The organism is Microcoleus sp. A003_D6 (genome assembly GCF_036702825.1).
GTDB lineage: Bacteria > Cyanobacteriota > Cyanobacteriia > Cyanobacteriales > Microcoleaceae > Microcoleus.
The window spans coordinates 12,467-59,900 of the sequence record NZ_JAUBWA010000028.1 but is presented as its reverse complement, the minus strand read 5'-3'; the positions used below and the strand labels follow the sequence as shown (position 1 = coordinate 59,900).

Here is a 47,434-nt window from a genome sequence, read left to right as displayed (position 1 = left end):
GCACGTTTATACTGGTTGCAATTCCTCTCGCCGCTAAACTTCGTTATAGCGGGAGCCTCCTTGCAACATTAAGGTGACTAAATGAATCCTATTAAATTCGGAACCGATGGCTGGCGCGGCATCATTGCTGACGATTTTACATTCGATCGCGTAGCGTTAGTCGCTCCCCTAGCGGCACAAGTTCTCGCACAAACCGGCAGCAGCGATGGCAGCAGCGGTACCGTAATTGTCGGTTACGACCGCCGATTTCTAGCTGAAGAATTTGCCAAAACAGCGGCTGTTGCCGTCCAAAACGCAGGATTTGACGTGCTGCTGAGCGAATCCTACGCCCCTACTCCGGCTTTCAGTTTAGCTGCCAAACAATTAAATGCTTTGGGCGCGATCGTCCTGACAGCCAGCCACAATCCCGGCGCATATTTAGGGTTAAAAGTCAAGGGCGGATTTGGCGGTTCAGTTTCGCCCGAAGTTACTCAACAGATAGAAGAAAAACTCGAAAATCCGGCGGCACTTTCAGCAAATCCTGGGAAATTGGAGAATTTCAATCCTTGGCCGGCTTACTGCAAAACCTTGCGGGAAATGGTAGATATTGAGGCGATTAAAGAAGCGATCGCCAGCGGCAAAATTACAGTATTTGTAGATGTAATGCACGGTGCCGCAGCCGGAGGATTAGCTCAAATTTTAGAAGAAACAGTACATGAAGTCAACAGCGATCGAGATCCGCTGTTCGGCGGCGGTGCACCCGAACCTTTGCCGCGCTACCTGTCGCAGTTATTCCGCGTGATGCGAACTCACCAGCGAAAAAGTGCTGGTTTGTCGATCGGATTTGTATTTGACGGAGATAGCGATCGAATTGCAGCCGTTGACTCTAGCGGCAACTTTCTCAGTTCTCAAATTCTAGTTCCCATATTAATCGAACATTTAGCAAAACGGCGCGGGTTGAGCGGGGAAGTCATCAAAACAGTCAGCGGTTCAGACATAATTCCCAAAATTGCCAAGCTGTACGACTTGCCATTATTTGAAACGCCGATCGGTTACAAGTATATAGCCGATCGAATGTTAACCACCCAAGTCTTAGTCGGCGGCGAAGAATCGGGAGGAATTGGGTACGGTACCCACATTCCCGAACGAGATGCTTTGCTGTCAGCGCTGTACTTGTTAGAAGCAGTTGTCAAATCCGGGGAAGACTTAAGCGAAATTTACAGCCGACTGCAACAAGAAACAAACTTTACCTCAGCTTATGACAGAATCGACTTGCACTTAGCAAATATGGAAGAAAGGTCGCGTTTGCTGTCGCTGCTGCAAAATCAACCCTTAACAGAAATCGCCGGCAAAGCAGTTGTAGATTGCAACAAAGTTGACGGATATAAATTCCGTTTAGCTGACGGAAGTTGGCTGTTAATTCGGTTTAGCGGTACTGAACCAGTGTTGAGGTTATATTCGGAAGCTGCCACTTTGAAAGAGGTGATGCAAAACTTGAATTGGGCGAAAACTTGGGCGAAGAATTGAGAAGAGTTTGCAACCGCAGATGAACGCAGATAAACGCGGATAGATCGATCTTAAACCTCTCTTTCTCTGCGTTCTCTGCGCCCTCTGCGGTTAAAAAAAATCTTTCTTGTTCACAAATCCAAAGTATTGTAGGGTGTGTCGCCGTTGAAAATCTCTAAATTCGACAGACAATCTTAAAGCGACGCACCTGACAAAGCTAATAAAATAAATCTGACACTTGTTTGTAATAATACTTTGTACAATAACATTTCTAAAAATTCTTGCTACCGTATATTTTTGGGTTTGTTTACAAGAGTTTTTGAAGATCCCAGGTGCGTCGCCATGAGATTGTTGATTTTTACTCAGAGATTTTCAATGGCGACACACCCTACGGCTAATGTTGCATGATTTTCAAGAATTGGTATAAATGGTATAAAAGATGGCTTATAGCGATTTCAGCCTTGCAAGAGTCAAAAAAGATTTTGGATTAACCTTGGATGAAACACGCAATTTATTTGCTGATACAAAACCAGTTTCACCATCCGAAATTTTAAGAACAATCCTGATTGATTATGTGCCGCTAGCCACTTTTATTTCCACAGAAAAAGCTCGCTCGGAATTTTTGATTGCCCCGATATTAGCAGAAGTTCGGCGATTGTCAAACAAACGAGTTTCTCTTTTTTCCGGTAAGGATTTTACTGTCGATCCAGAAAGAGGCTTGCAAGGATTTTGCGATTATATTATTAGCGGATCTTCAGAACAATTGTTCATCAGTGCTCCGGTTATAACAATTTTTGAGGCAAAAAAGGAAGATATCATTGGCGGTTTGGGTCAATGCGTAGCTGCAATGGTAGCGGCCCAATGTTTCAATCAAAACCAAGACACTGAGGTCGATCGCATTTACGGCGCGGTGACGACGGGAACTAACTGGAAATTCTTGATTTTGGAGGAAACTACTGTTTATATCGATCCGATTGAATACTATATTCAAGATGTTGATAAGATTTTGGGAATTTTGTTGCAACCTTTCTCCCAATCTTTTGTTAATATAGATCCGTAAGTTTTAACAGAAATAATGACCGATCGCAAATTGCTAGTTTTAGCTACCGGCAATCCGGGTAAACTCAAGGAAATGCAAGTTTATCTTCAGGATTTGGGATGGGAATTGGAACTAAAACCGGAAGAGTTGGAAATCGAGGAAACAGGCGAAACTTTTATTGCTAATGCTTGCTTGAAGGCGTCTGAAGTGGCAAAAGCAACCGGCCAATGGTCGATCGCCGATGATTCTGGTTTAATGGTAGATGCACTCGACGGTAGACCTGGGATTTACTCGGGGCGCTACGGGAAAACCGATGCTGACAGGATATCTCGACTTCTCAAAGAATTAGGCAACGAACAAAACCGACAAGCACAATTTGTTGGCGCGATCGCGATCGCCCGTCCTGACGGTACAATTGCCGTGCAAGTAGAAGGAATTTGCCGCGGCGAAATCCTGCACGCTCCTCGCGGTATCGGGGGTTTCGGGTATGACCCGATTTTCTACGTGCCCGCACAGCAACAAACTTTTGCAGAAATGACACCCGATATCAAGCGATCGCACTCTCACCGCGGCCGAGCATTCCAGGCTTTAATACCACAAATGGCGAACATTGTCAACCCCAACTGAGGCAAAAAAACAAAAACGGGGCATTGGAATTGGCAGTCAGACACCTGAACTGAACGCGGAAGAGGCTTTCTCAATTAATTACCAATTACCGACGATCGATGACCGATGCCCAATGCCCAATGCCCAATGCCCCAGTATCTTAGATTGCTTCCTGGTTTTTTTCCCCAGTCCGAATCCGGATAATTTGTTCTACAGGAGAGATGAAAATCTTGCCGTCGCCAATCTCGCCCGTGCGGGAAGCAGCAATAATTTTATCAACCACCATGTCAACCTGATCGTTTTCCACAACAATCTCGACCTTGAGCTTTTGCAAGAACTCCACGGTGTACTCAGAACCGCGATAGCGTTCGGTCATGCCCTTCTGACGGCCAAAACCTCTAACTTCAGAAACAGTCATCCCCACAATGCCAGCATTGACGAGCGCGATTTTCACTTCGTCTAGTTTAAAGGGGCGAATAATAGCTTCAACCTTTTTCAAGTTTCTCACTCCTAACATTAACTACTTTCGTTATATTACTTAATCGGCGTGACATCTTTTAATATCACAAAAAAAGCTCGGTAAGTGGGAAGCTCAGAGACTTTAGTCCTGAGAGGAAAGCGACCCGGCGATTTCAATCGCCTTGAATCCCCTCCGGCGAGGGTAGAGGGGTATGGTTGCCCCTCTGGTGAGGTATGGTTGCCTCGATCTCCCTTGCGGGGTAATGTTAGCTTGTCGGTCAATGTTATAAAGGCTTGTTAGGCTAGCAGCACTGCCTCAGTGACCTTAAGACTGTTTAACTACTAGCGACAGAGCAAGGGACTAGCTTCGCATCCCAGGGTGTCATGACCAAAATAACGTAGCCAGTTAAGGCGATAGCTGGTCAGTACAGCTTGCTTGATTTCTCTTACAAGCTCAGTGGCTTTAGCCCTGAGTTACTGACTACCAACACCAAGTATTTTGTCAAATATATTACCCTATGTTGTACTCGCGGTGAAATGCACGCCAATCTTAAACAATATTCTCGGATTTTCCGGGGGCGCGGGCTCTGGGCTCCGACCGATCGCGGTAGAGTTAAGAAGAGTGCAGGCGTCCCCCGCCGATCTGCTAAAACAGAAAAAGAACGCAGGAAACAGGAATTTTCCGGGTTTCCGCTTTGCTATGTGAGATTTGCACCTATTGCTGAAAACTATAATTGCCAGACGCGGTCAGTTAAACTATTCTTATGCACCCAGCCAGCCCTCCCCCTGACCGCAGCGGGCTTGATGCCCTACTGAGAAATCGCCCCTTCCTCGCCTTGTGGACGGGCCAGTTATTAGCCCAAGTGGCGGATAAAATCTTTTACGTATTGCTGATTATTCTGCTGAAAACAGGCGACTACCGACCCTGGCCTGTTTCTTGGCAGTATTCGGAAAATTCTATGCTGTCAGCGGTGATGATCGCCTACACGCTGCCGGCGATCGTCTTTGGTTCGGCGGCCGGTATTGTGGTAGACCGCTTTTCCAAAAAGCAAATGCTGATTGCCTGTAACGCGATCAGAGCCGTGTTGATTGTAGCTTTGCCGTTTTTGCCCAAAACTTTTGCCGTGTTGCTGGTGATTACGTTTTTGGTCTCTACCGTAACGCAATTTTTTGCTCCAGCAGAGGCCGCGGCAATCCCGCTGGCCGTGGGGCGAGAGGGACTGATGTCGGCAAATGCTCTGTTCGCCTCGTCCACAATGGGCGGGATTATTGTCGGGATGACGATCGGCGAACCGCTGTTTAGTTGGGTCAAACACAGCTTCGGAGCAGCTTCTCAAGAGTTTTTGCTGGGCGGGTTGTACCTGATATCTGCGGGTTTGATCTATGCCATGCGGATTAAAGAAACTCATGCCGGCAGCAGTGGCAAAAATGTCCATCCTTGGCAAGACCTCAAAGAAGGTTTGCGGTATTTGAAGCACAATCGCCTTGTCAGCAACGCGGTGGTGCAGTTGACCATTTTGTATTCCGTGTTTGCGGCGCTTCAGGTGCTGGCGATCGCACTTTCAGGCAAAATTGGTCTCAAAGAAACTCAATTTGGCTTTTTGCTGGCTGCTGCGGGAGTCGGAATGGTCTTCGGCGCGGCTTTTTTGGGCCACTGGGGCGATCGCTTCCACCAAAAACCTTTGCCGTTAATTGGTTTTTTGATGATGGGTTTTGTGTTGGCAATGTTTGCCTTTGCCAGAGTGTTGTGGGTGGGATTCGGATTGAGCGCTATGTTCGGTTTTGGCGCTTCCTTAATTAACGGCCCGATGCAAGCCCTGATTCAAGAAAAAACTCCAGAATCTATGCGGGGAAAAGTCTTTGGCTTGGAGAACAATGCGATTAATATTGCTCTTAGCTTGCCTTTAGCACTGACCGGGCCGCTGACGGATGCTGTCAGCAAAGCGGTGGGATCGGATGACCTCGGCTTGCGGATCGTGTTGCTGAGTTTGGGCTTTTTGGTATCGGTGATGGGGATGGCAGCTTGGCGACATACCCGCAAAGTCTTCCAGGATGCTCTGTGAATTTAGTCAACAGTCATCAGTCATCAGTCATCAGTCATCAGTCAACAAGCTTTAGAGACTTCCCAAATGAAAGTTCAATCTGTTGAGCTAAAGTATTTCAAGAAATTTCGGACTCCTCCGGTATTTGATTTCACCGATCCAGAAACTGGGTTGGCACGAAATCTGATTGTTCTAATTGGAATGAACGGCTCTGGCAAAACAAGTCTTTTACAAGCGATCGCAGCAACATTAGGTACGGCTACCGGACGATTACAAAAAATCCCTGACTTAGAATGGGCAGGGTTTAACTATGAATTGCTAGGAAACAACTGGGGAAGATTTCAACCTGAAGTCACTTTACAGGTACAGTTTTCCTCGCAAGAACTTGAAGCAGTTGCAGAGTTTTACCAAAAATTACAAGGGATGGGACACAATTTAACACTTCCTCCGGCACGAGAACATAGTGTGAAACTCAGATGGCGATCGCCATCTGAGCGAGTCCTAGCGGATACGGCTGCTGTATTATTTCAATTTAAAGGACGAGAATACGCTAAACGACTGCTTCGTTCTGAAGGCTTTCAGGCGTTTGAGCGAGTTGGCAGCGTTCTTTGGTACACCGAGCAAAGAACTGCAACCAGCCTAACGACAGAAGATCCCGAAATCCGACAAGAAATTACTGAGGATATTTTGCGCGATCGGCTATCAAAATGGCGACAGTTTCATCAAGATGTCGAAACAGGTAGAATTCAGAAACTGCGACCGGGACAAAAAGACTTGTATGCTGAAATTGAACGAGCTTACAAAGCAGTTTTTCCCGAACGCAGCTTTGAAGGCCCCGTCCCGCGCGAGAATATAGATGATATCCTGAGCGAACCTTGGTTTTATGTTTGCGACGGCAGAAATCAGTATGAAATTTCTGAGATGTCTGGAGGCGAACGAGCTGTCTTTCCCATCCTCATGGATTTTGCCAATTGGAACATTCATAATTCGCTCATCTTGATTGATGAAATTGAATTGCACCTCCACCCACCTATGCAACAGGCATTCCTTAGATCCTTGACTAAGCTAGGCAATAATAATCAGTTTATAATTACAACCCACTCTGATTATGTGGAGCAATTAGTGCCTGAAGCACACATTATCAGGCTAGAGGTGTAATTGTGAGTGTTGTCAGTAGCAAAATTATTTTCTGCGAAGGAAAGCAAAGAAGTTTGGATGCCCAACTGCTGGAGCGGGTTTTAGAAACACTACCAGCAGAGCGGCCTACAATTGTCCCCTGCGGCAGTAAATTTAGCTTTTCTTTATTTGCACAGGGTTATTTTTCCCGTCAAGAAATTGGCAGTCAAAAATATCTCGTTTTCCGAGATCGAGACTTCGATGCCAAGCCTTCAGAAGAGGTACGACTGATTCAATTAGACAGTCAATCCGTTTGGTTAACGCATCGAGCTTGCATTGAGAACTATTTCCTAGATCCTGACTTGATTCATGATTATTGGCGAGAAAAATATATCGAGAAGCAGGAAAATCCCATTTCAAAATGGGCACATAAAGACTCTCCAGGTATCGATAGGATTGCACAATGGATTGAAAATGCTGCAAAGAGCTTGCAAGACTACCAAGCTGTACGCTGGGCTTTAGGCGAGCTGTTGTTCTCAAGTCCAACGAGAACGCACCTCAAGACAACTTGGACTGGTGGTAGCGGTCTGCTTCCCTCGTCTTTAGCGCTACTAGATTGTCGAACTCAAGCTAGAGAACTAATTAACCAATTTAGACAAGCTGTCGAAACAGTTACACTAGATGGATTTGAAGCAAGCCTAGCTAATTATCACCAGCAATTTAGTCAATCAGAATTTTGGTCGCAGAAACAGTATGTAATCTGGTTTCACGGGAAAGATATTCAAAAAGAAATGCAAAAGCAAGAATCTCAATATATCTCTCTAAAAGCATTTTTTGATTGGGCTGCCAATCAATTGGACATCGATCGACATCTCGATCTCAGGGAGTTACGAAGTAAGATTGAGCAGCTATAACTGTCGATGTGACTGTTGAGGATGCGGAATGCGGGTTAGATGCGTGACGGTAGCGTATTTCCAGCTCAGCCCTATGGGGTTCTCCCGCGATCGGAATCTCCCCTGTCCCCCTCTCGGGTTCTAAAACTTCTATGCCCCAAGCCGATGTGTTATTCTCAAGTGTTGAGAATAATATCAACACTGCAACTTTTAAAGCTTCAATATTGAGAAAGAAGTAAAATGAAAGCATTAATCGTAAATTATAATTAGTTTAAGGAAGGAAATTCTGTGCAACTAAAAACTAAAGTGGCCGTCAGGCGTGCAACTGGTGGATTTGCTCTGATTGACAGCTTGATCCGCCACGGCGTCAAGCATATTTTTGGTTATCCCGGCGGCGCAATTCTGCCACTTTACGACGAACTCTACCGCGCTGAAGAAACCGGCGCTATCAAACATATTCTGGTGCGGCACGAGCAAGGTGCAGCTCACGCCGCCGACGGGTACGCCCGCGCTACCGGACAAGTTGGGGTTTGTTTTGCTACTTCCGGGCCCGGTGCAACTAATTTGGTGACGGGGATTGCGACGGCCCACATGGATTCGATCCCGATCGTAATTATTACCGGTCAGGTGCCGCGTCCGGCGATCGGCACTGATGCGTTTCAGGAAACTGATATTTACGGCATTACCCTGCCAATTGTCAAGCATTCTTATGTAGTGCGCGATCCGAGAGATATGGCGCGAATTGTGGCTGAAGCTTTCCACATCGCGAGTACAGGGCGGCCCGGGCCTGTGTTGGTTGACGTGCCCAAGGATGTCGGTTTAGAAGAATTTGACTATCTGCCCGTGGAACCCGGATCGGTGAGAATTCCGGGCTATCGCCCGACGGTGAAGGGAAATCCCCGGCAAATTAATCAAGCGATTCATTTGCTGAAGGAAGCAAAGCGTCCTTTGCTTTATGTGGGCGGCGGGGCGATCGCAGCCGGGGCCCACGAGGAAATTAAGGAACTCGCCGAGATGTTCCAATTGCCGGTCACAACAACGCTGATGGGCAAAGGTTCCTTTGACGAAAACCATCCTTTGTCTGTGAAAATGCTGGGGATGCACGGCACTGCTTACGCTAATTTTGCCGTTACCGAGTGCGATTTGCTGATTGCTGTGGGGGCGAGGTTTGACGATCGCGTGACGGGCAAATTAGACGAGTTTGCCGCGCGGGCGAAGGTGATTCACATCGATATCGACCCGGCCGAAGTCGGCAAAACTCGCGGCCCTGACGTGCCGATTGTCGGAGATGTCCGCCAAGTTTTGATCGATTTGCTGCGCCGCTGTCGGGAAACTGGAGTTTCGCCGAATCCCGGACAAACTCGGGAATGGCTGCACAGGATCGATCGCTGGAAACAGGATTATCCGTTAGTTGTGCCTCACTATCCAGACATTTTGTCTCCGCAGCAGGTGATTTGGGAGTTGGGTGCTCAAGCGCCGAATGCTTACTACACAACGGATGTGGGTCAACATCAAATGTGGTCGGCTCAATTCTTGAACAACGGGCCGCGCCGCTGGATTTCGAGCGCTGGTTTGGGAACAATGGGTTTCGGGTTGCCGGCGGCGATGGGCGCGAAAATGGCGCTACCCAACGAGCAGGTGATTTGTATTGCTGGTGACGCTAGCATCCAAATGAATATTCAAGAGCTGGGAACCCTAGCACAATACGGCATTAATGTCAAGGTTGCGATCGTAAATAACGGTTGGCAAGGCATGGTGCGGCAGTGGCAGCAAGCGTTCTACGGGGAGCGTTATTCGTCGTCGAACATGACTGTGGGGATGCCGGATTTTGTGATGCTGGCTGAGGCTTACGGCGTGAAGGGGATGCTGGTTTCGCGGCCGGATGAGTTGCAAGGGGCGATCGGGCAAATGCTCGCTCACAACGGCCCGGTGCTGATGAACGTGAAGGTAACGCGGGACGAAAACTGCTATCCGATGGTAGTTCCGGGTAAGAGCAACGCTCAAATGGTTGGTTTGCCCGATCGTAGCAAGTTGCACTCTGCGGAGTTGGTTTATTGTCCCAGTTGCGGCGCTAAGAATGTTTCCACCAATAACTTTTGTCCAGAGTGCGGGACAAAAGTTTAAGCAGGGACACGGCAATCCCCAAGGCGTGTCAACTTAAGCCGACCATCTGCCAGTCCGCCAGTCCCCCAAGGAATGAATCACACGCGGCTTTGAGGCAGGGGTTTTAACTTCTGTCGGACTGCGGGTTTAACGTTAAGTTGAACACGCCTTGGGGAGTGCCCAAGGCGTGTCAACTTAACGTCAAACGTAATACCGGTCTGCTGTTTGACAATTACCCAGATCCCCCGATCGCCCCCTGTATCCCGGCTTTACCCCTTCTGGAGAAGCCGTCAGGATTTCTGGTCTTTATTGTCATCACTTAGCATATTGAGCAATTTTTTGGCGACTATAGCGCCGACGACGACCCCACCAACCACTTGAGCAATCTTGACAGCTTGTTTTACCCCATCACCAGAATTGATATGTTCGTGGAATATCTCATCTTTTAGCCAATCTGTAGTGACTTTGAAGTTATGAACCGGAGTTGGCAATAGTTCTAGATAACTGCCTTGGCGAATCAGATGGCCGACTTCGCCCGTAACTTGAAAAACATCGTAAATGTTAGCAGCACTATTTTCTAACCCTAATTTTAAGAGGGTTCCGCGTAGGTTAACTCGAGCTGGTTTTGGCTCATGTCCTAATGCGATCGCTTTCAGATTATGCGCGATCGCGGCTCCTTGCTGATAAGCTACTTGGGCTGTGGGAGGAAGAGGTTTAGTATCGTTGTGTTCTTCAGAAGAGTGGGATATGAGTTCGGGATGCAGCTCTAAATGCTCGTACTCGCGACCCTCAACCGTTGATGATTGCACGTCCACCGCACAATCACCACCTGCAAAAACTTCTGGAAAATCGGGTAATTGTAAAGTGGGAGTAACGTGAACGCGACCGTGTTTGTCGCGGTGTTCGTCGGGAATCGACAATTTTTCAATCAGTGGATGTGTAGCAGTTCCACTTGTCCAAATCGCGGTAGATGCTGATAATATTTCAGACTTACCATCGCGCTTGTATTCAACTGAATCTCGACGAACAGCCGTCGCTTCTGCTCCCGCAATTAACTCTACTGGTACAGCGCGTTTTTCCAATTCCTGCTCTGCGGTTTCGCGGAGATGACTGTTAATATCACCCTTGAGAATTTCGTTGCCGTGATTGATTAGTACCACCCGAATTTCTTGAGGATTACCTCCCAATGCTTCATACCAGTGAGGTAGCAAATCGGCTAAAGTGGCGGCCATTTCCACACCGCTTGGCCCGCCACCGATCGCAGCTACAGTTAGCAGCCGGCGGCGCTGTTCGGGGTCTTCGATTTGAACGGCTCGCTGCAAGCAGTCGCGCAGGTGGCGATCGAGGGCGATCGCATTTTCTTGGGTGCGAAAATCAAAAGCATAGTCTTTGGCACCCTCAACGCCAAAATAGCCCGTAACGCTACCTAAACCTAAAACTAAGTTGCTGTAGTTGTAGCAGTCCCCGGAAGTTAATTTGACTTCCCGTTCATGGAGGTCGATCGATTGCACCGTATCTTGCACAAAAATGATACCGCTATCCTTAAGCAGTTCATCAAAACGCGGTACTACCTGATTAGCATCCATCTCGCCACTGAAATACTCGTAAAGTAAAGGCTTAAAACAAAAGCGTTCAGAGCTATCAATTAGGATGATGCTTCTTGGATAGTGTTCGTGCGCTAGATGCAAAGCTGTAAACAGACCAGTAAAACCACCGCCAACGATTACAGTCTGATAAATTGGGTTGTTCATGAGATCATTTTTCTCCAGTAATTGAGACTAACGAAATTGGGAATGAGAATTAAATATAGCGGTTCTCAGAAAGATGAGGTACGTAGTTGGGCTTGGGCCCTCTTAGTTTAGGGTTATATAAGCTGTCAGTCATACCTCATCTTTTTGAGAAATGCTATAACTTACAATTTTGATGTTCTTGTGGGATGGGCGTCCCGTCCAGAAAGGGCGGGCGGGACACCCCACTTTCAAGAGTGTAAATTATTTAATTCGCGATCCTTGAAATAAAAAAAAGTGAGACGATACTCATGTCCTACTTCCAAAGAAATTGCATTGATAGCTTTAGGAAATAACAGGTTAGTCAGAGCATTAACGCCATTTCTCCTATTCAAGTAAAAAGAAACCAATTAATCCAAAGCTGAGAAAGATAGCTAGAAGGATAGCGTGTTCAACTCTGGGGCTAATAATCTTGACAGCAATTACTAAAGTAATCGCCAGAAGGACAACGCCAACCTTCACAATGACCTGGCCGCTTTGATCGATCAATGCATCTTTTTGGACGGATTCAGCCAAACTGAAAAAGTAATTTGTGAAGATTGCTGGTAATTCTTGAGTTGGTAAATTCATAAAAAACCTCCTGGAAATTTATAAAGTAAGGTACGAGTACATTTGGTTCTAGCTGCAACAAAAGTTTTATCCATCGGCTTCTATTTCCAGTAATGTGTTTACAAATTCAAATCCCTAATCAAGCAATGCTTAAGTACGATTTGGCTACAAATAACCATTCATCTTAAGACTGCAAATTTCTAGGGTGGCCAGAGATAGATAAGTGAGAATAGGACAATCCAGATCGCATCAACAAAGTGCCAGAACAAAGTAGTTGCACTGACACCAAAGTGACTCTTGTTGTAATTGCCCCGAATGAAGGAACGAGAAAACATGAGCAACTGCAAGAGAATGCCCGTAAGAACGTGCAGCCCGTGGAAACCCGTCAGCAGGTAAAATGTGCCACCCATCAGCCCTGTAGTCAGCCGGAAGTTAAGGTTACTCCACTCGATCGCCACACCAACTAAGAAGTAAATTCCCATCCCAGAAGTCAAGGCCCAAAGCCAGCGAAATCTAATAATTTTCTGGCGTTTGAGAGCGTTTTCTGCGGCTTGGATAACAAAGCTACTGGAAAGCAGCACCACAGTATTAATAATGATAAATTTAGATAATTCTGGCCCTTTGATACCAGGCGGCAACCAGTTGGAATGGGTCAATCGTAGAGCAATATAGGTGAAGAAAAAGCTGAGAAAAACTAGGCTTTCCGACAGCAAAAATACGGTGACACCGAACATCCCTTTACCATGATGATCGTGAGCTATGCCGCCCCCAATTGGCAAGAATCTTTGCAACCAATTAGGGAAAGATTGTACTAGGCGATCGAAACGGATCGGGCTTTCATCTATATGATGTGTAGGATTTGGCATAACTCCGATGATTTGGGATTTGGGATTTTAAATTTTAGATTGAATAAAACTCCTCAATTACTCTTCCTCGCCCGATCTATTCTTTAGTAGCAGCAGCCTCTGGTATCGCTTTAGAGTTGTAATGATAAGGCGGCTCATTGACAACAGGAATTTCCTCAAAGTTCTCTCTCGGTGGCGGTGAAGAAGTCTTCCACTCTAACCCTGTAGCGTGCCAAGGATTGTCTGATACTTTTTTACCCAATAGCAAAGAACCCACCATATTGGCAATAAAAGGTAGTGTAGACATCCCCAACAAAAAGGCTCCTAAACTAGCAATAATATTCCACCCTTGGAACTGCGGATCGTAAGATGAAACCCGGCGCACCATACCCTGTAAACCCAGTGGGTGCATGGGGAAGAATGTAAAATTAGCACCGATAAAAGTTAAAAAGAAATGCACTTTTCCCCAGCCTTCGGCGTACATTCGCCCGGTTATTTTTGGGAACCAGAAGTAAATTGCGGCAAAGATTGCCATCGTGATTGTATTGTGGACGACGTAGTGGAAGTGACCTACCACAAAGTAGGTATTGTTGACGTGAATATCAAACGGCACTGAACTAAGCATGATGCCAGTAATTCCACCGAAAACAAACATCACCACACCTCCCAAGGCAAATAACATGGGGGTTAAAAGATGCAGTCTGCCATTCCATACTGTGGCAGTCCAAGCAAATACTTTGACACCAGTAGGGACAGCTACCAACATTGAGGAAACCATAAATAGTATCCGCATCCAATTAGGTGTGGCGCTGGCAAACATATGGTGTACCCAAACGAAGATGCTGACTAAACCAATTCCGAAAGAAGCGATCGCAACCGATCGATAGCCGAACAAAGGATTGCGAGAAAAGGCGGGGAGAATTTCCGAAAAGATGCCGAAAGCAGGCAGCGCCATCACATAAACTGCCGGATGGGAGTAGAACCAAAATAGGTGCTGATAGACGATCGGATCGCCATTCTCCAGGGGTTTGAAGAAATTTGTGCCAAAATTGAGGTCAAAAAATAACAGGACGATCGCACCCGTTAGGGAAGGTAAACAAATTAGTTGCAGCAACTGGGCGCTGAGAACTGTCCAAACGAAAATCGGCATCCGAAAAAACGTCATCCCTGGTGCCCGCATCCAGACGATGGTGGTGATGAAGTTGACTCCTCCCATAATCGATGAAATACCCAGCAGCATTACACTCAGTATCCAAATTGATTCGCCGTTGATGGGATAACCAGTTGGGTTTTGGAGGCTGATTGGCGGGTAAGACCACCAGCCAGCTTGTGCGGGGCCACCTTGTACTAAAAAGCTTGATAGTAGCAGGATACCGGCGGGGGGAATGATCCAAAAGGCGATCGCATTCAGAACTGGAAACGCCATGTCTTTTGCCCCAATCATCAACGGCACCAAGTAGTTGGCAAGACCAGCATTGAACGGGATAATCCACAGGAAAATCATCACCGTACCGTGTAGAGTAAATAAGCCATTATATAAAGAGCGATCGACTAAATCTGATTCGGGAGTAAGCAGTTCGCCACGAATAATCATCGCGAATAGCCCACCAATCAAAAAGAAAATAAAAGTCGTCACCATGTACTGAACACCGATAACTTTATGGTCGGTGCTAAAGCTGAAATATTCCCGCCAGTTGGTATCAGGTTCGCTGTGGCGATTTTCCGATTCTTCAGTAATTGGGATAGAGTTATTTGTCATATATTTTTTATTTACGGCTAGCAGCTTGAGACAGCCATTGACTATAAGTTTCACTTGAATCAACATATACATCCGCCACCATCAAAGCAAAGTCGGTGCCGCTGAATTGGGAATCGCGCAGGTGATATTTGCCGATTAGGGTGGGTGTTAATACCAGGTTAATGTTGCGGTTGGGGATGATATCTTGCTTTAACCGGAATTCAGGGACATAAAAGCCGTGAATCACATCTTGGGAATGTAATTTTAAGCGGGTACGTTCATTTACTTTTAGATGTAATTCGTTACTAATGAGATTATTTGGATAGCGGAAAGACCAAACCCATTGTTTCGCCAAAACCTCAATATTTTCAGCCACAGGTTGACTGGGGATTTTGACCGTTGCTGCGGCAGCAGGTTCTTCTAATAGGTGCAGATGCACGATCGGTTGTAGCCCCTCGATATCTAATTGTTGATAAATGCTGAAGCTTTGGGCTGCAAGCCATAAAACTAGGACAGTTGGGGCGGCAGTCCAGAGGATTTCCAGCCTCACATCGCTTCTGGCAGGATGACCGTGACTCCAATCTCCCTTGGGCGCACTACAGGTGAGAATTGAGTATCCGATCGTGCCTGCGATCGCCAAAAAGATGAACGTTCCCACCGATGTTAAAAAGCTAAATATGCGATCGACTCGTTGCGCTTCTGCGGTTGCCTGAATCGGCATCCAAGAGTAGGCGCGATCGCCAATCCAGCGGGCTATTACCATAATTACCGCGATAAAAACCATCAATAACAGCGCGTCGAAAATTTTCCTCATTGCATCCCCTATAAAATCGATTTTTCTAGTATCTTTCTCGGCATCATTTAAGTAGCAAATTGGGATTTTTACCTTGTCGGATTAAGCCCGCTGCTGTATTATGTATCCCGAACTCATCTCCCATCTGCGCTCCTAATGTTCCGTGAATAAACAGCAGTCCCAACATGAAAATACCCACCAATAAGTAACTCCACTGCACTTGAATAGTGGCATCTTTACGCCAGCGGTAGCGCTGCAACCCCCTCCATACGGTCATGGCAACGATCGCTGCTAATAGTAAAATCCCACCGATACCGTGCAACAGCATTGTTGTACCAGCCCCCAAACCCCAAGCACTCTTCATATTTGTGGGTGGGTTTGCCAGCATCATCTCAAAAAAGCCCGCCGCGACGGTAAAAAATGTGATAACAGCACTAGCTAAAAGATTGTACCAACCAACATCAAAAAAGCTGGAACGAATAGCAGTCAGAGCCAAAAATTTGAGGATTGGTTTTTCAAACCGAAACAGCGTTCCTGCAATATCAAAAATTATGGCAATAATGAATAAACCCAAAGTGAAATGCACTAGCTGCGGATGGATAGGAACCTCGTACGGTAATCCGTTCGCACCTAGCTTGAACCACAACCGATCGATAAGTTGCGAGTTCATTGTAAGACTCCATTCTTTGTTGCTTCAACTACGGGTTCTACGTGCAGCCCGTATACCCAAACTAACTGACTCCCTAAATATTGTTGAAAGAATACTAAACAAATTAAAAATGTTGCTACACCGAGATAAGCAACAGGTACTTTCAGCGGAGTGCGGGCGCGAATCGCGAATCGCCATGCGGTAATCGCGACAATAATTGCCGAAAGCGACCAGCCTGTAATTGTGTGCAAATTCAGTGTCGGCTTGACGGCTTCGTAAGGTTGGGCTAAACCAGCTTCAAACTGACCAAAGATAACGGCGAGGAAAATACTGACTGAAGCAACAAACATATTCCAGAAACTCACCTCTAACAAACGATGATTGCGGGTAAAATAGCCTACCACGTCGCAGAAGAAGGAAAAAAACACCATCGCGATCGCGAAATGGACGACGATCGGATGAAGCGGATCTGGGTAAGGTAGATTCGCATTATTGAGAGGCATCGCTTTCTCCTGTTTTACTGGACTTGTTCCCGGAGGCGAACTGACAGGAATTTCTCTAGATATAGATTGAGACTAATTTTAAATAAACATATCTATCTAAAGATTGACCTCAGCCTAAAAAATAACCCTTGCTTCTAAAAGTATTCTGCTTTCAAAGCTTTAAAGTTTTAAGGCGATCGTTTGTCATAGTTTTGACACATTAATGACACACTAATGACATAAAGCTTCCTGTTATATCACAAAAAGCATTCTTTGAATATTAAAATAATATGTATTCCTCGATAATCATAAAATTCTATCCTCAGAAATAGACGCTTAACGCAAGTTGCTAGTTATATTATATTAATAGTTTGAGGATTAGATAAGTAGTTGTTAATTGTATTTATTAGGTACAAATTTATTTGATTAGAAAACAAGACGAGGAAAAAATATGAGCTATTCCCCTAATCTTCTCAAAGGTCAAAAAGCACTCGTAACGGGTGCAAGTTCTGGTATTGGTGAAGCGATCGCCCGCGCTTTGGCGGCATCGGGTGCTTCTGTTGCAGTCAACTACCATTCGGAACAGGAAGCAGCAGAGAAGATTGTCAGCGAGATTAAATCGGTCGGTGGGGACGCGATCGCCATTGGTGCAAACGTCGCCAAGGAAGAGGAAGTTTTGTCGATGTTTGACCAAATGTACCAGCACTTCGGGACGATCGACATCTTAATCAACAACGCCGGACTGCAAAAAGACTCAGCCTTTGTAGACATGACTCTCGATCATTGGAATTTGGTTATTGGCGTGAACCTAACCGGACAGTTTCTCTGCGCCCGTGAAGCGACAAAAGAATTTCTGAAGCGGGGCGTGAAGCCAGATATCTCCTCTGCCGCAGGCAAAATCATTTGTATGAGTTCGGTACACGAGGTAATTCCTTGGGCGGGTCACGTCAACTACGCTGCCAGTAAAGGCGGCATCCACATGATGATGGAAAGTATTGCCCAAGAACTCGCACCGCACAGGATTCGGGTCAATAGCATTGCACCCGGTGCGATTAAAACTCCCATCAATAAAGCAGCCTGGGACACGCCAGAAGCTGAGGCAAAATTACTAAAACTCATTCCCGCAAAACGGGTCGGAGATGTAACAGACATCGCTAAAGCTGCGGTTTGGCTTGCCTCGGATGACTCAGATTATGTGAATGGTGAAACTCTTTTTGTAGACGGCGGCATGACTCTGTATCCAGGGTTCGCTACGGGGGGCTAAGCTGTTATGCACCTAGATTGTTTATGGTATTAGAGGGGGAGAAAGGGAGAGGGGGAGAGGGGGAGAGGATTTGACGAGTTTTGATATGGGCTAGAAATATGCAATTTAAATGCAGAACAACTTAGATGAACGCAGAACAGCAAAGATTGGAGGAGAATCAAGCGGATGAACCTTGGTATCGTTGGGGTTCTTACTTGAGCGATCGCCAATGGGGTACAGTGCGAGAAGACTATTCACCTGACGGTTCAGCTTGGGATTACTTTCCTCACGACCATGCGCGATCGCGCGTTTACCGTTGGGGTGAAGATGGACTGGGTGGATGGTGCGATCGCCACAGTCAAGTCTGCTTTGGTCTCACACTGTGGAATGGCCGCGATCCAATTTTAAAAGAACGCCTGTTTGGGCTGACCAACGAACAGGGAAATCACGGAGAAGATGTCAAAGAATATTACTTTTACCTAGACAACACGCCTACCCATTCCTATATGCGCTGGTTGTACAAGTATCCGCAACTGGAATTTCCTTACACTAAGCTTGTAGAGGAGAACGCCCGTCGCAGCAAGGATCGACCAGAATTTGAATTATTGGATACGGGCGTGTTTGACGATAATCGCTACTTCGATGTGGTTGCAGAATACGCCAAAGCCTCTACAGACGATATTTGCATTCGCATCAGCATCACGAATCGGGGGGCGGAAACTGCCACAATTGACGTGCTACCTACCCTTTGGTTTCGCAATACCTGGATCTGGACGAGTAGTAAACCACAGTCGCAGGTAACAAAAGTTGCTGATGGTGTAATTAAGGCGAACACTAAGAAATATGGGGATTATTGGTTATTTTGCGATGGGAATCCTCCGCTTTTATTTACAGAAAATGAAACTAACAGCCAACAGCTTTATGGAGTTGCTAATGCCTCGCCTTATGTGAAAGACGCTTTCGGCGAGTACGTAATTCACAACAACCAGGATGCAGTGAATCCCGATCTAGTTGGTACAAAAGCAGCGGCTTGGTATCATTTGGAAATTGAGGCGGGACAGACAAATGTAATTCAATTGCGATTCACCAAGCAATATACAGACACGCCCTTTAATGCAGCATTTGCTGATACCTTCCGCCAGCGTCAAACAGAAGCAGACGAATTTTACGAAACCCTTACCCCCGGTCTAGATGAGGATTGCCGCAACGTGCAACGACAAGCGTTTGCCGGCCTGCTGTGGAGCAAACAGTTCTATCAATATGATGTCCGTACTTGGCTGCATGGAGATTCAGCAGAACCTACCCCGCCCAATCAACGCCTTACTGGGCGCAATGCTGAGTGGTGGACTCTCTATACTGAAGAAATTATTTCCATGCCCGATAAGTGGGAGTATCCCTGGTTTGCTGCATGGGATTTGACGTTCCACTGTATTGCTTTGGCATTAATCGATGGAAACTTTGCCAAGCAGCAGTTGCTGTTGTTGACGAGCGATCGCACCATGCACCCCAACGGTCAATTACCCGCTTACGAGTGGGCGTTTAGCGATGTCAATCCTCCGGTACAAGCATGGGCGGCGTGGCGCGTCTATAAAATAGAAGAAAAACGAGTTGGAAAGGGCGATCGCAAATTCTTGGAGCGAATGTTTCACCGCTTGATGCTCTACTTTACCTGGTGGGTGAACCGCAAAGACCTACGAGGGCAAAACTTGTTTCAGGGAGGATTTCTCGGACTGGATAACATTGGGTTATTTGACCGCAGCAAGCCATTACCGACGGGGGGATATTTAGAACAGGCAGACGGCACAGCATGGATGGGGATGTTTTCATTAAATATGCTGGCGATCGCTCTGGAACTATCCCGTGAGGACGAAAGCTACAGCGATATGACGTTGAAGTTTTTTGAACACTTCCTCTACATTGCTAACGCCATTAATCATGTAGGGCCTGAAAAAATTGTCCTTTGGGACGATGAAGACGGCTTTTACTACGATGCCTTGCACTTACCCAACGGAGAGGACGTGCGAATCAAAGTACGGTCAATGGTGGGACTGATACCGCTATTTGCAGTTGATACTATCGAGCCCGATTTGTTAGAAATTGTACCGGGGTTAAAAGACAAAATTGAGTGGTTTCTCAACAACCGTCCCGAATTGGCAAAAAACATTGCTTGTATGACCGTTGAGGGAGAAGGCGATCGCCGCCTGCTTGCCATTACCAGCCCCGAAGCGCTGCGTCGTATCCTGCGGCGATTGTTAGATGAGGATGAATTTCTCTCACCCTACGGTATCCGCTCGGTTTCCCGCTATCACCAAGATCATCCCTTTATCTTCGATTGGGATAGCACTCGCTATCAAGTAGACTATGAGCCTGCTGAATCTACTACCGGCCAATTTGGCGGTAATTCTAATTGGCGCGGCCCGGTCTGGTTTCCAGTTAACTTTCTATTAATTGAATCTTTGCAAAAGTTCTATCACTACTTAGGCGATGACTTTAAAGTAGAGTGTCCTACAGGTTCAGGAGTAATGCTCAATCTCTGGGAGGTGGCAGCTTATTTGGAGCAACGGTCGATCGCTATTTTCTTGCAAAATCAAGATGGGCAGCGTCCGGTTTACGGTGATATTGCAAAATTTCAGCAAGACCCTCACTGGCGCGATTTGATTCTCTTTTACGAATACTTTCACGGCGACAACGGGGCTGGATTGGGTGCAAGTCATCAAACTGGATGGACAGCACTAATTGCTAAGTTGATTCAGCAGGTAAACGATAAACCGTGATTGTGGAATTATATAATCTAAAACTACATATTGTAAAAAAATGAGTAATACCAATTTAAAAAAAAGAATGCAACAGTATTCTTGTTCCCCCCGCAATGCAGCGGGGGGCTAGGGGGGGTCGAAGAGTGTTGCACGATTTGAGATAAATGGTATAAATTTAGTAAAGTATTTGGCTATTTAGTTGAACTCTTATCAATTGATTCTTGCAAACGACCGATCGCACAATGCAGACATTTCATTTCATAGGCAATTCGATCTAGTTGTGTGGAAACGGGAGTTTGTTCTCGAACAGCTTGTCTCGTTGACGTTACAGAACTTGGATTTGTAGCCAACTCTGATATCCTAGTAATATGTAACTGTTCAATATCTTCGTGAATTGCTTCGAGATAAATATCTAGCCTCGGTAAAGCTAGAGGTGGGTGTCCCTGTTCCAAAGCATTGGCTAAGTTCTCTAAAATTTGGACAATCGCATCGGTAAATCGCTGGAAATCTGCAAATTGGTAGTCTCCGCTAAATTTCCGCTGATGTTCTGCTAAGGTTGTGACTGAGCTGAAAAAGGCACGAATGTAGAGTATCAGCATCGCGATCGGTTCGACTTCTCCTCGAACGTGACGGGGTTCGCTGAATAACCTTTGAGCAGCAGCAGCAGCATTCGCATTCTCCAATGTCGCTTGATGACGCAGGTTTCTGATAGTTTCAGTCGAGCACTGTTGTTCTGGGTTAATATAGCTAGCTGCAACTTGTTGAAAGTACGCGAGATTAGATCGAATAGTTTTTGCTAGTTGTTTCGGAAGTTGCGATCGCTCCCAACTGGGGAATAACAAATAGCTGCCGAGTAATGCTAAAGTGCCTCCAATTAAGCTATCTACGATGCGTAATGCTCCTATCTCCCACCCACCTTGACTCGTCACGTTGAGTAGCAATATGACGATAGGAGTGAGGAGTGTAATGAAGATGCCGTAGCTCAGCGATCGCACCGACATAGCCGTGACTAGGAGTATCAGGATACAGACTAATATTGCCAATGGATTGTGGATGAGTACGACTAGGGCAATGCCGACGATCCCCCCTAAAGTAGTTCCAACAACCCGTTGCACCGTTCTCTCAGAGGTATCGCCAAAGCTGGGTTTTAATGCAACTACAGCGGTGAGTGTTACCCAATAGCCTCTAGGTACTTGCAATAGCGATGCTACTAATTCAGCAGCCGTCACGATCAGCGCCAGCCGCAAAGCATGACGAAAGACAACTGAATCAAACGTGAGATTGTTCCGCAGCGTGTCAATGATTGAAGAACGCTGTGGCTGTATCGGAGGATAAATGTTTAGCTGGGCGATGCTGCGCCCTTCTCCCCGCTGTAAATCTGTGGCAATTTCCGCATCGGTATGAATTTGTTCTGCTAGCGCTTTCAGACTAGCTACAATCTTGTTAAGACTCACTAAGTCAGCATAGTCATCTGTCTGAGTGACACTCGTCTGATTCAGGGTTTGAGAACGTATGATTTGCCACTGGTGTTCTAGTGCCTCGATCGATCGATCCAAATCTCCCAAGCGAACAACGTTCTTTTCTTTGGGGAGTGATTCTGATAAGAATTGCACAGCCGTTGCCAATTGTTCCATCGCTTGCTGGATTTCTCTATGCAACTGCTGAACTAAGGGACGATTTGAGGCGATCGCTAACAGTTCGATCAGTGCTACAACAGAATTGGTAATTTGGTTAGCATCTTCAATTAAGACGAGTAACTGATTGCCGCGCAAGTCAGCACTTTCTCGACCCGTCCACACAGCACTCCAAACACTCCGGGCCGCGGTCAAATTCTGTATTACGCTGTCTTGAGCTTGTAAGAATTGCTCTCGCCACGGACGACGCTCCTCCAAAGTTAATGGTATCTCGCTTGCGATTCGCAAAAATTTGCTCAATGTGGCATAACAACTGCTGGCTGCCTCGATCGCAGGTGTATAAGGGCGCAGCACCCACAATCCTAGAGATAGCGCCATCGCCCATACACATCCAGCTAGGCAAAGCGCACATTGCAGAAGAACAGCAGACAAATCTGGCAACGAAGCGAATTTTGCTAGGGAGACGATAAACATAATTGATGTCACCAGGCTAACCGTCGCGGCGCTCGTGCCAAACAGACTAGCTAAGCCAGCGATGAACATCACCAAGAACGTCGTTGGAATGGCTAGCCACGGGGTACTGCTAACCAGATTCGCAATTAGCAAGGCGACAGTAACGCCAATGGTTGCCGAGAGCATTACAGTCGCTTTTTGGCGATAGGCTCCACCCCCATCGACCATGCCAACAAACATGGCTCCCATCACCGCGATCGTACTTGCAGCCGGATGACCTGCAACGAATCCAACTGCAATGGGCCCGCTCACTGCCAAAAGGGTACGCAAGCCATAGAGGATGTCAGGTTTACCAGGCTTGATCGCAAAGGGCTGCAACAGCCAGTTTAGAGATTGTCGATCGGCAGATGGCATTACTAGCCTACCTCTTTAAATTAAATTAACTGGTTTCAGCCTAATCTTCCTGATACAGGTGATGAGACAGAAAAAGTTTTTGGGAGCATCCCAAGTATTGCCACTCAAACTCATCAATGGGTCGGTGAACTTAAACTGAACCCTGAACAACTGGTTATTTTAGCGGAATTAATTGAAACAAATAACGAGGCCGCCCTCGAATAACTCTGTCATTTACTGCCTAAATTTCTGGTTGCGGTTCGCTAAATTCGTATAAACCGGGAATAAGCGCCTATGCGCAAGCCCTGAAACTGTCCGAAGTGTTGTAACAGAAATTGAGTTTCAAACACAACCATAAGATGCAAATAAACTTTGTGGTTCGATCAAAATAGGAAAATTCGCGGGAGTGGCAAATGAATCTTTATTTGGGAATAGATTTCGGCACGACGGGCGCTCGATCGACAATCATCGACTCCCAGGGTACAATCCATTGCGAGACAGAACATACTTTTGCCCACGCGCAACAGGCTGCATTGCCCTCGGTGTGGCAAAATGCGCTGTGGGATTCGATCGAGCAAATTCCCCCAACAATCCGCAATCAGGTAAGGGCGATCGCCATTGACGGCACATCATCCACTGTCATGCTTTGCAATACCGACGGTATACCAGTATGCGAGCCAATTTTATACAATGATGCGCGCGGTGCAGCGGTGACACAGAGGTTGCGGGCGATCGCCCCTGCCAACCACACAGTATTAAGCGCTACATCTAGTCTGGCAAAACTCCTGTGGTGGCAGGAGGGCGGGCTAGAAGCCCACCCCACAACACAATTCAGTCTTTGTGGAACAGGCATCTTGCCTGTTGTTGAGAAGCTTTACTTCCTGCATCAAGCTGACTGGCTGGCATTTCTGCTGCACGGAAAATTAGGAATTAGCGACTATCACAATGCTTTGAAACTCGGTTTCGATGTTAATACTTTGTGCTATCCGAATTGGCTGATAGAGGGAATTGCGGGCGCTGCAACTCCTGAATTGCCGGAAGTTGTCGCACCGGGCACGCCTGTGGGGGAAGTTAGAGAGGAATTGGGCGATCGCTTCGGATTTCCCCGCAATTGTATAGTTTGTGCTGGCACAACCGATAGCATTGCCGCATTTTTAGCAAGCGGTGTCTATTTACCAGGGGAAGCAGTAACTTCTCTCGGTTCTACACTAGCAGTCAAACTGTTAAGTCATACGCGGGTAGATGATTCTAGATACGGAATTTACAGTCACAAATTAGGCGATTTGTGGTTAGTTGGAGGTGCTTCTAATACGGGAGGTGCGGTGCTGCGACACTTTTTTACTGATGCTGAGTTGGATAATTATAGCACACTGATCGATCCAGAGCAAGAGAGTTTGCTGGATTATTACCCATTGTTGAAAAAGGGCGATCGCTTTCCGATTAACGACCCGAATTTGCCGCCCAGACTCCAACCGCGTCCCGCTGATTCTGTGGAATTTCTGCACGGTTTGCTAGAAAGCATCGCGCGGATTGAAGCGCGGGGATATCAATTATTGCAGGAGTTGGGTGCGACTCCTTTGACAAAGGTTTATACTGCTGGCGGTGGTGCAAAAAATTCGGTTTGGAGTGCGATCAGAAAGCGTTATTTGAAAGTGCCTGTGGAAACTCCTGTTCAGACTGCGGCTGCTTATGGAGTGGCGCTTTTGGCGATGCGAAGTGCGATCGGGATATAATGCTAATTATCGCGCATCATCCACACTAAAAATTTTAATATGCGATCGACTGGAGTTTAACAAAGGAGAAATCGTGATCCAAACCCAAACAATAGCCAAAACAGTCACGTTTGACGAGTTCGTTACCTGGTATCCAGAGAACTCTGTCCACCGCTATGAACTACGCAACGGAGTAATTGTCGAAATGCCTTTAGGAACTGGCGGCCACTCCCGCGTTACAGGTTTTATCAGCTTAAAAGTAGGAGTTGAAATTGACCGACGCGAATTACCCTACTTCATCCCCGGTGACTGCCTGCTTAAACCCACTCGTGATGAGGCTGGTTATCAGCCCGATGTGATTGTCTTAGACGAAGTGGCTCTACGCCAGTGCGAACCGCGCTGGGAGAAAGAATCCATCATCACAATGGGTAGTTCGGTGCGACTGGCTGTAGAAGTTGTGAGTACGAACTGGCGAGATGATTATTTTTTGAAAGCTTCCGACTATGAGGAAATGGGCATCCCTGAATACTGGATTGTAGACTATCTCGGTTTAGGTGGCCGCCAATTCATTGGTAATCCTAAACAAGCAACTCTCTCGGTTTATCAATTGGTAGATGAGGAATACCAGGTTAAGCAGTTTCGCGGCGACTCACGAGTTGAATCACTGGCTTTTCCAGAGTTGAACTTGACTGCTGAACAGATTTTTCAAGCCGGATTTCCTCTAAGTGGTATGACGTAGAACAACGGACTTTTTCTGTGCTGTTTCTTGAAATCTTGTGGGGTGGGCTTCTAGCCCGCCCGATCGCGATATAATGCTAATTTTCGCGCACCATCCAAACTAAAAATCCCAATATTCTATCTACAGGAGGTAGGGGATAATCGGTAAGATCGATCGTCACTATTTGCCCTTCCAGCTTGAGAAACCGCCAAGCTGTGCCGCTGGAAATGCTGCCGTAGATGACGGAAATCGATCGCCCTTTCGCTTCATTAAACCTCTGGGCCGCCACCATTTCAGCAATACATTGACCCAAACCTACTTTCAAATCTCCTTTTTTAGCTTCCACCATCACAATTACCGGGGCCTCAACATCTAATTGTTCCGGGGAACGGCTGATGATAAAATCGCAAACTCCTGTAAGTCCAACAGCTACATCAACATTAAATTCCTCACCCGAAAACACGCTGATTTGTTGGTTCAGAATCCTGCGAACTTCCAGCAATACAGGGTTGATAATAGCTTCAGAACGGGCTTTTTCGGTGCTAGTGGCGATCGCCCAAGGCAAATTTGTCTCCAGCATGGTCTGCAAGAGTGTTGCGGGTGCGATCGGCTCGATTTCCGGCAGAAATCTGATTCCTTCCACTACTGTAAGATTGAAGGCTTCTTTAACCTTGCCGGTGGTCGTAAATTGACTGTAAGGCATAAGAGTTTAGGTTTTGATTTCTAGTTTTATATTAGACCTCTTGCAAAAATAACTAGGACGGGCAAGATGCCCATCCCACAAAATTTTTTTTCTTGTGGAATGGGCATCTTGCCCGTTCCAGAATTTGATTAAAAGGATTTTTGCAAGAGGTCTATTAGACCTCTGGAATAATTATTGTGGAACAGGCATCTTGCCTGTTCAAGACAGGCTTTTCACTCCTATGTCTATCACACTCGCTGCAACTTAGCCGTTCTCGGATCGATAATTTTTCTGCCCAAACCCGAAAACTTAATTGCCAGATTAGTTTTATCACCCACTCCCAAAACGTGGGTAATTTCTCCAACTCCAAAAGCATGATGAAAAACCCGTTCCCCAGTTTTCCACTCTGATGGAGAACTCCCAGAATTAGCTGCTGAATTATTAGTCTTTCCCTGGGATGCAGCCGTTTTACCAGTCTTAGTTTTCTTCGCACTTCCAGCTAGTAAATGTGTTGGTAATTCGCCCAAGAATAGCGAAGGCGTGCAGTGTTCGCGGTAGCCTCCCCAGAGGCGGCGTTCGCGAGTGTGGGTGAGAAATAGCAATTCCTGGGCGCGAGTGATGCCGACGTAGCACAAACGGCGTTCTTCTTCAACTGCTTTCGGGTCATCCAAACTGCGGAAATTGGGAAATAAACCCTGTTCCATTCCGACTAGAAATACTACGGGAAATTCTAACCCTTTTGCCGAGTGCAGCGTCATCAGCGATACGCGGGAATCTTCTTCCTGCAAGTCATCTAAATCGGATGCTAAAGATGCTTTTGCTAAAAATGATGTCAGCGTCGGTTCTTCGTTTTGTTCTTCAAATTGCAGCACAGCATTGTACAATTCTCTGACGTTTTCTATGCGATTTTCTGCTTCCTCGGTTCCTTGATTTTTCAAATCGTCAATGTAGCCTGAATCTTCGATAATTCCTTGGACAATTTGCGACGCGGGCGTAGTTTCAAGTTTTTGTTGCCAATGACTGATGGTGGCGGCAAACTTGATGATAGCTTTTGCCGATCGCCCTGCGAGAGTATTTACAGAAGATTCATCGCTGAGGATTTCCCACAACGGAATGCCTAACTGAGTTGCAGCGTCTTCGATTTTACCAAATGTGGTATCCCCAATGCCGCGGCGGGGAGTGTTGATGATGCGTTTGAGGCTGACGCTATCGTCGGGATTGGCAAGCACCCGCAGGTATGCTAGGATATCTTTGATTTCTTTGCGATCGTAAAACTTCAGCCCACCGACAATATTGTAGGGAATATCTAAACGCATTAACGCTTCTTCAAAGGAGCGAGATTGAGCGTTTGTGCGGTAGAGAATCGCAAAGTTACTGCCGTTTTCGTATTCGGAGTTTTGGCGCTTCAAGGAATGAATTTGACCTGCGACAAATTCCCCTTCATCTAATTCGTTGTCCGCGCGCCAGACAACAATCGGAGCTCCCGGTTCGCGAGTCGGGCGCAGAACTTTCTCAATGCGTTCGGTATTGTGTTCGATCAAGTGGTTTGCGACTTGCAGGATGTTTTCGCGCGATCGATAATTTTCCTCTAATTTTACCATTGTCTGAGTTTTTGCGTCAGACAAGCTGTCGCCGAAATCCTCTTGAAATTCCAGCAATATGGTATAATCTGCCATCCGAAAACTGTAAATTGATTGATCGACATCGCCCACCACAAAAATCGAGCGATTTTGCCATTTGTCGAAGTTTTTTGGGTCGGCGTTATTTGTCACCAACATCCGAATCAAATCGTATTGAGTGCGGTTAGTATCTTGGTATTCGTCAACTAAAATATGTCGAAACTTGTGATGCCAATAACTCAATACTTGCTCGTTTTGGCGCAAAAGTTTAACGGGTACAAGAATTAAATCGTCAAAATCTAAGCCGTTGTTTGCGGCTAAAGCGTCTTGGTAGCGGCTGTAAACATCGGCAATTACGCGCCCTCTGTAATCCGGTTCGGCGGCGAGGAATTCTTGAGGCGACCAACCTTGATTTTTAGCGTTGCTGATGACGTAGCGCACTTTTCGCGGGTCAAATTTCTTGTCGTCGAGGTTGAGGGTTTTGGTGACGATTTGTTTGACGAGAGTTTGAGCATCTGACTCATCAAAAATTGAAAAATTCTTCTTCCACTGGCGGCCTTTTTCGTCTTGGTATTTTTCTATATCGTAGCGGAGAATGCGACCGCACAAAGAGTGAAAAGTCCCCATCCAAATGTGTTTGGTAATTCTCTGGTAAATTTGCGATCGCAATTTCGTTTGCACATCCGGGGCTAAGTCTACCAAAGGTTTGCCATATTCCGCTTCAGCTTGCTGAGTCGCCAGCAATTTCTCAATTCTTTCTTTCATCTCCCTGGCGGCTTTATTCGTAAATGTCACCGCCAGAATATTTTCCGGATCGACTCGATGGGTGCGAACTAAGTTAGCAACTCGGTAAGTTAGAGCTCGGGTTTTGCCGGAACCAGCGCCCGCTACTACTAACAGCGGCCCGTTATAATGGGCGACTGCTTGGCGCTGAGATGGGTTGAGGTGGCTGAGGAAATCAGTGGTTTGAGTCATAGTTAGAAAGTTAGTTGTTGGATTTTTTTAACGGATAAATAATATTTGGTGTTTGATACGGGGAGTTTTTTTAAGGTAAGGTGCGATCGCCCTACAATATAATATCAGATAAGACGGCGGTTTAAACCGCGTCTACACAAACGATGTCCGCCTCCGCGGACTGAATAAAATTACGTAAAACGTAATTTTTAACGCCTATTCTTCAACCCCTCTGAGCTCGGGTTTTGTCTGTATAGCCGCGGTTTCAACCGCCCGGTCTTGTTCTAACGTTTCAATATTTGTTTTAGCCAAATTGCTGATAATATTCCCAAGCCAATCCAGATGGCAAGAATTACAGCAGCGGCAGCCCGATTTATCGGTTTTCCTCCCTCTATTTTTGCGGCTGCTTTTTCCCGACACTCGGCTAAAACCTGTGGGGGAAGCATCTTCAGTACCAGCCAAATTCCCAAAGGTACAATTATCAAATCGTCTAAGTAGCCCAGAACGGGTATGAAGTCAGGAATTAAGTCGATCGGGCTAAAAGCATAGGCAACGGTAAGGCCTGCTAAAATTCTGGCGTACCAAGGTACTCTCTGGTCTGTACTGGCTAAATAAACAGCGTAAGTCTCTTTTTTTAGTCGGCGGGCAACTTGTTTTAAGGATTGCATATAAAGATTAAAGACTAATGACTAATAACTTATACTTTTTTTTAGTTGCTAAAAATGTAACAGACCGCCTATTTAGCAATTTCAGTGGGAAGGTAAAGTATAGCATCTGTTGTATGTGAGGAGAATCAAGTTTATGAATTCAAATTTGCAACGTCGCGATCGCATTAATTTCCGCAGTCTGGTAACAGCCTTGTGTTTAACCTTAACTCTCGTCAGTTTCGTGGGATTAGATCCGGCGGTAGCTCAAGAGCAGCGGCTCAGAACGCTGAGTGTCACTGGGCGGGGTGTAGAAGCGATTCCTACAACTCAAACGCAAGTGCGGCTGGGGGTTGAGGTGGTGGGGAAAACGGCGGCCGAGGTGCAGCAGGAAGCGGCGAGGCGATCGTCCGCTGTGGTAGAGTTGCTGCGATCGCGCCAAGTCGAAAAACTTGAAACTGCCGGCATCACCCTCAGTCCAACTTACAGCTACCAAAACGAGCAACCGCGCTTAATAGGGTATACTGCTACGAATACCGTCAGTTTTCGGATTAATACTGCATCTGCCGGCACTTTGCTCGACGATGCGGTGAATGCCGGAGCCACACGCATCGACGGTGTGAGCTTTGTGGCCGCCGACAGTGCGATCGAACAAGCTCGAAAACAAGCACTCAAAAAAGCAACTCAAGACGCTCAATCGCAAGCGGATGCAGTGTTGAGCGCCCTCAACCTCAAGCGGGGAGACATTCTGGGCATTCAAGTCAACGGTGCGATCGCGCCGCCTCCAATGTACCGGCAATTGGCTCGCCTTGGTGGTGCTGCTGATGCTACAACGCCTGTGGTGGGAGGGGAACAGCAGATTGAAGCTTCTGTGACTTTGCAAATTGGATATTGATTGCAGCTTGCATTCTAAATGAACGTAAAATGCGATATCTGTTAGATGCCCGACTTCTTAAAGAAGCCGGGCATCTGAGTGTTTTATTTTTTTATGTTTGTCTGCTGGTTGTTAGATAAAATATCTTAAATATCCGACGATAATATGATAGAATTTAATCACAAAATATGACAAGCAATTTTTATGACGCGATTTATTCACGATCGCTTTGCCAAAGACTTGTTGACAGAACTGCTGTCTCCCATCGGGACGGTGAATATCGGGCATGATGTTACTGCCGAAGTCCGAGAAATCGATGTTTATTTCATTCCTATGACTGTAATTCCTGAATACTCAGCAACTTTAGGGTTGTTGGGAAAAATGGCTGAGACGGCGGCAATTTTTGAACCGTTTCGCAATCCAGTAACTGTCGGCGAAGTCATTAGCTGTATGAGTAAGTTATGGGATTTGCGAGGTGAATTGGAGCGGCAAGCCAGAAGAGAAAATACTCGCTATGATGATGCTAACTTGCCGACACTGTGGATTTTGACACCTACAGCATCGAAAGCAATGCTGGAGGGTTTTGGTGCGATACCCAAGCCTGAGCATTGGATGGAGGGCATTTATTTTTTGCCCAGGCATTTGAAATCGGCAATTGTGGTGATTCACCAATTGTCAGAAACTCCCGAAACCATGTGGTTGAGGATTTTAGGGAAAGGGAAAGTGCAGCAAAGGGCGATCGACCAGTTGAGAAGTTTAGCAACCGACGATCCGTTACGGATTATCGCGCTAGAATTGTTGTATCAGTTACAGTCAAACTTAGTAACCGATACCGAACAAGAGTTACAGCCAGAAGAGCGGGAGTTAATTATGGCGATCCCATCACTTTTTAGAGAACAGTTAGAAGCCGCACAACAACAAGGAATTGAACGAGGAATTGAACGAGGAATTGAACAAGGAATTGAACAAGGAATTGAACAAGGAATTGAACAAGGAATTGAACAAGGAAGACAATCACAACAGCGTTTAATTTTAGAAAATTTTCTGCAAGTAAGATTTGGAGAAATCAACTCACAAATGACTGCTTTGTTATCTCCAATATCAAAGTTACCCGCAGCGGAATTTACGATGTTGTTGCTGGCAATATCCATGCTAACCGTCGATGAACCCGGAAAACAACAAGCGGTGAGGTTATTAGCAGAAAATGTTTTAAAAATCCGCCAAAATGAATTGGGGGATATTCTGCCTACCGCCGTTACCAATTTAATAGCAATGCCTGTAGATCAATTGACATTGTTTGTAGAACAATTTACTCAGTTATCGGCGGATGAAGTGAGAGCAAGGTTGGTCAGGTAAAACGCGGAATCTGTTAGACACCCGACTTCTTAAAGCAGTCGGGGATTCTGTCCAATCCTCCTCAATCCAAATTTATCCATCGCTCAATTATCTCCCTTTATAGGTCAAAAACTAGCAATTTTACTCGAGTTGGAATAGAAGCTTATATCTCTCGCTTTCATGGCTTTTTCAATCGCTTTAGGTAAAGCGGTAAGTTTCTTTGTATCAACATCTAAGTCAGATGACCACCAACGTGGAACTAAACAAGAATAGTGTTGAAAGATATGACAGTTACTACACCATTCCCATAAATCACCATTTACAACGAATGTTACCCCTGCAATTTCTGTCTTAATGGGTTTTCCTCCTATGTAATACCAGCGACACAAAGCAGCAACTCTACAAACAGGACACGCTGCTGATAGATGGAGCGACTCTTGAGATGCCTGAAACACTTCTTGCCACGCTGTTTTATGTTCAGATGGTACTCCAGTCCAATTACCCTCCCTTGAGACGATCCCTTCGAGCCGAAAAACTATCTGCTGTCCTTTTTGTTGTGGATACCAACCTCGATCGAGGGCGTGTAAGATAGCACTCCTTACCAACCAAGGTGAAATGATGTTACCGTACTCGACCCAGGTAATCATTCTCTGTCCTGGATTGTCCGCATACTCTACAAAGATTAGCAGACCAGTTTCCATACCAGGTTCATCGTCCGGGTGGACAATCCAGCGGTATTCAACATCATTAACATTGATTAGCCTCGTGCCTTTTTTAGCAAGTGCCATAAACCTAAAACACTGTACGTGTATTCGGATATTTTACCGCAGACTTTCGATCGATCGCACTTACCTGTATTTTTACACAAGCTCGATCGCTCCCTAACTTTTAGCGTGACATACGGCAAAGTGCCGTATATAATGGATAAATGAGATAAACCGTATTTTGTATGACTAAAACTACTAAATCGGAACCGTCAGCCCGATTGGAGGCTCGTATCAGTCCAGAGATTAAAGCCCTTTGGCAAAAAGCCGCTGACTTAGAAGGACGTACCTTAACAGATTTCGTCATCGCCAGCGTTCAAGCAGTCGCTTCCAAAGTTATTGAACAGCACCAAAGACTGAAACTTGACCTTGACGACAGCGAGGCTTTCGTAAATGCCCTCCGTAATCCAACCCAGCCGAATCAAGCTCTCAAAGCAGCAGCCTTGCGCTACAAACAAGTCATGGGCGATGGTACTCACAATTGAACTATTAGATAGCAGCAGACATCACAGAGAGCTTTTTTGTTGTGGACAAGATAGTTTGGACAACTAAGCTGTGTTGCATCTAGATTGCCTATGGTATTAGAGAGGGAGAGAGGGAGAAGGGGAGAGGGGGAGAGGATTTGACGATTTTCGATCGGGACTCGAAATATACAATTTAAATGCACAACAGCTTACATCCGCAAACAAGCTTCTCAGGATCTCAAAAAGAAAGTCGCAATCGTATTCGTTTTAGTGGAGTCTTCCAACACTGATGTGATTGCCTATTATACGCTTTCTGCATACACCATTGAACTCGCAGATTTGAATGAATCTTTTGCAAAAAAGCTGCCCCGCTATCCCCTTCTACCTGCTACATTGCTCGGTCGTTTGGCAGTCGATCGTACTTACCAAGGTCAACATCTCGGCGAGTTGATTCTGATAGATGCTTTGACAAAAGCACTCTTGGCAACTGCACAAGTTGCATCTCTCGCTGTCATTGCAGAAGCTCTGGATGAGCCAGCAGCCAAGTTCTATCAAAAATATGGTTTTCAAAAGTTTAAACAAAACCCGATGAAGCTTTATCTACCAATGAAATCGGTTGAAGAACTTTGTCAAAATTCTAACATTTAGTTGATTTTGTTAAAAACCGATCGCCCATTAGACCTCTTGCAAAAATAACTAGGACGGGCTCTCCGGCCCATCCCACAAAATTTTTTTTCTTGTGGAACGGGCAAGATGCCCGTTCCAGAATTTGATTAAAAGGATTTTTGCAAGAGGTCTATTGCGCTCCCCAACCCCAACCCCAACGCCAACCCCAACAACCCCCACAATCCCAAATTACTACCGGATCGGATCTCGAAGTACCCGATATCGACTACAGTAAACACAAAATATTATTGGCGGTGATTTGAGTGATTGACACTTTAGCAACAGGAATCGCAGCAGCCGGTTCGCTGCTGGCATTGGGCGGATTGGGCCTAGAGTTGAACTATCGCCGGACTGGGAGTGCAAATAAACTAGAACTAACAGCCGGAGAATGGCACTTAGCCATCTCGGAACCCAACCGCTATCTTTTAGTCGGGGAAATGGAGTTCCGCAACCTGACACAGCGCTTTGAGGTGATGTTGCCGGAAGTGCGGGCACAGGTGAAACTGCTGTCAGACGGAAGTTTAGATGGCGTTACTTCCCAGACAAAGGTGATTCCTTGCCACAAAGATGCAACAGCCCGATCGGACGATTACTGGTTCGGCTATATTGTTAAAGCCCAAAAAACCACGAAAATTAAAGTTTCTGTAGACATTCAAGGGCAAGATTTAACCAAATTGCAGTCAGCTTGGGTGCAAGTACACTTCGTCACCTACGGCCCGGGCGGCCGCATCCCGAAAGTCCGCAACGTAGTAGTTCCCCTGCAATTTCCCAACTCGGACACCGTACCCATCGCCAGAAATGTCGGAGTTGCAGAAGTCTTGCCGATTCGCACTCACATACTGGCGGAACTCGACAATCCCGTCGAAATTGTCAAGCGTTACGTTTTGCCGCGCGCCCAGAAAGGCGATATTGTCGCCCTTGCAGAAACTCCCCTAGCTTTGATGCAGGGACGCTACCGCCATCCCAGCGAAGTCAAACCCGGATGGGTGGCAAAGCGAGTGTGCTTGTTTTTCTTGCCCACGTCGAGTTTGGCCACAGCTTGCGGGATGCAGACGTTGGTTGATGTAGTTGGCCCTTGGCGCGTAGTAGCAGCATTTGCGATCGGCGCTGCGGCTAAAATATTTGGCAAACCGGGAGTCTTTTACCAACTAGCAGGGGAACAAGCCAGACTGATCGACGACGTTACCGGGACTTTGCCTCCCTTCGACCAATTTATTGTCCTCGGCCCGGACAATCCCCAGCAAGTTGTAGAAGAAATTCAACGAGAAACCGGACTTGCCGCGGCGATCGTAGACGCTAATGACTTGAAAGCAGTTAAGATATTAGCAGCGACCTCCGATTTATCGGTAACATTCTTAGAGCAAGCCTTGCGAAGCAACCCCGCCGGGAATGGTGACGAGCGAACACCGGTCGTTTTAATTCGACCTCTGCCACAAAAATCTTGAGTTGAAAACAGAAAATTAAAAATTCAAAAAGATGATTTGAAATTTTTAATTTTCGATCGAGCAAGAAAGGGAGAAGAATGAAAAGTTTTAAGTTTTGAACTCAAAATTTACGCACTCAAAACTCAAAACTTCCCTAACTCTTCCCCTTTCTGAATTTTTATTTTTAAATTTCCCTTCCCCACTTTCGTGCTATGACTTCATTTCCCTCCCAAAACCAAAACCCGGTTGTGATTCGCCCGTTTCAGTACCGCGACATCGAGGCGATGGAACAACTGTGCGCGGAAACAGCCGACGAGCCAGAAAACGGCAAAAGTGCAAGCTGCGACTTGGTACTAGGTAGAAAGTTACAGCAGATTCGCCGCTGGTACGGACTGCTAAAGATTTTTAGCTTGTTTCCCAACCCTTGTCAGTCCCTGTTCCGGGCCCACGTTGCCGAAGAAGAGGGGAGAGTTAAGGGCATAATTCAGATTTCTCCTTTCAACCGCACCCGCAGCACTTGGCGGATCGATCGCCTAGGAGTAGACCCGGAAGCCCGCAGCAAAGGAATTGGTTCCATGCTGCTGCGGTACTGCTTTGAGGCAGTCTGGGAGGCGCGGACGTGGCTGTTGGAAGTGAATGTAGGCGACAACACTTCCCTCGCTTTGTATCGGCAAAACGGGTTTCAGCCTTTGGCGCAGATGACTTACTGGACGATCGCCCCAGAACGCCTGCAAGAAATGGCTTCCTCGACCCCAGATTTGCCCAACCTGCTGCCGGTCAGCAATGCCGACGCTCAGTTGCTCTACCAACTCGATACCGCGTCTATGCCGCCGCTGGTGCGCCAAGTATTCGATCGGCACATTCAAGATTTCAAAACCAGTTTTTTCGGCGCTTTAGTCGAAGGTGTCAGACAGTGGCTGGGAAAAACCGAGGTAGTCAGCGGCTACGTGTTTGAACCGCAGCGCAAAGCCGCGATCGGCTATTTTCAGGTGCAGCTATCCCGCAACGGCCAGCAACCGCACGTCGCCCAGTTGACGGTACACCCGGCCTACACTTGGCTTTACCCGGAACTGCTATCCCAGATGGCGCGCCTAGTTCAAGATTTCCCAGTTCAAAGCCTGCAACTGGCTTCCGCTGACTATCAGCCGGAACGGGAAGCTTATTTAGAGCAATTTGGAGCTGTGCGTCAGTCCCACAGTTTGCTGATGTCTCGATCGGTATGGCACAAATTGCGCGAGTCCAAGTTAGTCTCTCTCGAAGGACTCCAGCTATCAGAAATGCTGCAAAGCTTCCAGCCAACTCGCAAACCCGTACCGGGCCGGATGTCCTGGCTCGGCCCGATGGCTGGGGAAACAACAGCCGGGCCCGCGTCGTCAGAGATCAAGCCATTTTTGGTGGACTCAGGAAACGGTCAAGCCAATCAAGTTAACCCCTTGAACAGCCAGAATTCTGAATCGGCAGCAACTGATGGCAGCAGCATTTTGCCTCTAAAATTGCCAGAGTTACCTCTAGACGGAGGCTGGCCGGGAGAACTCAATTCTTAATAAGTGAAAGCAGAAGGTAAAAGGTATAATACCAATTTTTTATGAGGCTGCATAGAATCAGATCCCCCCTAGCCCCCATTAATAAGGGGGGGACAAGATTCCGCTCAAAGTCAACCCCTACTCCCCTTCTTAAGGGGGATTTAGGGGGGATCGAGATATGTGCAACTTCACATTAAATTGGTATAAGGCATAAAAAAATACAATTAATCATCCAATAAATTACTTTTTTTCTGTCATAATCCCAAAATATCCCTTTGGCTTTTGATTGATATCAACTTAAAATTACCTATCTTCTTATTGCTTTATTGTCTTCTTCCTTTGGGTGCTTCGCGTCTTCGCGGTTGTTAAAAAAACTTCTGGTAAGAAAGAAGTAAATCTAAAATAGACCTCTTGCAAAAATAACTAGGACGGGCAAGATGCCCATCCCACAAAAAACATTTTTCCTTGTGGAACGGGCAAGATGCCCGTTCCAAAATTTGATTAAAAGGACTTTTGCAAGAGGTCAAATCTAAAATCTAAAATCTAAAATCTAAAATTGATTGATTGATAATGTCCAACGAGAAATTATGGATTTCAGCACTGGGATTGGATATCGGCCTCAAACGAGTCGGCATCGCCGGGTGTGACGGCACTGGTTTAATAGCTACGGGGATTACAACTCTGGTACGATCGTCCTTCGATCGAGACGTAGCTTATCTCAGAGAGCTCGTCCGAGAGCGGAGAGTGCAAATTTTGGTTGCAGGCTTGCCTTACTCCCTGAGCGGAGAATTGGGCGCTCAAGCCCGACAAGTGCAGAAATATGCGAATCGCCTCGCCGCCGCCTTAGAGCTCCCTCTAGAGTACGCGGACGAGCGCCTGACTTCGGTTGAGGCAGAGGAATTGATGAAAACCGCAGGGATTTCGGTGTCGCAAAATAAGGGTTCGATCGATCGCAAAGCAGCAGCCCTGATTTTGCAGCAGTGGCTAGACGAACGGAGGCAAAAAATAGTCAGTAGTCAGTAGTCAGTAGTCATTAGTCAGTAGTCATTAGTCATTAGTCATTAGTCAGTAGTCATTAGTCAGTAGTCATTAGTCATTAGTCAGCAGGCAGATTAATTACCCAATGCCCAATGCCCAATGCCCAATGCCCAATGCCCAATGCCCCATGCCCAATGCCCAATGCCCCATGCCCCATGCCCAATGCCCCATGCCCCATGCCCCATGCCCCATGCCCCATGCCCAATGCCCCATGCCCTATTAGCATTTTATATGCGTACTAGCTTAACAACGGCGTGATATCCTAGTTGTGCAAGTTTGCGAAGCACACCTGTAACCGTTGACACACTGGAGAAAATTCTGCTGTACCCTCGGTACTCAAGAAGCACAAAATCGTGATTTGTCCTCACTGTCGCTTGCGGACTCGACTGAGATTTAAACGCTGCACTCTCCGCGTGGAAAATGCCCCGAGTCTCGCGGTTTAAGCTTGCGGACTGGCGATCCCGATCGACCAGAATATCGCCACGAAAACTCCCATTTGTCAAGCAAACATTACTGAATTATTGACGGAAAATTAAGATACACGCGATGTCCTCATCCCCAAACCGCAAAGAGAATGGCAGTTCCAACGAAGAGTCCGTCACCCTGACGGATGAATTTGGGCGCGAGCTGACTTGCAATATAGAACATTCGATGAACCTAGAAGGTCAAGAATATGCTTTGCTCATTCCGATCGACTCTCCGGTAGAAATTTTTACTTGGCACGGAGACGAAGCCGACGAAGCAGCAATTCCTGTAGAAGACGAGACCGAAATTGACAAAATTTTTGATACCGCTAGAGTTGTCCTGCAAGAGCAGAACTTGGCACTCCGGCGCACGGCGGTGACGCTGACTGTGGTTGGCGAGTTGCCGGAATTTCCCGACGAGGATTTGACGCCCGATGTCGATCCGGATGAGGAGTCGGATTTTGAAGAGCTGATGTGGCTGACTAGCTTCTACCACGAAGAACAGGAATATGCCATTTATACGCCTCTCGACCCCTTCTTTATCTTGGCTCGAATGAATGATGACGGCAAGCCAGAATTGCTCTCGGAAGAAGAGTTCCAAAGGCTGGAACCGATGTTGCCGATGCTGGAAGACCAGTTCTTTGACGAGCTTGATTAGATATTAATTCAAGGCAGAAGGCCCGCAGGGCAAAAAGCAGAATTTTTTACTATTTTATAAAAAAGTAAACTGCTCGCCCGATCGAACTTTTTCGAGATTGCCCCTTCTGCCTTCGCGATCGGGCTGTTGAATTGAGTCTTTGAATTCTGCCTTTTAAAGGGCTTGTATCCGTAACTTTTCGGCCATCAATCGCAGGTCATCAGTCATTAGTCGTTAGTTAACCGCCGCTTATCGAGGACAACGGACTATGAGTAAACAACAACTGACAAAAAGCAGCGCGCGCGAGAACCGAAAAGGTACTCCGCAACTCTCTAAATGGTTGTTTTATCTGGCGTTGCTGCCGGCAATTTGGGGCGTTTGCGCTTGGCAGGGCTGGGCTTGGTGGAGCTGGGCTTCTGCCCCGCCTAAAATAGCTTCCTCTTCGGGGAATCCGGCAGAGGATGGTGCTGTTTCTATCCAAATCCCGGAGGGTACTCCCAGTCAAAAAATCGGCAGGGATTTAGAGGCTGCGGGCTTAATTCGATCGAGTTCGGCATGGAATATGTGGGCTCGCTGGCTGACTATGCAAAACCGCGACGGAGGTTTTCAAGCAGGAACTTACCAACTATCCCCGACTCAGCCTCTGAGTGCAGTTGCTGAGAAAATTTGGAAAGGTGAAGTTGTACAGCAGAGTTTCACGATTCCAGAAGGGTGGTCGCTGCAACAAATGAGCGCTTATTTTGAAGCGCAAGGTTTTTTCCCGGCTAAGGAGTTTATGGCGGTGGCGAGTCAAGTTCCCTACGCTCAATACCCTTGGCTGCCGAGCGGCCTGCCTCATTTGGAAGGGTTTTTGTACCCGGATACTTATCAGCTAGACGGCGATGCCATTAGCCCGGAAGCTGTCATCAAGCAAATGCTCGATCGTTTCGAGCGGCTGGCTTTGCCGGTCTATCAAAAAAATCAGCAGAATACTAAGCTCGCTCTCAAAGAATGGGTGACTTTGGCGAGTATTGTGGAAAAAGAAGCTGTGGTTGCCAGCGAGCGCAATCGCATTTCTGGTGTGTTCAACAACCGTCTGAAGATGGGTATGCCGTTGGGTTCTGACCCGACAGTTGAATATGCTCTCGGCATCAGGCAAACTAAGGAGAAGCCTCTGACTTTTAAGCAGGTGGAAACGCCTTCTCCTTACAACACTTATATAAATGTAGGACTACCGCCAACTCCGATCGCATCTCCGGGAATAGCAAGTTTGGAGGCGACTCTGACTCCAGAAAATACAGAATACCTGTATTTTATGGCGCGGTATGACGGCACTCACATTTTCAGCCGCACTCAGGCGGAACACGATGCTGCGGTGGCTAAAGTTGACCGACAAGTGCGATCGGGTCAATAACCGAATCTGAGAAAATGGGTAATTGGTAATGGGTAATTGGTAATGGGTAATTGGTTATTAGTTATTATCACCAACCACTAACAAGCAACAAATAACAAATAACAAATAACAAATACCCATTTTCAATTTTCAATTCTAAATTACCAATTATAAATTACCAATTACCAGTTCCCAATTACCAGTTCCCAATTACCAATTATCAATTACTAATATTTATGTCTTGGGGTAAACTACTACAGCCTGACTTAGTTCTCGGCACTGCGATCGTGAATTTAACGGCTGATATTCTAGAAAAATATCAGATCAAAGGATTAGTGTTGGATGTGGATGAAACTCTCGTCCCATTCACAGCAACAAATGCTTCTCCCGAACTCAGCTTGTGGGTGGAAGAAATTAAACCGGTGGTATCCCTGTGGTTGGCGAGCAATAATTTAAGTCAGACTCGGATCGGTCGGATTGCTGAGTCTTTGAATCTACCTTACATCACTGGTGCTGCTAAACCGTCCCGCCGCAAGTTGCGAAGGGCCCTGACTGCGATGAATTTGCCAGTGGAACAGGTGGCGATGGTGGGCGATCGACTTTTTACTGATGTTTTAGCAGGCAATCGTTTGGGTATGTTCACTATTTTAGTGGAACCAATGGTTGATGCTGGGGAGGCGGTGCGGAAATATCCGATGCGCTCATTTGAAGTTTGGGTTTCTCAAGCTTTGGGAGCATCTCTGAAAATTAAAGATTAGTCAATAGTCATCAGTCATTAGTCAACGGTCAATAGTCATTAGTCATTAGTGGGGAGGGCGGGTTTATAAATATCCAGGACGTGAATCATCGATTTTGGTGAACCCTCCCCTACAGCATTTGTTATAATTAACTAGACATTTCCAGAAAAGCCAGCTTTGAACAGGCAGGATGCCTGTTCCACAATAATTATTGGAGATGTCTACTGGAAATGATATTATTACTAATAACTACTGACTGCTGACTACTGACTACTGACTACTAACTAATGACTAAAACTATTGTTGTTAAAATAGGAACTTCGACTCTGACTCGATCGACTACGGGCAACTTAGCTCTTTCAACTATTGCTGCATTAGTCGAAGTTTTGGCGGATTTGCGGCAGCAAGGGAATCAAGTAGTCTTGGTTTCTTCGGGTGCGGTTGGAGTTGGCTGTGCGCGCTTGGGTTTGACGGAACGCCCGCGAAATATCGCTCTGAAACAAGCTGTGGCGGCCGTGGGCCAAGGGCGGTTGATGCGGGTGTACGATGACTTGTTTACTACTCTACAACAGCCGATCGCTCAAGTATTGCTCACCAGGGGCGATTTAGTGCAGCGCAACAGTTATGTTAACGCTTGCAATACTTTTGGGCAACTGCTCAGGTTGGGCGTGATTCCGATCGTCAATGAAAACGATACTGTAGCGGTAGACGAGCTCAAATTTGGCGATAACGACACGCTTTCGGCGCTAGTAGCGAGTTTGGTAGAAGCAGATTGGTTGTTTGTGCTCACGGATGTCGATCGGCTGTATTCGGCAGATCCGCGCAGCAATCCCGACGCGCAGCCGATCGCCCTAGTCCAAAGTATGGCACAGCTCACAGAATTTCAGGTACAAACAGGAGATTCCCGCAGCGGTTGGGGAACCGGCGGAATGGTGACAAAAATTGAAGCCGCGAGAATCGCCACGGCATCGGGAGTGCGCACTGTCATCACAGACGGCTGCTTTCCTGGTAATATCGAGAAAATACTTAACGGAGAGTCGATCGGCACTCAATTCGAGCCTCAACCGCGCCCTGTAAACGCTCGCAAACACTGGATAGCTAACGTGCTAATTCCGGTAGGAAAACTCTATTTAGATCCGGGTGCTGTCAAAGCAATTTCCCACGGCGGAAAATCGCTTTTAGCTGCGGGTATTGCTCGAGTAGAAGGAGAATTTCAAGCTGATGATTCCGTACAGTTGTGCGACGCAGCAGGCAAGCAAATTGCTAGAGGGCTGGTGAATTATAGCAGTTTAGAATTGAGACAAATCCAGGGCTGCAAGTCAGATAAAATTGCTGAGATATTAGGCTATGCGGGTGTAGAAACGGCGGTACACCGAGATAATTTAGTGATTGTTTAAATTATCTCGTTTCCGGTTGCATCTGCATCATAAAATCGAGTCAACAGTCATTCGATTTTAGATTTTAGATTTTAGATTTTGGATTGATCCCACGCATAAATTCAGGGGCTTGAGGATTTTAGATTTTAGATTTTGGATTGATTCCACGGATAAATCCGGGGGCTTGTACCATCAAGAAACTCTTGGTCAAAAATCAACTATCATGAGGAGTGCAACCGGAATTGATATTAATAACTATCGAGACAGTCGATCGCGCAATGAGCGAACGCAGAAATTGAGGATACTTGCAGCACAGTATTGCAAGAATTTGTTTGGCTGTGTCGCAACAGCTCGTTCATCGCTTCTGTAAATAGTTCAAATACATTTTGTGCTAATTCTAAAGCTGCTTGGCGTTCCGCATTAGTAAGTTTTATTTCTGCTAAAACTTGCAACATCTCTGGCGTGTTTAAAAGGTGATAAATTTCTAACCCCACATCACCTCCTCCAAAATAAACACATTCTTTTTGGGTAATTTCCTGTAATTCCATTACCACTGCTAGCGCCGCCTCAAAAAAAACTGTTGCCGTTTCTTCGAGGACTTGCACTAACACCAGTTTCTGAATGGGAGAGGCTTTCCAAGCGTAGCGTTCGAGCACTGAACACAGCGATCGGTTTTTTTTAGTTTCTTCACCCCAAAGTAGTCTAAAATCACCGTAACTCATTGATTGGTTAAAGCCCAGTTCCTCTAGGTATTCTAGATAGTCCTGCCAGTAATAGTTTTTCTTATAAGTATATTTATTAATGAGTTCCTGAACTTTGTTATTACTAGAAGATTCTCGGAGTACATATTTATTTAAATCGCTCAATCCCACAGCCAAAGGAGCGAGTATAGGTGCAAAAATTAGTCTTTGTTTCAGGTAAGTATTTTGATTTGCTAGAAAGGCAAATAAGCGTAAGTGTGCAAATTCTTGCTTTTGTGTTTGAATGAATTCTAGAACTTCTTTCATAGCCTCGCACCCTCACTAAGTTATTTAAACTGGGGTTTCACACCTTGCTTGATTATCGAGGTTTTTTAGGAAATATCTTTGTATTTGACATCATGTTTAATTGTGTTTATAGTCACGATCGAGTGTGATTTACATCATATTGTGTTCCACGACTAAATCGGGGTTGACAGCGATGGTACTATTACCTAGAGTGACTGGTGTTGCAATGAGTATAGATGACAATTTCCCAGGGCGAATTGCCTTTGGGTGCGTTCTGAGTTAATCTATTTTTTGTATCATACCAATTTAATGTGAAGTTGCACATATTTCGATCCCCCTAAATCCCCCTTAAGAAGGGGGACTTTGAGCGGAATCTTGTCCCCCCCTTATTAAGGGGGGTTAGGGGGGATCTGATTCTATGCAGCCTCATAAAAAATTGGTATCAGTTAAGAAAATTGTAGGAGTTAATCTTGGAACGCACTTTTTTAGCGATTAAGCCCGATGGCGTACAGCGCGGACTCGTTGGCGAAATTATCGGTCGTTTTGAAGCCAAAGGCTTTACGCTAGTTGGCATGAAGCTGATAACGGCGAGTCGCGAATTGGCCGAACAGCATTACGGTGTCCACAAAGAAAGACCCTTTTTTGCTGGATTGGTAAACTTCATCACTTCGGGCCCGATGGTGGCGATGGTGTGGGAAGGCGACGGCGTTGTGGCGTCAGCGAGAAAAATCATTGGCGCAACAAATCCTCTGAATTCAGAACCGGGGACAATTCGCGGCGATTTGGCTGTGAATGTCGGTCGCAATATTATTCACGGTTCTGATGCTGTGGAAACTGCAACCCAGGAAATTAGCCTCTGGTTTAAGGAAGAAGAATTGAGTTCTTGGACACCTTGTTTAACTCCTTGGATTGTTGAGTAGATTCGATCATCTCCCGATTTATTAATCGGGAGATTACCTTAGATAATTAGGCGATTTCAAGAGACTGTTTGCGAATCAATAAAAAGCTTCACCCCTCACCCCCTAGAAATAGTGGTTCTAGACTAAATGTCTAATTGACCATATGCTTGACTCACAACACGTTTACTTGTACCAAACATCATACATTGTTAAAAATGAAAGCTTACTCGATTGATTTTCGGCAAAAAATCCTAGATACTTATCATACTGAACCAATCTCACAAAAAGCAATAGCTAAGCGTTTTTCTGTGGCTCTAAGTTTTGTACAAAAATTGCTTAAACAATATCGTGAAACAAAAAACATTACTCAGAGAACTGACCGATGTGGAGTCAAAGGCAAACTGAATGCGGAACAACTACTCATCTTGGCCGAATTGATTGAAGCTTAGGATGATGCAACTCTTGAAGAACTCCGTTATTTACTTTATGGAAAAATTGGATTTTCTGTTAGTAGAGCAACAATAGGAAGAATGATAAAACTCTTAAACATTACTGTCAAAAAAAACTCTCTTCCCTTCAGGTAAAGGGACGGAGCGAGTTCAAATCCTGCGATGTGAGTTCTGGAAAACCATTAAAAAGATTAGTTTGAAAGACTTAATATTCATTGACGAATCGGGAGTTAATTTGGCAATGGTTAGGTTATATGCTAGGTATGCAAAAAGGTGAAATAGCCAGGGAACCAAAACCAACTTGCGCGTGGCAAAAATGTCTCAATAATTGGAGCAATGTCAGTCAATGAAATTTTGACATCGGTTAATCTAATAGGCGGAACTGATGCAATTACATTTGAAGCTTTTATTGTCAGAAAATTTGTGCCAAAACTATGGAAAGGTGCTTGTGTAGTGATGGATAATTGTCCCATTCACCTGGGAGAAGAAGTGAAAAAAGCGATCGAAAAAAAGGGCAAAATTAATATACTTATCACCTTATTCACCAGATTTTTCACCAATTGAAAATCTGCGGTCAAAACTTAAAATCATTCTCCGTTCTATCCAGACTACTAATTATCAAGAGTTAGGAAAAGCACTCTTGGTTTGCGTTCGGACAAGTTACATCGTCAAATATTTTTAACTGGTTTACACACTGCTGTTATTGTACCTCATCTTTCTGAGAAAGGCTATAAGCTGTTACACATTTAAAATAGTATTGTAGGGTGCCACGGCTCCTTTCTCGTTTTCCTTGTAAGCGTAAGTGTTCTAGCTGACGCACCCTACAGGCCCCGCCCGGTGGTTTAAATGCGTAACAGCTTACAATATTTAATAAAGATTCCGTATAACTACTTAAGTAAGCTCTATAAATAAGTTAAAATTATAGTCAGATGGGAAGCCAATAAAGCAGTTAAATTCACACAAGCTTTACAATAGGATGAAATCTAAGTATTTCAACGGTGAAAAATGGCTATAAATATGGGACGATATTTGCACGTACTGAAATTGTTCTGGGGTGCGGCGATTTCTGCCGAACTAGAATACCGAATCAACTTTCTATTGGCAGCCCTCAGCAGCATCGGAAACCTTGCTGGCAGTTGGTTCGGGCTGTTTCTGTTCTACCGCACCGGTTACACGTTTTCTGGGTGGAAATGGGAAGAAGCCTTAGTGGTACTCGGTATTTTCACTATTTTGCAGGGGTTTTCGTCAACGTTTCTCGCGCCCAACCTCAGCCGTATTGTCGATCGAGTGCAGCAAGGTACTCTCGATTTCGTACTCCTCAAACCCATCAGTTCCCAATTCTGGCTGTCTGCAAACACAGTCTCCCCTTGGGGAATCCCAGATTTAATCTTCGGCGCGACATTGCTGCTGTATGCTGCTAATAAGTTGGGAGTAGAAATCGGCAACTATTTTTTAACAGCAATACCGCTGTTATTCGCAACTATTACTCTTTATAGTATATGGTTTATGTTAGGTGCAACCAGCATTTGGTTTGTCAAGATTTATAATGTTACCGAAGTGCTCAGAGGATTGTTAGAAGCGGGTAGATTTCCAATGGCAGCTTATCCCGCAGCTTATCGATTTTTCTTCACCTTCGTCGTTCCCGTTGCCTTCTTGACAACTGTGCCCGCAGAAGCGATGCTGGGTAGAGGTGAAATTGTTTGGATCGCAGGGGCTGGAATATTGGCGATCGGGCTTTTATTTATCTCCCGCTACTTCTGGCAATTCGCACTCCGCTTTTACACCAGCGCTTCCAGCTAGTTAAGTGAAAATAAATCGGCTACCCGGGGAGGGCGCGTGAGTGCATCAATAAACTGCCGGCTAGTAAAGATCCGCGCCTTATCCGCCCCTACAACTTTCTACATTTTTTTTGCAATCTACTTATATACTTAAAGAAAAATGTAAAATTTCAACATATCCTGGAAATATAAACTCTCAATAAACCACGCAAACGAGGGCAAACGAATGAAAAGAAAAAAACTGGGAAACACTAATTTTACTATCAGCGCGATCGGTCTTGGATGTATGCCGATGTCCTTAAGCGGCAGACCGCCAGAATCGCAATCAATTGAGGTAATTCACCGCGCCCTCGATTTGGGTGTCACCCTAATTGACACCGCAGATTCCTACTGCCAAGATCAATCCGACAAACACCATAACGAAGAACTGATTGCCAAAGCTTTACAACAGTATACTGGAGATATTAGAGCTGTCACCGTCGCCACTAAAGGCGGCTTAATGCGGCCTCAAGGTGCGTGGACGCGCAACGGCAACCCCCACCATTTACGCAAGACAATTCGCGAAAGTTTTGAAGCGTTGGGCGGCCAGGAACCGATCGACCTTTGGCAATATCACTCGCCAGATCCGGCTTATACGATCGAAGCAGCCTTAGCACCCGCAAAAGAAGCAGTAGAAGCAGGAATGATTCGATTTATTGGAGTTTCCAACTTTTCTGTAGAGCAAATCAAACGCGCCCGCGATACAGTAGAAATTGTCTCAGTTCAGAATCAATACAATCCGTGGCACAGACAGCCGGAATCCGACGGCGTTTTGGAATATTGCGAAACAGAAAAACTGACATTTTTCCCCTGGAGTCCTCTCGGGGGAAGCCGCCGCGCCACAAGCTTGCAAGATATGCCCGCGATCGCCAAATTAGCAGCAGAAAAAAACGTTTCAGTTTACTGTATAGTATTAGCTTGGTTGATGGCACAATCGCCTTGCGTCGTTCCGATTCCCGGTGCGACGAAAATATCGAGTATTGAAGACTCTTTGCAGGCGATCGAAGTTAAATTGAGTGATGAAGAATTGCAACAAATTGCCGTAAGTTAAGTAGGTAAGCCTAACAAAATAATAGAACAGGCAAGATGCCTGTTCCACAAACAAATGATTTGATTGTGGGGTGGGCATCCTGCCCGCCCTAACAAAATAATAGAACAGGCAAGATGCCTGTTCCACAAACAAATGATTTGATTGTGGGGTGGGCATCCTGCCCG

General features: G+C 46.0%; 39 protein-coding genes and 1 pseudogene. 26 read left to right on the top strand and 14 right to left on the bottom strand.

Annotated features, from left to right (window positions below):
- Positions 1–81 precede the first annotated feature (81 nt).
- The 3 genes from QUB70_RS10590 (at position 82) to rdgB (ending at position 3,151) form a co-directional block, all read left to right on the top strand.
- The gene (locus QUB70_RS10590) at positions 82–1,506 is read left to right on the top strand and encodes a phosphoglucomutase/phosphomannomutase family protein (RefSeq protein ID WP_332980152.1); all 1,425 of its coding nucleotides are present in this window, start codon (positions 82–84) and stop codon (positions 1,504–1,506) included.
- Positions 1,507–1,924: 418 nt separating this feature from the next.
- Positions 1,925–2,545, top strand: a complete 621-nt coding sequence (locus QUB70_RS10585; protein WP_332980151.1) for a hypothetical protein — start codon at positions 1,925–1,927, stop codon at positions 2,543–2,545.
- A gap of 15 nt (positions 2,546–2,560) precedes the next feature.
- Complete coding sequence (gene rdgB, locus QUB70_RS10580) at positions 2,561–3,151, top strand: RdgB/HAM1 family non-canonical purine NTP pyrophosphatase (protein WP_332980149.1); 591 nt, start codon at positions 2,561–2,563, stop codon at positions 3,149–3,151.
- A gap of 139 nt (positions 3,152–3,290) precedes the next feature.
- On the opposite strand, the gene QUB70_RS10575 is transcribed toward rdgB, so the two are convergent.
- On the bottom strand, positions 3,291–3,629 hold the full coding sequence (locus tag QUB70_RS10575) for a P-II family nitrogen regulator (protein WP_265234570.1): 339 nt from the start codon (positions 3,627–3,629) through the stop codon (positions 3,291–3,293).
- 724 nt (positions 3,630–4,353) lie between these two features.
- On the opposite strand from QUB70_RS10575, the gene QUB70_RS10570 reads away from it, so the two are divergent.
- From QUB70_RS10570 to ilvB, 4 genes are all read left to right on the top strand, one after another.
- Positions 4,354–5,652 carry an MFS transporter gene (locus QUB70_RS10570; protein WP_332980147.1) on the top strand — a complete coding sequence of 433 codons (1,299 nt, stop codon included), beginning with the start codon at positions 4,354–4,356 and terminating at the stop codon, positions 5,650–5,652.
- A gap of 66 nt (positions 5,653–5,718) precedes the next feature.
- Positions 5,719–6,789, top strand: coding sequence for an AAA family ATPase (locus QUB70_RS10565; RefSeq protein ID WP_332980146.1), 1,071 nt, complete (start codon positions 5,719–5,721; stop codon positions 6,787–6,789).
- 2 nt (positions 6,790–6,791) lie between these two features.
- On the top strand, positions 6,792–7,661 hold the full coding sequence (locus QUB70_RS10560) for a hypothetical protein (RefSeq protein ID WP_332980144.1): 870 nt from the start codon (positions 6,792–6,794) through the stop codon (positions 7,659–7,661).
- A 267-nt stretch (positions 7,662–7,928) separates the two neighbouring features.
- Positions 7,929–9,764, top strand: coding sequence for a biosynthetic-type acetolactate synthase large subunit (gene ilvB, locus QUB70_RS10555; RefSeq protein WP_332980143.1), 1,836 nt, complete (start codon positions 7,929–7,931; stop codon positions 9,762–9,764).
- Between the two features lie 269 nt (positions 9,765–10,033).
- On the opposite strand, the gene QUB70_RS10550 is transcribed toward ilvB, so the two are convergent.
- From QUB70_RS10550 to QUB70_RS10520, 7 genes are all read right to left on the bottom strand, one after another.
- Complete coding sequence (locus QUB70_RS10550; protein ID WP_332980142.1) at positions 10,034–11,494, bottom strand: NAD(P)/FAD-dependent oxidoreductase; 1,461 nt, start codon at positions 11,492–11,494, stop codon at positions 10,034–10,036.
- Positions 11,495–11,857: 363 nt separating this feature from the next.
- On the bottom strand, positions 11,858–12,100 hold the full coding sequence (locus QUB70_RS10545) for a hypothetical protein (RefSeq protein ID WP_332980141.1): 243 nt from the start codon (positions 12,098–12,100) through the stop codon (positions 11,858–11,860).
- Positions 12,101–12,279: 179 nt separating this feature from the next.
- On the bottom strand, positions 12,280–12,945 hold the full coding sequence (locus QUB70_RS10540; protein ID WP_332980140.1) for a cytochrome c oxidase subunit 3: 666 nt from the start codon (positions 12,943–12,945) through the stop codon (positions 12,280–12,282).
- A gap of 76 nt (positions 12,946–13,021) precedes the next feature.
- Entirely contained in the window at positions 13,022–14,683 is a 1,662-nt protein-coding gene (gene ctaD / locus QUB70_RS10535; protein WP_332980139.1) for a cytochrome c oxidase subunit I, read from the bottom strand.
- A gap of 7 nt (positions 14,684–14,690) precedes the next feature.
- On the bottom strand, positions 14,691–15,476 hold the full coding sequence (locus QUB70_RS10530) for a cytochrome c oxidase subunit II (RefSeq protein WP_332980138.1): 786 nt from the start codon (positions 15,474–15,476) through the stop codon (positions 14,691–14,693).
- Positions 15,477–15,519: 43 nt separating this feature from the next.
- On the bottom strand, positions 15,520–16,125 hold the full coding sequence (locus QUB70_RS10525) for a DUF2231 domain-containing protein (RefSeq protein ID WP_332980137.1): 606 nt from the start codon (positions 16,123–16,125) through the stop codon (positions 15,520–15,522).
- Positions 16,122–16,607, bottom strand: coding sequence for a DUF2231 domain-containing protein (locus QUB70_RS10520; protein WP_332980135.1), 486 nt, complete (start codon positions 16,605–16,607; stop codon positions 16,122–16,124). The genes QUB70_RS10525 and QUB70_RS10520 overlap by 4 nt, the downstream gene beginning before the upstream one ends.
- Positions 16,608–17,037: 430 nt before the next feature.
- On the opposite strand from QUB70_RS10520, the gene QUB70_RS10515 reads away from it, so the two are divergent.
- Positions 17,038–17,850 carry an SDR family oxidoreductase gene (locus tag QUB70_RS10515; RefSeq protein WP_332980134.1) on the top strand — a complete coding sequence of 271 codons (813 nt, stop codon included), beginning with the start codon at positions 17,038–17,040 and terminating at the stop codon, positions 17,848–17,850.
- 125 nt (positions 17,851–17,975) lie between these two features.
- Entirely contained in the window at positions 17,976–20,603 is a 2,628-nt protein-coding gene (locus QUB70_RS10510) for an MGH1-like glycoside hydrolase domain-containing protein (protein WP_332980133.1), read from the top strand.
- Positions 20,604–20,776: 173 nt separating this feature from the next.
- On the opposite strand, the gene QUB70_RS10505 is transcribed toward QUB70_RS10510, so the two are convergent.
- On the bottom strand, positions 20,777–23,086 hold the full coding sequence (locus QUB70_RS10505; protein WP_332980132.1) for an FUSC family protein: 2,310 nt from the start codon (positions 23,084–23,086) through the stop codon (positions 20,777–20,779).
- A 392-nt stretch (positions 23,087–23,478) separates the two neighbouring features.
- On the opposite strand from QUB70_RS10505, the gene QUB70_RS10500 reads away from it, so the two are divergent.
- Positions 23,479–24,798: an FGGY-family carbohydrate kinase gene (locus tag QUB70_RS10500; protein ID WP_332980131.1), complete on the top strand. Its 1,320-nt coding sequence runs from the start codon at positions 23,479–23,481 to the stop codon at positions 24,796–24,798.
- Positions 24,799–24,871: 73 nt separating this feature from the next.
- Positions 24,872–25,516 carry a Uma2 family endonuclease gene (locus tag QUB70_RS10495; protein ID WP_332980158.1) on the top strand — a complete coding sequence of 215 codons (645 nt, stop codon included), beginning with the start codon at positions 24,872–24,874 and terminating at the stop codon, positions 25,514–25,516.
- A gap of 76 nt (positions 25,517–25,592) precedes the next feature.
- On the opposite strand, the gene QUB70_RS10490 is transcribed toward QUB70_RS10495, so the two are convergent.
- The 3 genes from QUB70_RS10490 to QUB70_RS10480 all read right to left on the bottom strand — a co-directional run bounded on the left by QUB70_RS10490 (position 25,593) and on the right by QUB70_RS10480 (position 29,418).
- Positions 25,593–26,198 (bottom strand): hypothetical protein, encoded by a 606-nt coding sequence (locus QUB70_RS10490; RefSeq protein WP_332980130.1) that lies wholly within the window; start codon positions 26,196–26,198, stop codon positions 25,593–25,595.
- 227 nt (positions 26,199–26,425) lie between these two features.
- Positions 26,426–28,771 carry a DNA helicase PcrA gene (gene pcrA / locus QUB70_RS10485; protein WP_332980129.1) on the bottom strand — a complete coding sequence of 782 codons (2,346 nt, stop codon included), beginning with the start codon at positions 28,769–28,771 and terminating at the stop codon, positions 26,426–26,428.
- Between the two features lie 263 nt (positions 28,772–29,034).
- Positions 29,035–29,418 carry a YkvA family protein gene (locus tag QUB70_RS10480; RefSeq protein ID WP_332980128.1) on the bottom strand — a complete coding sequence of 128 codons (384 nt, stop codon included), beginning with the start codon at positions 29,416–29,418 and terminating at the stop codon, positions 29,035–29,037.
- A gap of 133 nt (positions 29,419–29,551) precedes the next feature.
- On the opposite strand from QUB70_RS10480, the gene QUB70_RS10475 reads away from it, so the two are divergent.
- Positions 29,552–30,289 (top strand): SIMPL domain-containing protein, encoded by a 738-nt coding sequence (locus QUB70_RS10475; RefSeq protein WP_332980127.1) that lies wholly within the window; start codon positions 29,552–29,554, stop codon positions 30,287–30,289.
- A 183-nt stretch (positions 30,290–30,472) separates the two neighbouring features.
- Positions 30,473–31,624 carry a flagellar assembly protein H gene (locus tag QUB70_RS10470; RefSeq protein WP_332980125.1) on the top strand — a complete coding sequence of 384 codons (1,152 nt, stop codon included), beginning with the start codon at positions 30,473–30,475 and terminating at the stop codon, positions 31,622–31,624.
- 104 nt (positions 31,625–31,728) lie between these two features.
- Here QUB70_RS10470 and QUB70_RS10465 read toward each other — a convergent pair whose 3' ends face one another.
- The gene (locus QUB70_RS10465; protein ID WP_332980124.1) at positions 31,729–32,391 is read right to left on the bottom strand and encodes a hypothetical protein; all 663 of its coding nucleotides are present in this window, start codon (positions 32,389–32,391) and stop codon (positions 31,729–31,731) included.
- 161 nt (positions 32,392–32,552) lie between these two features.
- Here QUB70_RS10465 and QUB70_RS10460 point away from each other — a divergent pair, with 161 nt between their 5' ends.
- From QUB70_RS10460 to proB, 9 genes are all read left to right on the top strand, one after another.
- On the top strand, positions 32,553–32,852 hold the full coding sequence (locus tag QUB70_RS10460; protein WP_332980123.1) for a type II toxin-antitoxin system TacA family antitoxin: 300 nt from the start codon (positions 32,553–32,555) through the stop codon (positions 32,850–32,852).
- Positions 32,853–33,101: 249 nt separating this feature from the next.
- Positions 33,102–33,479: a GNAT family N-acetyltransferase gene (locus QUB70_RS10455; protein WP_332980122.1), complete on the top strand. Its 378-nt coding sequence runs from the start codon at positions 33,102–33,104 to the stop codon at positions 33,477–33,479.
- Positions 33,480–33,760: 281 nt separating this feature from the next.
- The gene (locus QUB70_RS10450) at positions 33,761–34,942 is read left to right on the top strand and encodes a F420-0:Gamma-glutamyl ligase (protein WP_332980120.1); all 1,182 of its coding nucleotides are present in this window, start codon (positions 33,761–33,763) and stop codon (positions 34,940–34,942) included.
- A gap of 191 nt (positions 34,943–35,133) precedes the next feature.
- Positions 35,134–36,465 carry a GNAT family N-acetyltransferase gene (locus tag QUB70_RS10445; RefSeq protein ID WP_332980119.1) on the top strand — a complete coding sequence of 444 codons (1,332 nt, stop codon included), beginning with the start codon at positions 35,134–35,136 and terminating at the stop codon, positions 36,463–36,465.
- A 549-nt stretch (positions 36,466–37,014) separates the two neighbouring features.
- The gene (gene ruvX, locus QUB70_RS10440) at positions 37,015–37,467 is read left to right on the top strand and encodes a Holliday junction resolvase RuvX (RefSeq protein WP_332980118.1); all 453 of its coding nucleotides are present in this window, start codon (positions 37,015–37,017) and stop codon (positions 37,465–37,467) included.
- Between the two features lie 561 nt (positions 37,468–38,028).
- Positions 38,029–38,604: a DUF3727 domain-containing protein gene (locus QUB70_RS10435; protein ID WP_332980117.1), complete on the top strand. Its 576-nt coding sequence runs from the start codon at positions 38,029–38,031 to the stop codon at positions 38,602–38,604.
- Between the two features lie 247 nt (positions 38,605–38,851).
- The gene (gene mltG / locus QUB70_RS10430; protein ID WP_332980116.1) at positions 38,852–39,976 is read left to right on the top strand and encodes an endolytic transglycosylase MltG; all 1,125 of its coding nucleotides are present in this window, start codon (positions 38,852–38,854) and stop codon (positions 39,974–39,976) included.
- Positions 39,977–40,191: 215 nt separating this feature from the next.
- Positions 40,192–40,713 carry a YqeG family HAD IIIA-type phosphatase gene (locus tag QUB70_RS10425; RefSeq protein WP_332980115.1) on the top strand — a complete coding sequence of 174 codons (522 nt, stop codon included), beginning with the start codon at positions 40,192–40,194 and terminating at the stop codon, positions 40,711–40,713.
- Between the two features lie 266 nt (positions 40,714–40,979).
- Complete coding sequence (gene proB / locus QUB70_RS10420) at positions 40,980–42,089, top strand: glutamate 5-kinase (protein ID WP_332980114.1); 1,110 nt, start codon at positions 40,980–40,982, stop codon at positions 42,087–42,089.
- Between the two features lie 227 nt (positions 42,090–42,316).
- Here proB and QUB70_RS10415 read toward each other — a convergent pair whose 3' ends face one another.
- Positions 42,317–43,075, bottom strand: coding sequence for a hypothetical protein (locus QUB70_RS10415; RefSeq protein WP_332980113.1), 759 nt, complete (start codon positions 43,073–43,075; stop codon positions 42,317–42,319).
- Between the two features lie 449 nt (positions 43,076–43,524).
- Here QUB70_RS10415 and ndk point away from each other — a divergent pair, with 449 nt between their 5' ends.
- From ndk to QUB70_RS10395, 4 genes and pseudogenes are all read left to right on the top strand, one after another.
- Entirely contained in the window at positions 43,525–43,974 is a 450-nt protein-coding gene (gene ndk, locus QUB70_RS10410; protein ID WP_332980112.1) for a nucleoside-diphosphate kinase, read from the top strand.
- A 194-nt stretch (positions 43,975–44,168) separates the two neighbouring features.
- Positions 44,169–45,124 (top strand): annotated as a pseudogene (locus QUB70_RS10405) (IS630 family transposase).
- Positions 45,125–45,407: 283 nt separating this feature from the next.
- On the top strand, positions 45,408–46,202 hold the full coding sequence (locus QUB70_RS10400) for an ABC transporter permease (RefSeq protein WP_442927762.1): 795 nt from the start codon (positions 45,408–45,410) through the stop codon (positions 46,200–46,202).
- A 204-nt stretch (positions 46,203–46,406) separates the two neighbouring features.
- On the top strand, positions 46,407–47,270 hold the full coding sequence (locus QUB70_RS10395) for an aldo/keto reductase (RefSeq protein ID WP_332980111.1): 864 nt from the start codon (positions 46,407–46,409) through the stop codon (positions 47,268–47,270).
- The last annotated feature ends 164 nt before the right edge of the window (positions 47,271–47,434 follow it).

Bases quoted from the DNA above. Each gene is read 5' to 3' on its own strand.
- ctaD (WP_332980139.1), bottom strand. From the start codon at position 14,683: ATGACAAATAACTCTATCCCAATTACTGAAGAATCGGAAAATCGCCAC.
- QUB70_RS10525 (WP_332980137.1), bottom strand. From the start codon at position 16,125: ATGAACTCGCAACTTATCGATCGGTTGTGGTTCAAGCTAGGTGCGAAC.
- QUB70_RS10590 (WP_332980152.1), top strand. From the start codon at position 82: ATGAATCCTATTAAATTCGGAACCGATGGCTGGCGCGGCATCATTGCT.
- QUB70_RS10545 (WP_332980141.1), bottom strand. From the start codon at position 12,100: ATGAATTTACCAACTCAAGAATTACCAGCAATCTTCACAAATTACTTT.
- QUB70_RS10500 (WP_332980131.1), top strand. From the start codon at position 23,479: ATGAATCTTTATTTGGGAATAGATTTCGGCACGACGGGCGCTCGATCG.
- QUB70_RS10400 (WP_442927762.1), top strand. From the start codon at position 45,408: ATGGCTATAAATATGGGACGATATTTGCACGTACTGAAATTGTTCTGG.
- QUB70_RS10565 (WP_332980146.1), top strand. From the start codon at position 5,719: ATGAAAGTTCAATCTGTTGAGCTAAAGTATTTCAAGAAATTTCGGACT.
- QUB70_RS10415 (WP_332980113.1), bottom strand. From the start codon at position 43,075: ATGAAAGAAGTTCTAGAATTCATTCAAACACAAAAGCAAGAATTTGCA.
- QUB70_RS10480 (WP_332980128.1), bottom strand. From the start codon at position 29,418: ATGCAATCCTTAAAACAAGTTGCCCGCCGACTAAAAAAAGAGACTTAC.
- QUB70_RS10505 (WP_332980132.1), bottom strand. From the start codon at position 23,086: ATGCCATCTGCCGATCGACAATCTCTAAACTGGCTGTTGCAGCCCTTT.
- QUB70_RS10540 (WP_332980140.1), bottom strand. From the start codon at position 12,945: ATGCCAAATCCTACACATCATATAGATGAAAGCCCGATCCGTTTCGAT.
- pcrA (WP_332980129.1), bottom strand. From the start codon at position 28,771: ATGACTCAAACCACTGATTTCCTCAGCCACCTCAACCCATCTCAGCGC.
- QUB70_RS10435 (WP_332980117.1), top strand. From the start codon at position 38,029: ATGTCCTCATCCCCAAACCGCAAAGAGAATGGCAGTTCCAACGAAGAG.
- QUB70_RS10570 (WP_332980147.1), top strand. From the start codon at position 4,354: ATGCACCCAGCCAGCCCTCCCCCTGACCGCAGCGGGCTTGATGCCCTA.
- proB (WP_332980114.1), top strand. From the start codon at position 40,980: ATGACTAAAACTATTGTTGTTAAAATAGGAACTTCGACTCTGACTCGA.
- rdgB (WP_332980149.1), top strand. From the start codon at position 2,561: ATGACCGATCGCAAATTGCTAGTTTTAGCTACCGGCAATCCGGGTAAA.
- QUB70_RS10585 (WP_332980151.1), top strand. From the start codon at position 1,925: ATGGCTTATAGCGATTTCAGCCTTGCAAGAGTCAAAAAAGATTTTGGA.
- ruvX (WP_332980118.1), top strand. From the start codon at position 37,015: ATGTCCAACGAGAAATTATGGATTTCAGCACTGGGATTGGATATCGGC.
- QUB70_RS10490 (WP_332980130.1), bottom strand. From the start codon at position 26,198: ATGCCTTACAGTCAATTTACGACCACCGGCAAGGTTAAAGAAGCCTTC.
- QUB70_RS10515 (WP_332980134.1), top strand. From the start codon at position 17,038: ATGAGCTATTCCCCTAATCTTCTCAAAGGTCAAAAAGCACTCGTAACG.
- QUB70_RS10510 (WP_332980133.1), top strand. From the start codon at position 17,976: ATGAACGCAGAACAGCAAAGATTGGAGGAGAATCAAGCGGATGAACCT.
- QUB70_RS10460 (WP_332980123.1), top strand. From the start codon at position 32,553: ATGACTAAAACTACTAAATCGGAACCGTCAGCCCGATTGGAGGCTCGT.
- QUB70_RS10475 (WP_332980127.1), top strand. From the start codon at position 29,552: ATGAATTCAAATTTGCAACGTCGCGATCGCATTAATTTCCGCAGTCTG.
- mltG (WP_332980116.1), top strand. From the start codon at position 38,852: ATGAGTAAACAACAACTGACAAAAAGCAGCGCGCGCGAGAACCGAAAA.
- QUB70_RS10520 (WP_332980135.1), bottom strand. From the start codon at position 16,607: ATGCCTCTCAATAATGCGAATCTACCTTACCCAGATCCGCTTCATCCG.
- QUB70_RS10395 (WP_332980111.1), top strand. From the start codon at position 46,407: ATGAAAAGAAAAAAACTGGGAAACACTAATTTTACTATCAGCGCGATC.
- QUB70_RS10445 (WP_332980119.1), top strand. From the start codon at position 35,134: ATGACTTCATTTCCCTCCCAAAACCAAAACCCGGTTGTGATTCGCCCG.
- QUB70_RS10550 (WP_332980142.1), bottom strand. From the start codon at position 11,494: ATGAACAACCCAATTTATCAGACTGTAATCGTTGGCGGTGGTTTTACT.
- QUB70_RS10465 (WP_332980124.1), bottom strand. From the start codon at position 32,391: ATGGCACTTGCTAAAAAAGGCACGAGGCTAATCAATGTTAATGATGTT.
- QUB70_RS10470 (WP_332980125.1), top strand. From the start codon at position 30,473: ATGACGCGATTTATTCACGATCGCTTTGCCAAAGACTTGTTGACAGAA.
- QUB70_RS10425 (WP_332980115.1), top strand. From the start codon at position 40,192: ATGTCTTGGGGTAAACTACTACAGCCTGACTTAGTTCTCGGCACTGCG.
- QUB70_RS10530 (WP_332980138.1), bottom strand. From the start codon at position 15,476: ATGAGGAAAATTTTCGACGCGCTGTTATTGATGGTTTTTATCGCGGTA.